This is a genomic window from Pseudochelatococcus lubricantis (genome assembly GCF_011762225.1).
Taxonomy (GTDB): Bacteria; Pseudomonadota; Alphaproteobacteria; order Rhizobiales; family Beijerinckiaceae; genus Pseudochelatococcus; species Pseudochelatococcus lubricantis.
On the sequence record NZ_JAASQI010000011.1, the window covers coordinates 112,646 to 158,330 of the forward strand.

Consider the following 45,685-nt stretch of genomic DNA (forward strand, 5'->3'; position numbering starts at 1 on the left):
AGGAAGCGGTAGGGGATGTTGGCCAGTTTGGCCCACAGCCCGACCAGGGGAATGTTGAGGATCAGCAGCATGACGTTACCGATCCAGAAGCTCGCGATCAGGGCCCAGAAGAGGTCGGCGTGCAACGTCATCATATCCGGGCCCGGCTGTATCCCCTGGATGATCAGCGCGCCAAGCATCAGCGCCATGGTCGGGGTGCCCGGAATGCCGATGGCAAGGGTGGGAATGAAGCTTGTCTGGGCAGCGGCGTTGTTTGCCGCCTCCGGCCCGACGACGCCCTCGATGGCGCCGTGGCCGAATCTTTCGGGCGTACGGGAGAGGCGCTTCTCGGCGGTGTAGGACAGGAACGACGCAATGGTTGCGCCCGTGCCGGGAAGAATGCCGAGAATGCTGCCGAGGGCGCTGCCGCGGCCGGCCGGCACGATGCTGCGCCGGAAATCCTCACGGGTCGGCATCATGTCGCGCAGCCGCAGGGAGAACCGCGACAGGTCGGTTTTGGGCTCGGCCGTCGCGGTTATGATTTCCGGCAGGCCGAACAAAGCCATGGCTACCACCGCCACGCTGAGGCCGCCGATGAGTTCGGGAACGCCGAAAGCATAGCGCTGCACGCCGGTGCTCAGGTCCGTCCCTATCATGCCGAACAGCGTGCCGATCACGACGGCAATCAAGCCCTTGACGAGCGATCCCCTGGCCACGAGGGCGCCCGCCACAAGGCCGAGGACCATGATGGCGAAATAGTCCGCCGAATTGAGGGACAGGGCAAAGCGGCTTATCGCCGGCGAGAACACCGTCATCAGGATGATGCCGATCGATCCGCCGATGAACGACGCGGCGGCGGATGCGAACAGCGCGACCGCCGCACGGCCCTGCTTCGCCATCCTGTAGCCGTCGAGTGTCGTGATCGCCGAGGAGGTGGAACCGGGGACATTGACCAGTATCGACGTGATCGCGCCGCCGTATTCGCCGCCATAGTAGATGCCCGCAAGCATGATGATCGCGGTTTCGGGAGGGAGGTAGAAAGTCACCGGCAGCAGAAGGGCGATCCCCAGCATCGCTCCGACCCCCGGCAGGACGCCGATGAACGTGCCGACGGTGACGCCGACGAAGCAGTAAAAGAGGTTTACGGGCGTGAACGCCGTCGCGAACCCGTTTGCGAGGAGCGTCAGGATATCCATCAGAAACCTCCCGGCAAGACGCGCATGGGCAGCCCCAGCAGGACCACGAAGATCAGCCAGATGGCGACCGCGAGGCCTGCACCCAGCAGGACGCTTTCGTGGAGTCTGGCCTCGCGATGCGCGAAGGAGCCGACCACGGTGGTGGCGATGATCGTGGCGAACAGGCCCATGGGCGCGATGCCGAGCGCGAAAACCACGAACGCGGCGCAGACGAAGAGAATGCGCCGAAGGTCGACCGGCTGCTCCTCCGGGCAGGGGGCGATGATGGTCCTGATCAGCACGAGGACTCCCAGAACGCCGCCGATGATCGAGAGAGCGAGGGGGAAGTAGCCCGCTCCCATCTGCCGCGTGGAGCCGATCCCGTATCCCACCGCCATGTAGCCGAATGCCAGCGATATGGCGATGACGATGAGGCTGGCAATAATGTTGTTCCAGTCTGTCCGCCGGGTGGGGACGCAAATATCTGTGCGCGTTATTGACATTGTTCCCGTCCTTTATGTTGACCCGGAATCGTGCAGCCGATCCATGGCCACCGACAGCCTCCAAAGGAGTTTCAGAAAAAGTGGACGCCGCTTTTTCGTTTGAAGTTACGTAAAAACAAAGAGATAGGCCGTCTACTGTGTTTCAGCGTAATGCAGTAGACGGTCTAGAAGACGGCGGCTCCCGAGAGCTGTCCGAGCCTGCCCAGAGCGCGGCTCTCACCGCTCATGCCCAGCAGGCGGACAGCGGCCCAGACGCCCGCCGTCGCGCTGGCGACGACGGGTTTTCCGATGCGGGGCTCGACAGCGGCGGCGAGGTCGAGCGCGGGGAGTCCGCCGCAGGAAACCAGAATGGCATCCGCCTCTCCGCCAGCCATGCGGTCGGCCTCCAGGGCGAGATCGGCGACGACATCGGCCCCGACAGCCCTGATGGTCTCGACGGCGGTCATGTCGAGGCCGCCGATGTGGAGCACCTCAAAGCCCGCATCCACAAGGAACTGTTCAAGCTTGCGGTTGACGATCGCGGAATAGGCCGTGCCGACCGCCACCTTCCGCGCGCCGACCGTCCGCAAGGCATCGCGCACGGCGCTGCTCATCGTGATCGCCGGCACGCCGGACGCTTCCTCGATCACACTGATCAGGTCATCGTTGAAGCCGGTTCCCCTGAAGAAACTCAGCGATGTGCCCATGAGCGCGATGGCATCGGCACCTTCGTCGTCCCGCAGTTCGCGCGCCAGCGCGGCCACACGCTCGATCGCCTCGCTGTAACCCTCGATGGTCAACGCCTCCAGCGCAAGACTGCGGGCGGTAAACCGCACGCCCTCCGGATAGAGGCCGTAGGCTTCCGGCGGAACCGCATCGCCGGCTGGCGGTACGATCAGTCCGATCGTCATACTCATGGTGATCTCCAGTGAAAGAATTCAGAAAAACGCCGGCGTCCGCCCGTTTTTACTGTGCATTGTTTTCGCTATACCGGGATTATGGCCGATGCCGGGGCTTTGACCTGCCGCTCTTCCAGCATGGCGGGAGACGCCGGAAATCCGGAAAGCGATTGTCAGGCGCTCCCGCATGACCGCGACGTGCGTCCCCGGTCGCTCCGTCGACTGTCGGACGTTCGTCGCGTGTTCAATGCGGTCGCGGGCAGGGCCTGTCAGGTTCCGTCGCGGACGGAGATTGCGACCTCGGTCAGCTTCTTGGCGATAGCCGGCAACTCGGCGGACACTTCCCCGCCCGTCTGGAAGGCAGGGATCAGGCCGGCGCGCGTCAACTGGCCGGGGAGCTTTTCGCCCTCGTAGGCACGGGCGATGGCGCCGGTTATGCGGTCGACGATTTCCTGGGGCGTTCCGGCGGGGGCCATGATGAACTGGCTCGGCATCGCCTCGAAGCCCTTGATCGTCTCGGCGATCGGGGGAATTTTCTCGAAGCCCTTGACGCGCTCCGGGCCAGTGTGGCCGAGAATGACGAGCTTGCCGCCTTCCGCTTGCGCGGCCGCGGCGCTGAGGCTCACGATACCGAATGGAACTTCTCCCGAAACGACCGCCGCCACAGAGGGCGCGCCGCCCTGAAAATGCACGGCCTCCATCTCGATGCCCGCGGCATCCTTCAGCATCTCCCCGGCGAGATACTGCAGCGTCGCCGTGCCGGGCGAGGCATAGAAATACTCGCCGGGGTTTTTCGAGACCAGATCGATGAACTGGGCGACAGTGGAGACGCCGACGCCCGGATTGGCGACGAGCGCATGCGGCGCGACGGCTATGCGGGCAATCGGCGTAAAGCTCTTCACGGGATCGTAGCCGACGTTCCCCTGAAACACCGGCCCCAGGATCGCCGAGGTCTCGCCGGCATAGATCGTGTATCCGTCGGGCTTTGCCGATGCGACGAAGGCGGGGGCCAGTGTACCGGCGGCACCGGGCCGGTTCTCGACGATCACGGGTTGGCCGAGTTGGGGCGAGATTTCGCCGCTGACCAGGCGCGCCATCGTATCCATGCCCCCGCCGGGGGCGAAGCCGACGACCACGGTGATGGGCTGGGTGGGGAAGGCGGTCTGGGCCAGGGCACTGCCGGCCATGAGCGACAGGGCAAGGCCCGCTGAAAGTAAACGATACATTAGGTTCCGCTCCTGGATTTATGTTTGTTTATAAGGTCAGGCTGCAGCAAAATCGTCTACTCGTCAACTATCTATCTTGCACCTGTTTATGTTTCACCTATGATGGATGCCTGTGTCCCCGCCGGCACGCGAATCCGGCGACGAAGGAAGGAGCTTTGCCGTGAACCTCACCATCAAGGACGTCAGGGTCTGGCCGGCCTGGATACCCAACAAGATGAAGGTCGGTTCGGTATCGGCGACAGCATCGATTTCCTGTGTCGTGGTCGAAGTGACGACGGAGGAGGGAGTTGCGGGCCATGGCATAACGTCGATCACGGATGAGGAAGCCGTGGTGGCCGTGCTCGAAGGGCTCGTGGCGCCAAACATCATCGGCCTCGATGCCCTCGATCGCGAAAAGATTGCCGAAACGCTGTATTGGCTGCTGACCCCGCGCGGGCAGACGGGCTATGCCAGCCACGCCATTTCGGCAATCGATCTGGCGCTCTGGGACATCCTCGGCAAGGCGGTCGGGCTGCCGTGCTGGCGCTTGCTTGGCGGCGCCCGGCGGAGCGTGCCGCTCTACGTCACCTTCGGCTTCGGCGCGTTCGATCGCGAACAACTGGTGGAGGCTGCCCATCACCTGCGTTCCGAGGGGGTTTCGCGCTTCAAGATGGTCGTCGGTCACCACGCGCTGGCCAAGCGGAACAGGGGGGTGGATATCGACGCTCTCCTCCGGGAGGACGTGGTTCGCGTCCGCCTCGTTCGGGAGGCGATCGGCGAGGACAGCGAACTCTATATCGACGCCAACTGCAGCTTGAACGAAGGCGCGGCCCGCTGGCTCATCGATTCCCTGCGCGACATCGACATCGCATTCTTCGAGGAACCGGTGCGCGACAACGACCCTGTCCGGATGCGGGAGTTGCGCCACCGCACGGGCATCCGCATCGCTGCGGGGCAGAACGAGGGGCAACTCTGGCGCTTCGCGTCACTGATCCGCGAGGAGGCGGCCGACGTGCTGCAGCCCAACGCGGTCATCTGCGGCGGGTTCACGGCGGCCGGGAAGGTTGCCGCGCTGGCGCAGGCCAACAATGTCGATCTCGCCAACGGCGGCGCCTTTCCGTTTCACAACGGGCATCTGCACGCCGGCCTCGTCAACGGCGGTCTTGTCGAATGGCACCTCGCGGCGGTGGAGATGTGTCGCACGCTGTTTCTCGGGCTGCCGGAGAAGGAAGGGCAGACGCTCGGCCTTTCCGACAGGCCGGGGCTTGGTTTCGATCTCAACTATGACGCGCTCGAAGACTTCGCGAGGCGTGCCACGGCCCATGGACACGGAAAGGGTTGAAGAGCTGCGTGTTTTTTGACCAAACCTTTCGGAAAGCCCCCGGACGGTATCCATGATAACTGACAGCCTCCGGGTGGGGCGTGCGAGCGATGAAAGACAAGGTATGCGGGAGACAAACGTTTCAGCCGCTCCTGCGGGAGCAAACGTGGACGCCGGGCAGGAGACATTCGACGACGCCATCGACTATGGACTGCTTGACAGCTTCATCGGTTTCCATCTGCGGCTGGCGAACGATCGTACATACGAGAACTTCATCGACCGCCTCGGCGCCGACAGTTTGCGGCCGGGGTGCTTTACCATTCTGACATTGATCGCGAATAATCCCGGCATCACCCAGATCATGATTTCGCGGGTGGCCGGCCGCGACAAGTCCAGTGTCGCCAAGATCCTGCGCTATATGGAGGATGAGGGGCTGATCCGGCGCGTGCGGCTTGATGACGACCGCCGCGCCTATGCCAGCTATGTCACCGAAGCCGGTGCCGAACTCAATGCGCGCCTTGCCGAGAAGGCGCGCATACAAAGCGCGCATCTCAGGTCGATTCTCGGGCCGGAGCGCGAGGCGGCCCTGCTCAGGACGCTGAAGGACCTCATCACCGCGCTGGCGTAGCGCGTGACCGCAACGGGGCGGGCTGCTACGCAGCCCCCTGGGACACCGGCTGGGTCAGGTTTCTCACCCAGTTGATGAAACGCTGGCAGGTGGCGGCTTCGTGCGAGGCCGGGTTCGCGAGGACGTGGTACTCGGAACCGACGATGCGGCTGTCTGGCCAGGGCTCGACGACCTCACCCCGCTCAAGGGCATCGGTTATCAGAAACCGGGGGACGACGAGCGCTCCCCGGCCGGCGAGCATCGCGCCGAGCGCGACATAGAAATGCGGAAAACGCAGCGCCGGCCTGGCGAGGGATTTCGGCAGGCCGGCATTCTGCAGCCATGCCTGCAGCTCGCCCGGCCGCGTCGCTGCTTCCAGCAGACTGATCTTCTTCAATCCGTCCCTGTCGAGCCCACCCGTTTCGGCGAGGAGCCGCGACGAGACCGCCAGCGTCAGCTCCTCCGTGAACAGGTGGCAGGGGGAGAATTGCGACGGAATGACGTCTCCCCGCCGGACGGCGACGTCGAAGGGAATTTCGAGCCATTTCTCCGGCGTGTGCGTCGGCCTCACCATGACATCCACCGGCTGTCCTCCCGAAACGTGAAACTCGGGAAGCCGGGGCACGAGCCATTGCATCGCGAAGGTCGCCGGCGCGATCACCCGCAGCTTGACCGGCGGCGTGGTGCCCGCGCGCACCTCGTCGAGCACGTCCTGAATCCGGTCGAACGCCTCTCCCAGCACGGCCGCGAGTCGGGCGGTCTCCGGCGTCGGGATCATACCCTTGCGCTTCTCCGCGAAGAGAGGAGCGCCGAACCATTCCTGCAAATGTGACAATTGTTTGCTGACCGCGCTGTGCGAGACGGAAAGCTCGTCTGCGGCGGAAGTAACGCTGCCAGTCCGGATGACGCTTTCGAGGAACAGAAGGGCCTTCAAGGACGGGAGACGGCGCTTCGTTTGTTCCATTAAGTCACATCCTCTCTCCGATAAAGTCACTGTACACAAAATTTATTATTCATCATAATGCAAATGCTTAAATATTCTTGTCACGAATGCAGAAAAATACTTCTACACCAAGTCCATGACAGTTTCATGAGGGGGTATGCCTTGTCCATCGAAAACAGCCGATCGCACGCGCCGGCATCCGGTATGACCTTTGCGGACGGGCGTCGCCCGCGCGGAACCGGCCGCGGGGAGGGTTGACGATGTCGGCGAACAGACGTGCGGTCGTCGTCATCCTCGATGGTCTGCGGCGCGACTTCGTGACGCCGGACGGCACTCCCCATCTGGCGGCGCTGCGCGCGGGGAGCACCTGGTGCGCCGCTCACCGCTCCGTGTTTCCATCGGTTACGCGCGTCGTCTCCTCCAGCGTCGCGACAGGTTGCCTGCCTTCCCGCCACAGCCTTGCGGGCAACACGATCGCATTGGAGCAGGATGGCGCGCTGACCCTTTTCGATGCCGGAAAACCCGACTTCATCGGCCACAAGCGGCGCCTGACCGGCCATGCTCTCGCGGTGCCGACCCTGGCCGAGCGTCTTGAAGCTGCGGGCGGTGTGGCCGTCTTCAGCAACGTGTCGCCGGGCGCCGCCTATCTGCACGATCCGGACGGCCACGGCCGCGTCTATCACCGCGCCGGGTCCTTCGGCCCGGGGAGGACGCCCGTCGAGGGCGAGGGGGTGCTGGCCATCAGCCCCGACCTGGACGGGGACGCCGCGATGGCGGAACGCTTCGTCGAAAACGCCTTCGGCGAGAGCGGTCCCGCCTTGGCGCTCGCCTGGTTCGGCCATCCCGACACCACCCAGCACGCCTTCCCGCTGGGCTCGCCGGAACATCGCGAGGCGCTGCGCCGCGCCGACGCACATGCCGGCAAGGTGATAGCAGCGGTTGCGAATGCCCGCGCCAAGGGCGAGGACATCCTGCTGGCCGTCGGCTCCGACCATGGTCATCAGACCGTGTCGCACGTGGTCGACATCGACGCCATCCTGATCGGGGAGGGCCTGAAAGCCGGTCACGGCTCGGCCGATGTCGTGGTCGCCCCCAACGGGACCGCGGCGCTGATCTACGTCGATCCCCGGCATGCCGACGTCCTGCCGCGTCTTGGCGCATTCCTCGCTGGGTGCGACTGGGTGGGGCGGCTGATCGGGCCGGAAAACTTCGCCGAGCACGGCGTGCCTGCGGGCGGCGGCCTGGCGTTCGCCATCTCGCTGGCGGCGGATGACGAGGCCAGGAATGCGTTCGGCGTGCCGGGCCTCAGCGTCGCCGCCAGGCCGGCGGAAGGCAAGCCGGACCGCCTCGGCTGCGGCCAGCACGGCGGCCTCGGCCGCTATGAGCAATCTCCTTTCCTGATCCTCGACGGCGCCGGTTTCGCGCCGGGGGCGGAGATCGCGGAAACGACGTCGGCCATCGACCTTGCGCCGACCATCCTGACCTTCCTCGGACGCGACGCGAACGGCCTCGACGGCCGTCCGCTGCAGTCGCCGTCCTTATCTCACGCAACACGGGATATCCACTCATGACCAGCTTCGTAACCAGCCGCCGCGGACTCCTCGCCGGCGCTGCCACTCTTGCCGGGGCGCTGACGGTCCTGCCCGTCCGGGTGCTCGCCCAGAACGCGCGCAAGGGCGTTCTGAAATATGCGACGCTCGGCCTCGATACTTCCGATCCGCATCGCCACACCGGCAGCATCGCGGTGCAGCAGAGCTATGTCGAGGCGCTGACCTCGATCGCGGCCAACGGCGCGGTGGAGCCCTTCCTGGCCGAGTCCTTCGCCGTGTCGCCCGATGGGCTGACCTACACGTTCCGCCTGCGCGAGGGCGTGCGCTTCCACAACGGCGATCTCCTGACGGCGCGCGACGTGGCCGCCAATTTCGAGCGCGTCAAGAGCAAGGTGAAGGGCGGCTGGCTCGTGTCCGCGCTTCAGCAGGTATCGAAACTCGAAACGCCCGACGACAGGACCGTCGTGGTCACGCTCGACGAGCCCTTTGCTCCCTTCCTCAACCTGCTTTCCGAGCTGTGGATACTGTCGCCGAAATCCGCGGGTTGGGACGAGACGATCTCGTTGCCCATCGGCACCGGGCCCTTCACCTTCGGCGACTGGCAGCCGAAAGTGAAGCTCGTCACCCCTGCCTTCGCCGACTACTGGAAGGCCGGCGCGCCGCGTGTGGAAGCGGTCGAGTTCGACCTGCGCGACGGCATCGACAAGAGTCTTGCCCTGCGCGCCGGTGACCTGCACATCGTCAGCGTCGATCTGCAGGCGGCGCAGGATCTGCAGAAGGCGGGTGTTGCCGAAATCTCCGGGCTCAAGGACACGGCGTGGTACTTTGCCGCCTTCAACAACCGCAAGCCGCGCAAGCCCTTCGACGATATCAGGGTTCGCCGTGCCCTCATGCATGCGGTCGACAAGGCGGCCGTGATGAACTTTGTCGGCGGCGACAAGAGCATTGTCACCAACCAGCTGGTCGCCTCCGGCAACATCTATTTCGACCAAGCCCTCCATGACGCGGACGAGTTCCGCAAGCCCGATCTCGATCAGGCCCGCAAGCTGCTCGCCGAAGCTGGCGTGACGCCGGAGGATCACACCATCGAGTTCGTTTCCTGGCAGGAAACCCACCCCCAGATCGTGGTGCAGATGGTGCGCAAGCTGGGCTTCAAGGTGAACCATGTCGCGCTCGACGATATCGGCACGCAGAAGCGGCTCGGCCAATACGACTGGGATATGAGCGTCACGAATTCAGGGCCGCGCTCCGATATCTTCCTGCGTTTCGTCCGCCTGATGAGCGACGGCCCGAACCCGGTGCTCTGGGGCGGCATTCAGGACCCGGAACTCGATAGCCTCATCAAACAGGCCGTCCGGGAGCCCGACAGCGACAAGCGCAAGGAGTTCTACCTCCAGGCATTTCGGCGCACCATGGAGAAGGGCTATTTCTTCGTCCTCGGTCATGCGCCGGACTTCATCGCCATCCGCAATGGCATCAAGGGCTATGACCCCGGCTTCACCTGGGCCTGCCATTGGGCGAGCGGCGGCGTCGCCGTCACCGCGATCGACGCCTGATGTCCGCCAGACCGATCGCCATGATGCCCGCCGGACGGCGGGCATCGTTCCTGCGGCGGCACTGCCCGGCGGGAATATGCCTTCCGGCCGCCATCGTGCTGCTGCTGGCGGCAGCCGGCCTCGCAGCTCCCTGGCTGACGGCGCATTCGCCTCTCGATCAGGATCTGCTGCAGCTCAACAAGGGGCCGGGCGCCGGGTTTCCGCTCGGCACCGACCATCTGGGGCGTGATATTCTGTCGCGCCTGCTTTACGGCGCGCGTTCCACGCTGGCGGTCTCCGCGCTCGGCACCGTCATCGCGTTCGCGGCCGGTGCCGGCCTCGGGCTGCTGGCGCTCACTCTCGGGCACTGGGCGGAGCGCATCCTGTTCGCGGCCATCGACCTGATCCGCGCCCTGCCGGGCACGCTTCTCGCGCTTCTGCTCATCGTCGGTCTCGGCAGCGGTTCCGGCCCGCTGACGATCGCCCTCGGCGTCTCCTTCGTCCCGGTCGTGGCCTATGTCACGCGCGCCGCTTACCATCGCGAAGCCGCGCGGGACTATGTGCTTGCCGCCGCGAGCTTCGGCGGCAACGGGCTTCATATCCTGAGCCGCCATATCCTGCCCAATATCGCCGGCACGCTGATCACGCAGGCCGCGATCATCCTGCCGCGCTGCATCGTCACGGAATCGGTGCTGAGCTTCCTCGGCGTCGGTTCCTCGCCCGACGCGCCGACATGGGGCCGCATGATCGCGGATTCGAGCCGCTTCATCGAGCGCGCGCCGCATGCGATCATGGCGCCTCTCGTCACCCTCGTGCTGCTCACGCTGAGCCTCTCCCTGCTCGGCAACCAGTTGCGCCGGCGCTTCGATCCGATACGTCAGGAAACGGACGTCCCGGGACCGGCGGCCGACCCCGCGCCCGCCGCCGTCCGGCCTGTTGAAGCAGGAGGCTGCTGATGGCGCGCGTTCTTTCCGTCCTCGGCACCCTGCTGCGGGGCCTCGTGCAGTGCGCCTGCATCGTGATGCTGACCTTTCTGCTCTGCCGTGTGATGCCGGGCGACGTCGTCGACGTGCTGGGCCTCGAAGGGGGCCTCACCGCCGAACAGCAGGCGCAGATGCGCCACGACCTCGGTCTCGACCAACCGCTCGCCGTGCAGTTCGGAGACTGGGTCACCCATGCCGTTGCTGGCGATTTCGGGCGCTCGATCCGTTTCGACCGGCCGGTGATGGATATGCTGGCGACGGCAGTGCCGGTGACGCTGAGGCTGACGGTGCTGAGCTTCGCCTTCGGCCTCACGCTGGCGCTTGTTCTGGCGCTGGCGGCGACGGCGCGGCCGTCCCGTCTGTTCGATGTGCTGATCGACGGCGTCAACATCTGGTCTATCGCCGTGCCAACCTTTTGCGCCGGCGTCATCGCGATCCTCGTCTTCTCGATCTGGCTCGGCTGGCTGCCGGTCATCGGGGGGCTGCTGGCGCCCGTCCTGATCATCGGCCTCGACAACGCCGGCCAGATCGTCAAGCAGTTGCGGGAAGAGCTGAAGGAGGCCGTCACGCTGCCGCACGTGCGCACGGCGCGCGCCAAGGGGCTGTCGCCGTGGCGGGTGTCCGTCTTCCACGTGATGCCCGCGACGATGGGCGTCGTGCTGGCGCTGTCGGGCCTCGTGCTCGGCAGCCTCGTCGCCGGCTCGCTGACCATGGAGGTGCTGTTCGCCCTGCCGGGCCTCGGCAGCCTGACGTTGAACGCCATTCACGGGCGGGATTATCCCGTCATTCTCGCGGCGGTGACGCTGATCTCGGTCAGCCTCGTGCTCATCAACACCACGATGGACGTGCTGCACCGCCTTGTCGATCCGAGGCTCGCATGACGCACCCTGTTCTCGAACTTCACGACCTCGATATCGCGATTGCCGGCCGGCGGATCGTGCTCGACCTGTCGTTCGCTATCGACAAGGGCGAAACGCTGGCACTGATCGGCGAATCCGGCTCGGGCAAGTCCATGACCGCGCTGGCGATCATGGGGTTGCTGCCGCCGAATGCGCAGCTCGGCGCCCGTTCGCGCCTGCTGCTGGACGGCGTCCCGCTGCGGCCCGATGACGAGACGGCGATGCGGGCGCTGCGCGGCCGCAGGATGAGCATGGTCTTTCAGGACCCGATGAGCTGCCTCAGCCCCTTCATGACCGTCGGCGGCCAGATCGCCGAGGCGATCGACCGCGCGGGCGCGGCCGACCGCACGAGCAGGCGCGAGCGGCTGATCGAACTGATCGAGCTTGTCGAGCTGCCCGACCCGCCGTCGATCGTCCGGCGTTTCCCGCATGAGCTGTCCGGCGGGCAGCAGCAGCGCGCGATGCTGGCGATGGCGCTCGCGGCGGAGCCGAGGCTCCTGATCGCCGACGAGCCGACCAGCGCGCTCGACGCGACCGTGCAGGCAGAAATCCTCGCCCTGCTCAAGCGGCTGCAGGCGCGGATCGGCAATGCCATGCTGTTCATCACCCACGACCTTGCCGCCGCGGCCGATCTCGCGCAGCAGCTCGTCGTGATGCGCGCGGGCGAGGCCGTGGAGCAGGGGGCGGCGGGCGCCGTTCTGGCGCATCCGAAGCACGACTATACACGCCGGCTCGTCTCGACGCGGAGCATCCTGAGGGCCGCCCCCGCACCGGCGGCGGTGACGCGGGGGCAGCCCGCCGTCGAGGTTTCGCAGCTCGCTTACGACTATCCCGTGCGGCGCCTGTTCGCGCGGCCCTGGCGGGCGCTGGACGGTGTTTCCCTGCGGATCGGGGCGGGCGAGACGCTCGGGATACTCGGCGAATCCGGCTCCGGCAAGTCTACCCTCGCGAAACTCGTCAGCGGCCTGCTCCGGCCGACCTCCGGCGAGATCAGCCTGTTCGGCGCGCCGATCGCGCATGCCCGCACTATCGACCGTGACTTGCGCCGGCGCTGCCAGATCATTTTCCAGAACCCGTATGGCGCGCTGAATCCGCGCCTCACCATCGAAAGCGCCATGCGCGAGCCACTCGAACTGCTGCGTCTGTCCGGCTCCGGCAGCGCGGAGAAGATCGAGCGGGCGCTCGCCGACGTCAATCTCGGGCCGGAATACCTGCACCGCTATCCCCACCAGCTCTCCGGCGGCCAGCGCCAGCGCGTCTGCATCGCGCGGGCGCTTCTTTCGGAACCCGAGCTGCTGATCTGCGACGAGATCGTTTCGGCGCTCGACGCCACGGTGCAGATGCAGGTCCTGCTGATGCTGAAGGAACTGCAGGCCACGCGGGGTTTCGCGATGATGTTCGTCGGACACGACATCGAGATCGTGCGCTGGATATCCGACCGCATCGCCGTGATGCATCGGGGGCGGATTGTCGAGCAGGGCGATGCCGCCGCGATCCTGACCGCGCCGCGGGAGCCCTATACCCGCAAGCTCATCGCCGCGATGCTGCCGCCGCTGCCGGACGTGACCATCACGGACGCGACGCAGGTCGCCTGAGCCCCGGATCCGATCGAACGCAACCCGGCAAGCGGACGCCGCTTTCCGGACAGACCACTCTTCATCAACCGGATAGATCGGGATGGCGATCAGCGAAATGTCATCCCGTCATGTCCGCCCCCAAAGGCCATGCGCTCTCCGTTCGTCGGAACGCAGCGCCGCTTCCCCTCACAATCAATAAGAAAGGCCCATCAGCCATGCCAGATCATGTCACCATCAACGGCGTTCGATATCGTTGGCCGCAGCGGCCGGTCGTCGTCGTCTGCATCGACGGCGGCGATCCCGCCTATCTCGAAAGGTATCTTGCCGACGGCGCCATTCCCAACATCCGGCGCTTCATCGAGGAGGGGTTCGCGACGGTCGCGATCGGCTCGATGCCGTCGTTCACCTGCCCGAACAATATCTCGATCATCACCGGCACGCCGACAGCGCGACATGGCATTTCGGGCAATTTCTATCTCGACACGGCGACATGGGAGCCGGTGGCGATGACCGGCCCCGAACTCCTGCGCGGCGATACGATACTGGCCGGCTTCGCCGACGCGGGCGCGAAAGTCGTATCGATTACGGCCAAGGACAAGCTGCGCCGTCAGCTCGGCAAGGGGCTCGACGTCGGCAAGGGGCACGTGTCGTTCTCATCCGAGTTCGCGGACCGCTGCACGCTGGAGGAGAACGGCATCGAGAACCTGCTCGACTACGTCGGAATGCCGCAGCCGGATATGTACTCCGTGGAGCTGTCCCTGTTCGTGCTTGAGGCCGGTATCCGGCTGCTGAAGGATCGCCGCCCCGATGTGATGTACCTGTCGCTGACGGATTTCGTGCAGCACAAGTGGTCGCCTGAAGAGAAAGAAGCCTGCGAATTCTACAAGAGGCTTGACGACGTCTTCGGCCGCCTCGTGCAGGAGGACATCACCCTCGGCCTGATCGCGGATCACGGCATGAGCGACAAGAGCGATGCGGCCGGCGAACCGAACGTGATCTGGCTGCAGGATATTCTCGACGCCACGTTCGGCGCGGGCGAAACCACGGTCATCTGCCCCATCACGGATGCCTTCGTGGCGCACCATGGCGCGCTGGGCAGCTTCGTGCGCATCTGGAGCAAGGGCAACGTGAGCGTGCAGGCGATCATCAACCGCATCGCCGCCGTCCACGGCGTGGACCTCGCGCTGGACAAGGAGACGGCGTGCCGCCTGTTCGATCTGCCGGAAGACCGCGAGGCTGATGTGGTGGCCATCTCCCGGAAGGAAATGTGCATCGGGAGTTCCGCGCGCCAGCACGACCTGAGCGGCCTGAAAGGGCACCGCCTGCGTACCCACGGCAGCATCGAGGAGACGAGGGTGCCCCTGATCCTGAACCGCCCCCTCAACGCCGACTACAGGCAACGCGCCGCCTGTTCGCTGATCAGGAGTTATCAGATTTTCGATTTCGCCATCAACGGAACGCTGTAGCGCGAGGCGACCGGCGGTCTGCGGCCCCTCTGACGGACAGGGCGATGCGATGGCGGCAGTGACAGCCGCCATCCTGCTACGGGCGATTATCGAATGACAAGCACGGGGATCGTCGTATGGGTCACGACTTCCGCGGTCTGGCTGCCGAGTACCAGCCTGCGGGCCCCGCGCCGGCCGTGGGACGACATGACGATGAGGTCGCAATCCCGGAGCTTTGCGAACCGGACGATGGCCTCGGCGGGATAGTCGTCGATCTCGTGCGCCAGTTCCACGGTTACAGCCTGCTCGGCCGCACGTTTCTCGATAGCGGCGAACCGCTTCTGCATGTCGGCGTCGACCTGCTGGTCGTAGCGCGAGAACGGATCCGGAATGCCGGAGTCCATGGCCGCCTGCGCGGCCTGGTTCTGGAGAGGATGCGTCACGCTCAGGACCGTGACCTTCGCGTTGAGTGCCTTGGCCAGAGCAAGCCCGTGGTCGATGCCTCTGCCCGCAAGCTCCGATCCGTCGGTTGCAATAAGAATGTGCTTGTACATCGGTTCCCCCCTGACAAATGTGGAATCTTACCTGTACAGCCTGCCCTGTCCTTGTCGGAATAGCCAGACCATTTCTACGTTCCATAGAAACGCAACAATGGTTTATTTCTTTGTTTTTACGCAACTCCGGGCGCAATAGCGGCGTCCGCTCCTGCTGAAATTGCTTTGGAGGTTGTCGGGTGCACCTCCCTCAGTGGCCCGGTACCGTGGCCACGGCGACCTGCGGATGCGTACGCCGGTTCAGGAAGAACATGGTGGACGCGGCGATCAGCGCCGGCAGCGCGCCGATGAGGAACAGCGTCTGCAAGGGCATGCTCGCCGACAGCAGCACGCCGCCGACCACGGGGCCCAGAATCGAGCCGACGCGGCCGATGCCGAGGGCGAAACCCACGCCCGTGGAACGCGCGGGCGTGCTGTAAATCCCGGCCGCGAGCGCGTTCATGTTGTTCTGGGCACCGTTGACGCAAAAGCCGGCAACGAAAACCGCTACCGCAAGCGCCAGCCCGCCTTCTGTTCCGACGTAGCCGATGGCGGCAATGGCAAAGGCCGCCGCGAACAGCACGCCCCCGAGTATCCTGAAGGAGCCGGCGCGGTCGATGACGCGCGCGAGCACGATGGTGCCGACTATGCCGCCCGCGTTCAGCAACGCGGTGAACAGAATGGCGCGGGAGAGGGCGATGCCCGCATGCTGCAAGGTCAGCGGCAGCCAGCTGATCAGGAAGTAATACATGAGCAGGTTCATGAAGAACGTCACCCACAACAGCAGCGTGATGGCGATCCGACTGGGGCCGAACAGCTCCGCGCGCGCCGTCGTGCGATTGGCGTCGTTGACTTTTTGCGACGTCAGGAAGGTTGGTTTTTCCGGCAGCCGCGCGTTCGGCACTGCCCGGGCGATCAGCTTCGCCGCCCGCGCCTCGGCGCCGCTTCTGGTAACGAGGAAGCGGACGGACTCCGGCAATACCGGGATCAGGACAGCCATGAGAACCAGTGGAACGACGCCGCCGACCAGAAAAACGCTTTGCCAGCCGAACGCCGGGATCATTTGCGCCGCCAGAAGGCCGCCGACAACGGCACCGAACGGAAAACCGCAGAACATGACGCCGACGGCCGTCGAGCGCCAGCGCGCCGGCGTATATTCGGCGCTGAGGGCGATGACGTTCGGCATGGCGCCGCCGAGCCCCAGTCCCGTCAGGAACCGCAGCACGATCAGCGTCTCGATGGATTGCGCAAACATCGTCGCGAGCGAGAACACCGCCATGAGCGCCACGGACGCGACGATCGCCAGCTTTCGGCCGAAGCGGTCGGCAATCGGCCCCAAAGCGAGCGCGCCGACCATCATGCCGATGAGCCCAACCGAGAAAACCGGCCCGAAGGCGGCTGGACCCAGGCCCCATTCCTTTGCCAGAACAGGCGCCACGTAGGCAATGGCCTGCGTGTCGAAACCGTCGATCACGGTGACCGCCGCGCACAGGCCAACCGTCATCGTCTGAAAAGGCGTCCATTGCCCCTCGTCGATCAACCGATCGACGTCCACGGGCGTTTCACTCTCACGCATCATTTTCCTCCCTGATGTGAAAATCCGGTTCTTGCCGGCGGTTGTCCCGCGTTGCCCCGTCATGAAGGGGGAACGGCCTTGTCCCGCGCGGCACCCGGGCTGACGTCCGCTTTCGGCACGAGAACGAAATCGAAGGGCGAGCGCCACAAGGTCGGCCCGTCGTCGACACGCTCGAAAGGAGCCACGAGCGACTTCTTCACCCCGAAGACGGTGTCGGAGCCGAGATAGGGGTCGCCCCCGACGAAGGTGTGCGTCACCAGCTTCTGGTAGCCCTCAGCCGTCACGAGGTAGTGCATGTGCGCCGGACGATAGGGGTGGCGGCCGAGATGGCCGAGCATCTGTCCGACAGGCCCGTCGTCCGGGATCGGATAGGACACCGGCTTGATGCCGATGAAGCTGTAGCGCCCGTCGGGGCCGGTCACGAAGATGCCGCGGTTGTTCCATTTCGGCTGGATGCCGGGCTGCTGGACGTCATAGAATCCCTCGGCATTATCCGACCAAACATCGACCCGTGCTCCCTCGACCGGACTGCCGTCGAGGTCGACGACCCGGCCCTCGTAGAGGCAGCTTTCGCCCTTGCCGTCGAGGCTGATGCACTCGCCCATCCGGCGCACCGGGGCGCCCGCCACGTGGAAGGGGCCGAACACGGTGTTCTCCGTCGCGCCTTCCGGGCGGCGGTTGTTGATGGCATCGACCAGCATGGAGAAGCCGAGCGTGTCGGATAGCAGGATGAACTCCTGCCGCTCGCCGCTGCAAATCTGGCCGGTCCTGGTCAGGAAATCGATGCCGATCTCCCATTCCGCCTGCGTCAGGTGGATTTCCCGGGCGAAGGCGTGCAGGTGCTTCACGAGACAGGACATGACTTCCGCCAGACGCGGATCGATGTCCTGTCCCATGCGCGCGTTGACGGCCTCGACGGAGCCTTCTTCGGTGAAATAGGCTGTCATGTTCGTTTCCTCTTTATGTCGTTGTGCCCGTCCGCCGGGCCGGCACGCGCGGCCTATTGCGGACGGGCGCCTTCCCACGCGCGCTGCAGCAGGGCGCGGATGGCGTCCCGTTCGACGGGGCGCGGGTTCCAGTAGGGATTTTTCACCGCGAGGTCGGCGGCCCGGTCGAGATCGGCTTTGGCGAGTCCGAGGTCTCTCAGCGCCAGCGGAGCGCCGAGCGCCGCCGCAAAGTCGTAAAGCCCGCCGCTGACCGAACCGCCGAAGAGTTCCGCGACCGGCGCGAGTTCCCGCGCCGCCGCCCCGGCGTTGTAGGCGGCGGAGTGCGGCAGCAGGACCGCGTGGGTCTCGGCATGCGGCAGGTCGAAGCTGCCGCCGAGTGTGTGGCAAAGCTTGTGGTGCAGCGCCATGCCTACGGCGCCCAGCACGGTGCCGCAAAGCCACGAGCCGAACTGCGTGCTCTCGCGCGCGGCGAGATTGCCCGGATCGGCCACGACCCGCGGCAGCCCCTCCCTGAAGGCGCGGAGGCCGCCCAGCGCGAGCTGGTCCGACAGCGGATTGGCGTCGCGTGCATAGAGCGCCTCGACCGCATGCGCCATGGCGTTGAGCCCGCTGGTGACGGTCAGCCCGACGGGCAGCGTCGCCACGAGTTCGGGGTCGTAAAGGATCACCTCCGGCTGGACCTTCGGCGAGCGCAGGGTTTCCTTGACACCGTTCGCCGTCTGGCCCAGCACGGGCGTCGCCTCGGAGCCCGCGTAGGTCGTCGGCAGCACGATCTGCGGCAGGTCCGTGCGCAGGGCAATCGCCTTGCCGAGCCCGATGGTGGAGCCGCCGCCGATGGCGACGATGCAATCGGCGCCCCGGGCGGCCTCGACGGCCGCCTCGGTGATCTCGACGGGCGTATGCATCGCCGCCCGGCTGAACAGCCCGTGCGCGAGCGCGCCGAGTTGCGCGCATATCGCCTCGCCCTGCGCGGCCTGCTGGGGCGTCGTCAGCACCAGCGCACGGGACAGGCCGAGCGTCACGACCTCGGCGCCGATCCCGGCGCGGACGCCTGCACCGAGGCACACGCGCACCGGCGGATGTCCGGGCTCGAAGCCCGCATGGAACGTCCGCATGGCCTATACCGCCTTTTTCAGGAAGCCGGCGATCTGGCGATAGCTCGCGGCCACTTCCTCAAGCTCCTCCGCGGTAATCAGATCCTCGATCCGGTCCTCCGGCCCCTTGACGCGGGCGGCCGCGATGTCGAGGACGCGCTCCGGGCCCGATTTGCGGTTGTTGAGCACGACATTCGTCGTGACCGGGCGGCGCAGCGTCTCGTAGGCGAGGAGGCCCTCCGGCCCCGGCTGCGCGGCCAGCGCATCGGCAAGGGTCCGCGCATCGACGATGGCCTGCGAAGCACCGTTCGCGCCCATCGGATACATGGGATGCGCGGCATCGCCCAGAAGCGTGACCCGCCCCTGCGTCCACCACGGCAGCGGATCGCGGTCGATCATCGGATATTGCGTAATGCGCTGGGTATTCCTGAGGAGCGCCGGTATATCGATGTCCTGCATCCGGAATTCCTGAAACTCGGCGATGAAGTCGCGGTCGCCCTCCCGCGTCCAGTCCGCTTCTTCGGCGGCGCGCGGCTGGTCGTGGCGCACCTCGGCCACCCAGTTGATGAGCGCCTTGCCGTCACGCGCGGCGCGGCCGCTGATCGGATAGCAGACGAATTTAACGTCATGGTCGCCGGCGATGAACATGGTCCGCCCATCGGCGAAGGGCGCCTGCAGATTGGCGCCGCGCCACATCATCGTGCCTTCGTAATGCGCCGGCCCCTCGTCCGGATGAAGCTGCTGGCGTATCTTCGAGCGGAAGCCGTCCGCGCCGATGAGGAGATCGGCGTCGTGGACCGCGCCGTCGGCAAACGTCACCCGCACGCCGGCATCGTGCTGCGTGAAGCCGGCCACCGCCTTGCCGGTGGTCACCGCTTCCTGCCCAAAGCGCGCGCGAACCGTATCGAGCAGCAGGAACTGCAGTTCGCCCCGGTGGATCGAGTATTGCGGATACTCGAAGCCCGCCTCGACCGAACGGGGATCGGACTGGATCAGGTGGCCGAAGCGCGTGCGGTACTCAATGGCGCGGGTGCGGATCGCCATCTCGTCGAGCGCCTCGCCCAGCCCCAGCCCGTGCAGCACGCCGGCCGCGTGGGGCATGACGTTGATGCCCACGCCCAGCGGCTGCAGCGTTTCCACCGCCTCAAAAACCTGAACCGCATGGCCCTTCTCATGCAGGCACAGCGCGGCCGCGAGCCCGCCGATACCGGCGCCCGCAATAGCAATCTTCATCGTGAAATCTCCGTTGACGGTTTCTCTTTTCCGCTGCGCCTTCATCGAAGGGCAGGGCGACGGCATCCTCGGCCACGATGTCCACGGGCGACGGGTCCGGCGCGGCGAATACGGCTCCCCGCTCGTGTCACGCCGCCCGAACCCCAGCCGGGAACAGGCCGCACGCTGGCGATCACGCCGGGGTGCACGAATTTCCTCCCACTTTATTTTCGTTACATATAAAACAATAAGGTCACCTGACTATATTAGTCAAGCGACCTGATGAAAAATTTGAATTTCGCAACGGGATGCCGCTCCGGAAGGAGACGCCATCTGAGCATCTGTCTGATTATGAATATGTTTTCCGCAGACTGCCGCGTGTTTTCCGACAGGGTCCGTAGCCGGCCGGTATCGATGGCGGGCGCGAAAGGGTGTGCCGCCTTACAGGTCGAGCGTGGCGAACCGCGCCCCATAGCCTGTCAGGCCGGCGACGATGGCGTTCATGGCCGTCTCGCCGAGTTCCGCACGCATCTCGGCTTCGGCGATGTCGACGGCGGTGCGAAACGCTTCGAGCCATTCGATTCCGGTCGGGGTGAAGACGATGAGCCGGGCGCGGCGATCGCTCGGGTCCTCGGTGCGGTCGACAAGGCCGAGATTCGCGCATTGATCGACAAGCTCGCCCATGGCCTGCTTGCTCATGGACGCGCGCCGCGCCAGTTCCGTCAGGCGCGTGCCGGCGATGTCGAGATTGCGCGTGAGGCTGATGTGCGCGATCCGTGCTTCGGTGTGGCCCTTCTCGCTCATGACTTCCAGAACCCGCGCTTCGAAGCGGCGTACGGCGTTGTTGAGGAGGCGCCCGATGTTGGCATGCCGCCAGGCCGTGCCGGCGCGTTCGGTCAGTTCCTCCGTCATCTGGACTGTCACTCCTCGGAAGCCGGGGCGGGGCGCGACCGTGGCGCCATCTCACCGGCGGTCCAGACCCCGTTTCCGGTCGTGCAAAGAAGATTCACGCCGGCAGCTCCAGTTTCGACGTCATCGCCCGTTCGATTTCCATGTCAGTCAGTGTGGAACTGATAGCCCGCCGTGCGCCCGTTCGCAACCGAATGCGTTCCCGTGCGGCGATTGATACGCGCGGGTCCCGACCGACACCGTGACGATCGCCATTTGATTTCGTCCTCGTGCCGCAATAACGTGCCGGCATAGCCCCCGTTTCGCGGAAGACAGGAGAACGCCTTGCCGCTGCTCACGATCCATGTCGATCAGACAATCGAAACCGAACGGAAGGAAAGGCTTGCGGAGACGCTTCCGTCTGTTCGCGACCTGCTGTGCCGCGAATTCAATGTCGACGCCTCCTTTTGCCAGCTTGCGGTCATCGAGGTCCGTGGGCTGGCGGACCAGGCACGGATCGCGGTGGAAATCCGCCTGCTGCCCAAGCCTGAGCGCACGCGCGACCTGATCATCTCGGCCTGTGAAAAACTGCGCGGCATCCTGCTGGAAGCGACCGGCGAACGGGCCGCCATCCGGGCGTTCACGCTCGATCCCGACGCCTACATCGTGCTTCGGTAGGTCGGGGTATCGTCGCGCTTCATCCAGGTCCGGGCGGCCTGGCAGGGCCTGTCCATCACGAGGCAGCGAGCGGCGTTGACGCCTCCCGCTGCGCGCCGGCTCCGTGGCCGACGCCGATGTACGTCTCCGTCACGCGGGGGTTGGCAGCCACTTCCCGCGCCGGCCCTTCCAGCGCGACAGTGCCGGTTTCCAGCACATAGGCATAATCGGCCACCGACAGTGCGGCGCGCGCGTTCTGCTCCACCAGCAGCACTGACATGCCCCTGTCCCGCAGGGATGCGACGGCCTCCAGCACCTCGCGGACGATGCGCGGGGCGAGGCCGAGGCTCGGCTCGTCCAGCATCAGCAGCTTCGGCCGCGCCATCAGCGCGCGGGCGAGGGCCAGCATCTGCCGCTCGCCGCCCGACAGCGTGCGCGCCTGCTGGGCGTGACGCTCCCGAAGGCGTGGAAAGAGCGTGTACATGGCGTCGAGGTCGCGGGCGCGGCTGTCGTCGCGCACATGGCGGCGGCTGTAGCCGCCGAGCAGCAGATTGTCCGCCACGCTCATCTGCGCGAACAGCTCGCGCTTCTCCGGCACGAGGCAGAGGCCCGCGCCGACGCGCGCCTCCACCTTCGCCTGCATCACCTCCTGCCCGGCATAGACGATCCGGCCGCGGCTCGGCAGGAGGCCCATGACGGCGTTGAGCAGCGTGGACTTGCCAGCGCCGTTCGGCCCGATGACGGTGACGATGCGCCCTTCCGGAATGGCGAGGCCGACGCCCGAAATGGCCTCCACCTTGCCATAGGCGACGGTGAGGTTTTCCACCTTCAGCAGCAGGGTCATACCGCCCCTCCGAGATATGCTTCGAGCACGGCGGGGTCGTTCTGCACGGCGCCCGGGACGCCGCTGGCGATGGGACGGCCGAACTCCATGACCACGAGGCGGTCCACCAGGTTCATCACGAAATCCATGTCGTGCTCGACGATGAGGATGCTCATGCCTTCGGCGCGCAGGCTGTCCAGCAGGGCGGCGAGCGCCTGCTTCTCGTGATAGCGCAGGCCGGCAGCGGGCTCATCCAGCAGCAGCACGACAGGGTCGGAGGCAAGCGCGCGGGCGATTTCCACGATGCGCTGCTGGCCGAGCGCGAGGCTGCCCGCCGGCACGTTCCGGCTGTCGGCGAGGCCGACACGTTCGAGCTGGCGCAGCGCCTCCGCCAGCAGCGCGCCTTCCTCCTTCCTGTCCAGCCGGAGAATGGCGGAGAGGATGCCCTTGCGGCTGCGCATGTGGGCGCCCAGCGCCACGTTCTCCAGCACAGACATGTCGCCGCGCAGCTGCACGTGCTGGAAGGTGCGGGCGAGGCCGAGGCGGGCAATGGCGCGGGAGGTGAGCCCGTTCGCCGCCCGTCCGAGGACGCTGATCGCGCCGCCCGTCAGCGGCAGGACGCCGCTCAGCAGGTTGAACAGCGTGCTCTTGCCTGCGCCGTTGGGGCCGATGACGCCGAGAATCTCGCCCGCCTTCAGCGTGAACGATACCTCGTTCACCGCCACGAGGCCGCCGAAGCGCCGCACGACCTTGTCGGCGACGAGTACCGTTTCCCCGCGTGCCGGCCGATCGCGCATCGGCAGAGAGGGCGCGTCGTCCGGCACCTTCAGCGGCTCCGGCGCCGGCAGCCGCCGCGTCACGAAGGGCACGATGCCGGCGCGGGCGTTCTGCAGCAGAACGATGATGAGCACGCCGTAGGCGACGATCTCGATCGCGCCGCTCACGCCGAGGACGCGGGCTGCGACGTCCTGCAGCACATCGCGCAGCACCACCATGACGCCCGCGCCAACCACCGCGCCCGCGAGCTGGCCGACACCCCCCACAACGGCCATGAACAGATATTCGATGCCGACGTTGAGGCCGAAGGGCGTGGGGTTCACGAAGCGCACCAGATGGGCATAGAGCCAGCCGGAAGCCGCGGCGAGCAAGGCCGCGTGGACGAAGATCGCGACCTTGAGGCGAGTGGTGTCTACGCCGAAGGCCTCCGCCATTGTGCTGCGTCCGCGTAGGCAGCGGATGGCCCGCCCGGCGCGCGAGCCGAGCAGGTTGTGCACCGACAGAAGCCCCAGCAGCACGAAGATCCAGATGAGGAACGAGAAGCTGCGGGCGTCGTCGAGCACGACGCCGAACAGGCTCACCGCCGGCAGGCCGGTGATGCCGTCGTGCGCGCCCAGCACCGGCAGGTTGCCCACGAGATAGTAGAGGCTGAGGCTCCAGGCGATGGTGCTGAGCGGCAGGTAATGGCCGGACAGGCGCAGCGTCACCGCGCCGATGGCGAGGGCGCAGGCCGCGGCCGCGAACAGGCCGAGCGGCAGCGCGAACCACGGCGAGAAGCCCCAGGCCGTCGTCGCATAGGCGGTTGCGTAGGCGCCGATGCCGACGAAGGCGGCCTGGCCGAAGGAGGTGAGGCCGCCGATGCCGGTGAGCAGCACGATGCCGAGGGTGGCGAGACTGCCGAGGCCGATGTAGTTGAGCAGCGTCACGTAATACTCGGGCAGGACGAACGGGGCAGCCGCCAGCGCTAACAGGAAGACGACGAGCAGTGTTGTGCGGATGGTCATTCCTCTTCCTCCTCCGCGTGTCCCGCCGAGAAGCTGCGCCACATCAGGATGGGGATGATCAGGGCGAAGACGAGCACGTCCTTGAACGCGCTCGCGAAGAAGGACGAGCCGGATTCGAGCAGCCCCACCAGCACGGCGCCGAACGCCGCGAGCGGATAGGAGCCGAGCCCACCGAGGATGGCGGCGACGAAACCCTTGAGGCCGATGATGAAGCCGGTGTCGTAATAGATGGTGGCGAACGAACCGATGAGGATGCCGGACACGGTGCCGATGAGCGCGGCCAGCGAAAACGCGAGCAGGCCCGAGCCAGTGGTGCTGATGCCGACGAGGCGCGCGCCCACCTCGTTGAAGGCCGTGGCGCGCAGCGCCTTGCCGCTCAGCGTGGAGCCGAAGAACACGAACAGCGCGGCGATGAGCGCGAGCGTGATGGCGATGGTGAACAGCGCCTGGGCCGACAGGAAATAGGGGCCGAACCGTAGCATTCCGTCGATCAGCGGCGCCACGCGCACACCCTCGGCGCCGAAGGCGATGAGCCCGAGGCCGGTGAGCACGAAATGCAGCGCCACCGCCACGATGAGCAGCACCAGCACGGGAGCGCTGGCGAGCGGCTGGAAGGCCACACGATACAGGATCGGCCCGAGCGGCACGACGATGAGCAGCGTCAGCAGCACGCGGACGAACGCGCCCGACCCCTGCGGCGCGAGCGCGGCGACGAGGCCGAACACCGCGAGCGGCACGAGCACGTAAAGCGCGGCGGCGACAAGATGTGTGCGGGAGCGCGGCCCGCGCGCATAGGCCCACAGCTCCATGGCGGCGGCGATGACGCCGCCGGCCACCGCGATCAGGGCGGTGCCCGGCAGATGTCCCGCCTGCAGGCTCGCCATGGTGAGCGCGCCGTAGCTGACAAGCTCTCCCTGCGCGACCAGAATGACCCGCGTGACCGAGAAGACCATGACCAGGACAAGCGCCAGCAGGGCATAGACAGCACCCATGGTCAACCCGTCCTGGATAAGAAGCAATGCGATGATGGAATTCATGAAGGCTCCGGCGCGACAGGGAAAAGGGACGCAGGGCGGCGCGGACCGTGTCTTCAGTCGTCGACGGGCACGTAGACCCACTTGCCTCCGTCGACCCGCACGATGACGCTGGCGCGCCGGTCCGTGCCGTTGTGGTCGGTCGGCGTCAGGTTGAACACCGCCTCCGTGCCGATGAGTTCGCGCGCGTTCTCCATGGCGTCGCGCACGGCCGTCCGGAACTCCGCCGTGCCTGGCTTAGCGCTCTTGAGCGCCTGTTCGGCCCCGTGCCTGATGAGCAGGAAGGCATCCTGCGCGGTGGCGCCGAACAGCGAGCGGCTGTTGGGGCCGTGAACCTTCTCGTAAGCCTGGACGTATTCGGTGGCGACCGCCTTCACGGGGTTCGCGTCGGGAAGCTGCTCGGCCACCAGCGCGGGCGGGGTGGGCAGGAACGCCCCCTCCAGCGCCGCGCCGCCCACGCGCAGCACGTCGGAGTTGGCCATGCCCTGATTGATGTAGATGGCGCCGCCGTAGCCGAGCTTGCGCAGTTCCAGCACCGGCATCACGCCTGGCGTGCCGGACGCGCCGATGATGACCGCGCCGGGATTGGCGGAGATGATCTTCAGCACCTGCGCGGTGACGCTGGTGTCCGTCCTGCCGTAGCGTTCGTCCGCGAGCACCGGCACGTTGCGGGCGGCAGCCTCCTTCTTGAACGTGCCGATGAAGGAATCGCCGAAGGAGTCGTTGAAGCCGATGAACGCCACCGAGCTGATCCCGGTCTTCGCGAGGTGGTCGAACACGCGCCCGGCCTGAATGTCCTCGCCGGCGGCGAGCTTGAACGACCAGCGCTTGTTGCCCTCCACCGGGCTCGCGATGATGCCGGAACCAGCGAGGCTGATGCCGGGCGTCTTCGACGGGCCGAGCACTTCCAGCAGGGCGAGCGAGGTGGGCGTGACGCTGGGGCCGATGATGGCATCGACCTTGTGCTCGTCCACCAGCTTGCGGGCGGCGCGCACGGCGGCGCTGGGGTCGCTGGCGTCGTCCAGCACCACATAGCGCACGGTCTCGTCGCCAATCTGCCTGGGCAGGAGGTCGATGGTGCTCTTTGCCGGGATGCCGAGCGACGCGGCCGGGCCGGTGAGCGAAAGAACGGCGCCGATGACGATCTCGGCCTTTGCCGCGCTCGTTCCGAGCAGCACGGCGCACACGATTCCGACAATGGTTTTCAAGGTATCCTCCCTCCAGGATTATGCAGCGGCTCTTGCGGCCATGCCCTCTTTCTTCACGAGGCGCAGAAACAAATTTAACAAGTTAATTATATTCTGGCAACGGCATTTTTCGGCGGGACAGGTGACTTCGTGCCCTTCTGCGGGGTATTTTTCCGGAGTACATAATATGTTCAGCAATCTGGCCAGTGCAGCAGGAGACCCAATGACCGACCCGATGTCCGCCGAAGCCCCGGAGACCGCCGCCGAGCCCGGCGCATCGGCGACCCGTGTGCGCCTGCGCGATTTCTCGAAGTCGCTTCCCATGTCGCTGCTGAAGGCGCGGGAAGCCGTCATGCGGCATTTCCGGGCCAGCTTGCGGCGTTTCGGCATCACGGAGCAGCAGTGGCGTGTGCTGCGCGCGCTCACCGCCGTGGAGAGTATCGAGATATCGCAGCTCGCGGAAGTCACGTTTCTTCTGCCGCCCTCGCTTTCCCGCATCCTGAAGGATCTGGACGAACGGGGGCTGATTCTGCGGCGCGCTTCCGATACCGACATGCGCCGGGGGCTCGTCTCCATCTCGCCGCAGGGCCTGGAGCTGATCGAGCGGGCGGGCGTCGACTCCGAGGAAATATACGGTGAGATTACTGGACGCTTCGGCGCGGAGCGGCTGACGCTCCTGCATGCTCTCCTGAGGGAACTTGTCGACTGTCTGGACGGCGCGGCGATCGGCACGTCCGTCGAGGACGACACTGCAGTCGCGCCCGGGGCGGGCAAACGGCGGGGCCGGCCGCGCAAGGCGCCGGATGAGGCTGGCGGCGGCAGCGCCCGCTCGGGCAAGCCTGCGCCGGGGCGGCCGCGGATCAGCCCGTCCGGCCGGACGGATCGATAATGCCGGCGACCGGTCTGTCGAGCGCTCCGCCCAGGGCGGCATCCTGCCTCTGCCGCCATCTTCCCGGCGGCGCGCCGGTGCGGGCGCGGAAGAAGCGCGAAAAATAGGCGGCGTCCTTCATGCCCAGTTCGAATGCGATGTCCTCCACGGAGCGGATGGTGAAGAGCAGCAGCCGCTTGGCTTCGAGCAACCGCCGCTCGACGATCAGTTCCTTGATCTGCATGCCGAAGGAGGCCTCGCACGCCTTCGCGAGAAGGTGCGGGGTTGTGCGAAGCTGTTCCACGTAGCGGCCGACTGGCCAGTTGTCCCGAAAGTGCAGGTCGACCTGCTGGCGCAACTGGATCGCCAGCAGCTTCTGCGGCGACAGCGCGAGCGCCGGCGACGCAGCGGCAAGGCGCGCGATCTGCGCGAGCGCGACGGCGACCTGCGGCAGGATGACGTTCTCCGTGCCTGACGATCCCTGCGCGTATTCCTCCATGATGAGGTCCATGATCCGGGCGAGCCGGCGCCAGAGGACGGCCTCGCCCGTCCTGACCATGGCCGGGCCGTTGAGCGGCAGAAGCGCGAGTTCGGCAATCAGTGGCAGCGCGCTGTCGGCGACGGAGATCACGATGGCGTCCGTGTCGTCCGCCGCGACGGTGAAGCCGTGCACGATGCCGCTCGGGATGAAACTGACTGCGGGCGCTGAAAACTCCAGAACCTTGTCCTCGATCAGATAGCTGCCGTGGCCCTTTGTCCAGAACGTGATCTGCGCCATGCTGTCGTGGCGGTGCGGCTCGACTTTGCCGAAATGCACGTACTTCCGCGCCATGACGGTTTCCACATGCAGGAAACCGACATCGGGCGGGCGTGCGGACTCGCCGTAGACGAAGAAGGTGGGAATATCACTTAACATGTTCATTTACCCAAAAAAGTACAACCGATTCCCGCATTCTGTCCATAGCCGCGCCGCATGGAGAGGCATAGTTTCACAAAAAACTTTCAGGGGACGCGACAAGTCCCGCAGGGGATGCCTCGGGGTCCCGTTTTGGAGGAAACCAGATGAGAGCAGAAGATCACCGCGCCGATTCCAAGCGCCCGTTCACGGGCGAGGAATACATGGCAAGTCTCAGGGACGGTCGCGAGGTCTACATCAACGGTGAGCAGGTGCACGATGTGACCGCGCATCCGGCCATGCGCAACTCGGTGCGCTCGCTGGCCCGTCTCTACGACGCGCTGCATGGCGAGAAGACGAAAACCGTCCTGACCTCGCCCACCGATACGGGTTCCGGCGGCTATACGCACAAGTATTTCCGCGTCGCCCACTCGGCGGACGAACTGGTGGCGCAGCAGGGCGCGATCGCCGAATGGGCGCGCATGTCCTATGGCTGGATGGGCCGCACCGCCGATTACAAGGCAGCGCTGATGAACACGCTGGGGGCGAACGCCGACTGGTACGGTCCGTTCAGGGAGAATGCACTCGCCTGGCACAAGCGGGCGCAGGAAGCCGCCCTGTTCATGAACCATGCCATCGTCAACCCGCCGATCGACCGCCACAAGCCCGCCGACGCGGTCAAGGACGTCTTCGTCCACATCACGAAGGAGACGGACGCCGGCATCTATGTGACCGGCGCCAAGGTGGTGGCGACCTCGTCCGCGCTGACACACTATAATTTTCTGGCGCAGAGTTCGGCGACCGTCACCGAGGACCCGTCGCTGTCAGTGATGTTCATCGTGCCGATGAACGCGCCGGGCATCAAGATGTTCTGCCGTGTTTCCTACGAGCAGACGGCGAATACGGTTGGCCATCCGTTCGATTACCCGTTGTCCTCGCGTTTTGATGAGAACGATGCTATTCTGGTGCTCGACAACGTCTTCGTGCCGTGGGAAGATGTGCTTGTCCTGCGGGATGCGGCGAAGATCCTGTCGTTCCATCCGGCCTCCGGCTTCATGCATGGTTATTGCTTCCAGGGCTGCACACGCCTCGCAGTGAAGCTCGACTTCCTCGCCGGCCTGCTTGCCAAGGCGCTCAGGGCGACGGGCGGCGATGCCTTCCGCGGCAACCAGGCGATGCTCGGCGAGGTCATCGCCATCAGGCACCAGTTCTGGACGTTCTCGCACGCCATGGCGCGCAACCCCATTCCGTGGGCGGGCGGCGCGGTGCTGCCCAATCTGGAAGCCGCGTTGTGCTACCGCACCTTCATGTCGGAGGCGTATCCGAAGGTCATCGACATCGTGCGCCGCACGGTGGCGTCCGGCCTCATCTACCTGCCGTCCTCGGCGAAGGACTTCGCCAATCCGGACATCGACCGCTATCTGGCGCGCTATGTGCGCGGCTCCGACAACATGGACCACATCGAACGCATCAAGATCATGAAGCTGCTCTGGGATGCCACCGGCACCGAATTCGGCGGTCGCCACGCGCTCTATGAGCTGAACTACGCCGGCGCGCCGGAGGAAGTGCGCCTGCAGGTGCTGAAGGGCGCCGAGCGCGGCGGGCGCCTCAAGGCCATGGAAGCCCTTGTGGACCAGTGCATGGCCGACTACGACCAGAACGGCTGGACAGGCGACACCTGGCTGCCGCCGCTCGACCAGCCCGCCGGCAAGGCGCTCGCCGCCGAATGAGGAGGCCGATATGGTTGACGCCGTTTCGCGGACGGAGTTCCGCAACGCGATGGCGAGGGTCTGCGCCCCCGTCAACGTGATCACCACCAACGGACCCGCCGGGCGCGGCGGGTTCACGGCCACCGCCATGTGCAGCGTCACCGACGAGCCGCCGACGCTGCTCGTGTGCATGAACAGCCGCTCGGCGCAGTCGGAGATGTTCTTCGGCAACGGACGTTTCTGCGTGAACGTGCTCACCGGTGAGCACAAGGAACTGGCCGCCTTCTTCGCCGGCCAGCAGGCGGACATGGCGGCGCGCTACGCCGCCGCCGAATGGATCGACCTGTCATCGGGCAATCAGGCGCTTGCGGACGCCATCGTCTCCTTCGATTGCCGTCTGGTGGAAACCCGGCGCGTGGGCACGCACAACATCTTCATCGGCGAGGTGGTGGAGATCCGCTCCCGCAGGGACGGCCACGCGCTCCTCTACTTCGACCGCAACTACGTCCACGTGCCGACGCAGACGGGCAGCTTCGGCGGGTAGGGCCGGCGACGGGATTCGTCTTGCGACGGCGATCCGCTCTTGCTATTGGCGCACTATTAATTAACATGTTAAAGTGATAGCTGCGCCAGACGGGGACACCATGCCGCATTTCAATATCGAGTATTCGGCCAACCTTGACGGGCGGGTCGATTTCGGGAAGCTCTGCCGCCGCATCCTGAGGGAGGCGCTGGCGACCGGGCTGTTCGAGGTGGGGGCGGTGCGCGTGCGCGCCGGCCGGTTCGAGCACTACGCCATCGCCGACGATCTGCCGGAGAATGCGTTCATCGATATGTCCTTTCGCATCGGCGCGGGCCGGAGTCTCAAGGATCGCCAGCGTGCGGGAGAGGCGATTTTCGCGGCGGTCGTCGAGGAGCTGCAGCCGCTGTTCGAGACGCCGCATTTCGCGCTGTCTTTCGAAATCCGCGAGATCGACCCGGCGCTGAACTGGAAGAAGAACGCGATTCATCCGCGCCTGCGCAAGAGCGCGCCCGCATCCGTGCGGGAAGCCGGCTGATATTCGCTACGCGCCGCGGCGGCCCATGGAATGGAGAGGAAAACATGTCAAAGCTTGAGGAAAATCTCACCAGGGCCGAGAACTATCTCGCGCGCTTCCGCGAACAGGGCGTGCTGAACCAGATCGGTGGCGAGGCCGTGCCCGCGCTCGACGGCGCGACTTTCGAGAGCATCTCGCCCATCGACCTGAAGCCGCTGGCGCGGGTGGCGCACGGCAAGGCGGCGGATGTCGACCGGGCGGCGAAGGCGGCGAAGGCGGCGTTTCCCGCCTGGGCCGCACTCTCCGGCGAAAAGCGCAAGGCATTGCTGCACAGGATCGCCGATGCCATTGAGGCACGGGCGGAGGAGATCGCCTTCGTCGAATCCGTCGACACCGGGCAGTCCATCCGCTTCATGTCGAAGGCGGCGCTGCGCGGGGCGGAGAACTTCCGTTTCTTCGCCGACCGCGCGCCCGAGGCGCGTGACGGCAAGACGCTGCTCACCGACGGGCAGGTCAACATCACGACGCGCAAGCCCATTGGGCCTGTCGGCATCATCACCCCGTGGAACACGCCTTTCATGCTGTCGACGTGGAAGATCGCGCCGGCGCTCGCCGCGGGCTGCACGGTGGTGCACAAGCCGGCCGAGTTCTCGCCGCTGACGGCGCGCCTGCTGGTGGAGATCGCCGAAAGCGCCGGCCTGCCGAAGGGCGTGTGGAACCTCGTCAACGGCCTCGGCGAGGATGCGGGCAAGAGCCTGACGGAGCATCCGGACATCAAGGCCATCGGCTTTGTCGGCGAAAGCCGCACCGGCTCGCTCATCCTGAAGCAGGGTGCCGATACGCTGAAGCGCGTGCATTTCGAACTCGGCGGCAAGAACCCGGTCATCGTGTTCGCCGATGCCGATCTGGAGCGCGCGGCGGACGCGGCCGTCTTCATGATCTATTCGCTGAACGGCGAGCGCTGCACCTCTTCATCGCGCCTGCTTGTCGAGGAAGGCGTCTACGACCGGTTCACGGCCCTCGTCGCCGAGAGGGCGAAGCGGATCAGGGTCGGCCATCCGCTCGATCCGGAAACCGTTGTCGGCCCGCTGATCCACCCGGTGCACGAGAAGAAGGTGCTGGAATACATCGGCATCGGCCGGGGCGAGGGTGCGACGGTTGCGGCAGGCGGCGGCAAGGTCGCTGGGCCCGGAGACGGCTGCTATGTGGCGCCGACGCTATTCACCGGTGCGACCAATACCATGCGCATCGCGCAGGAGGAGATTTTCGGGCCCGTGCTCACCGCCATCCCGTTCAGGGACGAGGCCGAAGCGCTGGCGCTCGCCAACGACGTGCAATACGGCCTCGCGGGCTATCTGTGGACGTCGGACCTCACCCGCGCCTTCCGCTTCACCGATCATCTCGATGCGGGCATGATCTGGGTGAACTCGGAGAATGTCCGCCATCTGCCCACGCCCTTCGGCGGCGTCAAGAACTCCGGCATCGGCCGCGACGGCGGCGACTGGTCGTTCGATTTCTACATGGAAACCAAGAACATCGCTTTCGCCACGACGGCGCATGCGATCCCGAAGCTCGGCGGTTGAAGCGGAACCCGGCGGGACGGTCGCGCGCCGTATCCGCCTGCCCGGAACGACGATAATCCGAAAAAGGTCGATCAAAGACCTGAAACCACGAGGAGGAAACCATGCCGATACCCCAGCCCAATCTCTATCCGCCTTTCAATATCGTCCGGCTGAGCCACGTCGAATTCGTCGCCACGGATCTTGCCGCAAGCCGTGCCTTCTATGTCGACACGCTCGGCCTGCAGGTGACGGATGAGGACAGCGGGACGATCTATCTGCGCGGGCTCGAAGAGCGTGGCCATCACTGCGTGATTCTGAAAAAAGGGCCGGCCGCCGCCGTCAACGCCCTGAGCCTGAAGGTCTATTCGGAGGAAGACCTCGACAAGGCGGCCGTCTGGTTCGAGACCCGGGGAAACCCCGTCGAATGGGTCGATCGGCCGTATCAGGGGCGCACGTTGCGCGTCCATGACAACTTCGGCACGCCGCTCGAATTCTACTTCAGGATGGACAGGCTGCCGCCGATCCATCAGCAGTACAAGCTCTATCATGGCGTCAAGCCGCTGCGCATCGACCATTTCAACTGCTTCACGCCTGATGTCGACGCCTCGGTCGCCTTCTACAATTCCATCGGCTTCCGCGTCACCGAATATACCGAGGACGACGAGAGCAAGAAGCTCTGGGCGGCGTGGCTGCACCGCAAGGGTGGCGTGCACGACATTGCGTTCACGAATGGCGTCGGGCCGCGGCTGCACCATACGGCCTTCTGGGTGCCGACCCCGCTCAACATCATCGACCTGCTCGACCTGATGTCGACCACGGGCTACCTCAAGAACATCGAGCGCGGACCGGGGCGGCACGGTATTTCCAATGCCTTCTTCCTGTATGTTCTCGATCCCGACGGCCACCGTATCGAGATCTACTGCTCCGATTACCAGACCGTCGATCCCGACCTTGAGCCCATCAAATGGGACCTCAAGGACCCGCAGCGCCAGACGTTGTGGGGCGCGCCCGCTCCGCGTTCCTGGTTCGAACACGGCAGCGTGTTCGCCGGCACAAAGACGGACGAGCCGCTCCTGAAGGCGCAGCCGATCATCGCGCCATGAGCCGGAGCGCAAGATGACCGTGAGCGATCCATACATTTTCTTGCGCGGCCGCACGCAGCGGCGATGAAAGGATTCGAACCATGAGCGCCCCCGGATTGCCCGTCTCCAGGTTCGCGAGTTTCTCTGTCGAGGGCCGGCCGGGCTACGGCCTGATCACGGAGGCCGGCGTCATCCATCTGTCGCGACGGTTCGCCGGCGAGTGGCCGACGCTGCGGGAGGTGGTGGCGGACAATGCCTTCGGTCGTCTGCTGGATACGGCGGCGGGACTTCCGGCGGATTTCCCGGTGGAGGCGATCGCCTACGAAATTCCGGTCCCCGCGCCCGAAAAGATCATTTGCGTCGGCGTGAACTTTCCGGATCGCAACGAGGAATACAAGGACGGGCAGGCCGCGCCCGCCAATCCCTCGCTCTTCGTGCGTTTCCCGCGCTCCTTCACCGGCCACGGCCAGCCGCTGATCCGCCCGCCGGAAAGTCCGCAGCTCGACTACGAGGGCGAGATCGCCATCGTCGTCGGCAAGGGCGGTCGCCGCATCGCGGAAAAGGACGCGCTCGACCATGTCGCGGCGTTGTCGCTCGCCAATGAGGGCACTATCCGCGACTGGGTGCGCCACGCCAAGTTCAACGTGACGCAGGGCAAGAACTTCGACCGCTCCGGCGCCATCGGCCCCTGGCTCGTGCCCTATACCGACGAAGGCCAGCTCGCCGACATCGCGCTGCAGACGCGCGTCAATGGCGAGGTGCGCCAGAGCGATCGCACCAGCCGGATGATCTTTTCCTTCCGCAGGATCATCAACTATATTTCGACCTTCACGACGCTGGTGCCGGGCGACGTCATCCTTACCGGCACGCCGACCGGGGCGGGGGCACGCTTCGATCCGCCGGTATGGCTGAAGCCCGGCGACGTGGTGGAGGTCGAGGCCGATGGCATCGGCGTGTTGCGCAACACCGTGGCGGACGAGGGCTGAAGCATGCTGTCGCAGGATGAAATTGCCGCTGCCGTCGAGAGCCTCGATACGGCCGAACGCACCCGCGTCCAGACAGGGCTGCTGTCGCTGAAGCACTCCGGCATGACGATGGACGACGCCTACGCGATCCAGGGCGCATGGGTGACCAGGAAGATCGCCGGCGGGCGCAAGGTGATCGGCTGGAAGATCGGGCTGACGTCGCGGGCGATGCAGCAGGCGCTGAACATCGACATTCCGGACTCCGGCGTGCTGTTCGACGACATGGTCTTCGAGGACGGGGCGACGGTGCCGGCGACCCGTTTCATCCAGCCGCGCGTCGAGGCGGAACTCGCCTTCGTGATGAAGGCGCCGCTGGAGGGGCCTGGCATTACCGTCTTCGACGTGCTCAACGCCACCGACTACGTGACGCCGTCGCTCGAAATCCTTGATACGCGCATCGAGCGGGCCGACCCTGAGACGAAGAAGGCCCGCACCATCGTCGACACCATCGCCGACAACGCCGCCAATGCGGGCATCGTCACCGGCGGGCGGGCCGTGCGGCCGGATGATGCCGATCTGCGCTGGATCGGCGCCATCGTGTCGCGCAACGGCAAGGTGGAGGAAACGGGGCTCGGCGCCGGCGTGCTGAACCAACCGGCGCGCGGCGTCGCATGGCTCGCCAACCGGCTGGCGCAATACGGCGCCCGCATCGAGGCCGGGCAGATCGTGCTCGCCGGCTCCTTCATCCGCCCCGTGGAAGCAGGGCACGGCGACACCATCGTGGCCGATTTCGGGCCATCTGGCACCGTCAGCATCTTTTTCGAATAGGATGGAGGTACAATGCCAGCCCCCGTGAATACGTTCAGGAACGCCATCGCCGAAGGGCGCACGCAGATTGGCCTGTGGCTCGCGCTGGCGAGCCCCTATGCGGCGGAGATCGCGGCGGGAGCCGGCTACGACTGGCTGCTCGTCGACGGCGAACACGGGCCGAGCGATCTTCCGCTCATGCTGGCGCAGCTGCAGGCGATCGCCGCCTCGCCGAGCTATCCGGTGGTGCGGGTGCCGATCGGCGAGGCGTGGATCATCAAGCAGGTGCTCGACATCGGCGCGCAGACCCTGCTCGTGCCCATGGTGGAGAGCGCCGAACAGGCGCGGGCGCTGGTGCGTGCCACGCGCTACCCGCCGGAGGGCATCCGCGGCGTGGGCGCGGCGCTGGCGCGTGCTTCCGCCTTCAACCGCATCCCGGACTACGTGCAGACGGCGAACGGCGAAATCAGCCTGCTTCTGCAAGTGGAAAGCCGTGCGGGCCTCGCGGCCATCGAGGCAATCGCGGCGGTCGAGGGCGTCGACGGCATCTTCATCGGCCCTGCGGACCTCGCCGCCGACATGGGCTTCCTCGGCCGGCCGGGCGCGGTGGAGGTGCAGGCGGCGATCGAGGACGGGCTGAAGCGGATCGTGGAGGCGGGCAAGGCCGCCGGCATCCTCAGCGCCGACCGCGAACTCGCCCGGCGATACATAGAACTCGGTGCAACCTTCGTCGCCATCGGCTCCGACGTCGGCCTCTTCGCCACCGCGACGCGCCGCCTGCGGGAGGAATTCGCCGGCGGAAAGGGAGACACCGGCGCAACGGGGGCGGTTTACTGAAGGCCGCAGGCTCGCGGCGCCCAACCGCCATCGGCAAGGAAAACAATATCGAAGACAGAGAGGGGCCGCGCTGCGGCTGGAAAGGAAACGCCATGAGCATTGTCACTTTGCTTCCCGAGGTCCGGGCCTTTCTCGCGCGCGAGCACGGCCACTTCATCGATGGCGTGGCCGTTCCGGGCTCTGGCGCCGGCCGCGTGCCGGTGGTCAATCCCGCGAACGGGCAGGAGATCGCCAGCATCGCCGAGGCGACGGATGCCGAAGTGGACGCCGCGGTGGCGTCGGCGGGGCAGGCGTTTCGCGGCAGCTGGGCGCGCACCAGCCCAGCGGAGCGGGGCCTCATTCTGATCCGGCTGGCAGACCTGCTCATCGCCCACCGCGAGGAACTGGCGCAGATAGAGACGAGCCAGTCGGGCAAGATCATCCAGCTCTCGCGCGCCTTCGAGGTCGATCAGGCGGCGGCATTTCTGCGCTACTACGCCGGCTGGGCGACCAAGATCGCGGGCGAAACCCTGTCGCCCTCGCTGCCTTCGTTCCGGGGCGAGCAGTACACGGCTTTCACCCGCCGCGAGCCGGTGGGCGTTGTGGCCGGCATCGTGCCGTGGAACTTCTCCATCATGATCGCGGTGTGGAAGTTCGCCTCGGCGCTGGTCACCGGCTGCACCTCGGTCGTCAAGCCGAGCGAGTTCACGCCGCTCACCATCCTGCGCATCGCGGAGCTTGCCGCGGAGGCGGGGCTGCCCCCCGGCGCACTCAATGTCGTGACGGGCTCCGGCAAGATCGGCGCCGCGCTGATCGCCCATCCGGGCATCGCCAAGGTCAGCTTTACCGGCTCCGTGCCGACGGGCATCGCCGTGGGCAAGGCGGCCTTCGACGCCGGCCTCACGCGCGCCACCCTTGAACTCGGCGGCAAGAACGCCGTGGGCGTCCTTCCCGATATCGATGCGGACAAGGCCGTGGACGGCATCTTAGAGGCCGGCTTCGTGCATCAGGGCCAGATTTGTGCCGCCGGGGAGCGGTTCTACGTGCACCGCAGCCGCATCGACGAAATCCTCGACAAGCTGGGCGAGCGTCTGAAGGGCTTCAGGATCGGCGATCCGCTCGACGAAGAAACCCAGTTCGGCCCGCTGTCGAACAAGCCGCATCTCGACAAGGTTTCGCGCTTCTTCGCGCGGGCGCGCGAGGAGAACGACAGCATCGTCTACGGCGCAGAGGTGCTGGACCGGCCCGGCTTCTTCGTCACCCCGACCGTGATCCGCGTCGACCGGCCGGATGCGGCGCTGCTGCGGGAGGAGACCTTCGGCCCGATTGGCACCTTCCTTGCTTATGACGAGGAGGACGAACTGGTGTCGCTGATGAACGGCGGTCCCTACGGGCTGTCCGCGAGCATCTGGACGAACGATCTGTCGAAGGCGCTGCGGTTGATCCCGCGTATCGAGGCCGGCACCGTGTGGGTCAACATGCACACGATCCTCGATCCGGCGGTGCCCTTCGGCGGAATCAAGGCGTCCGGCATCGGCCGCGAGTTCGGCTCGGCGTTCATCGACGACTACACCGAGATCAAGTCGGTCATCATCCGTTACTGAGCGAACGGCGGTTGCCCGCCCTGCCACATGATCGGAGACGCATATGAAGACGACCATCGGCGCGTTTCTGCTGAAACGCCTGCGGCAGCTCGGGATCCGCCACGTGTTCGGCGTGCCCGGCGACTACAACCTTCAGTTCCTCGAACAGATAAAGGAGGCGGATGGCCTGGAGTTCATCGGCACGTGCAACGAGCTGAACGCCGCCTATGCCGCCGATGGCTATGCGCGGCTGAACGGCGCGGCGGCGATCCTGACGACGTACGGCGTGGGCGAACTCAGCGCGATCTGCGGCGTCGCCGGCGCGGCCGCCGAGCACGTACCGATGGTTTGCATCACGGGCGCGCCGCCCCTCCATGCAATGGAGCAGGGATGGCTGCTGCACCACACGCTGGCCGAGGGCAACTACGACGACATGCTCAACTGCTACCGCCAGTTCACCGTGGCGCAGACGCGGCTCACCCCGCTGAACGCGGTGACGGAGACGGACCGCGTCCTGATCGCCTGCCAGCAGGAGAAACGGCCCGTCTACATCCAGCTTCCCTCGGACGTTTCGTATCTGACGATCGATGCGCCGGATGAACCGCTGGTTATTCCTTCGCACAGCGATCCCGAGCGTCTGGAGGCCGCGCTGGCGCACCTGCTGGAACTGTGGTCGGAAGCCCGGCGCCCCGCGCTACTGATCGACATGGACGCCGACCGCTTCGGCCTCGCCGGGCCGTTGCGCCAGCTTGTGGCGAAGGCGCAGATTCCCTATGCCAGCATGACGACCGCCAAGGGCGTGCTGGATGAAACCGATCCGCTATGGCTCGGGCATTATATTGGCCGCAGCTCGCCGCCGCGCGCGAAGGAGGCCGTCGAGACGTCCGATTTCCTGATCGCGACCGCGCCGCGCTTCACGGAAGCGAACTCCGGCCATTTCAGCCAGTCCCTGCCGTCGGCGCACACTGTCCAACTGGGCGGGCGCAGGACGGCGATCGGCGGCGAGTTCTACGAAGGCGTTGTCGCGCGGGACCTGGTCGAAGCGTTTACGGAAAGGGTAGGGCGCGTGGAAGCGGAAGCCGCTCCGCCCCGGCCGCAGGACGGCTGGATCGTGGAGCCCTCCGCCGCGCTGACGCAGGCGCGCCTGTGGCCGCGCATCGCCCGTTTCATCGCGCCGGGCGACGTCGTCATCGCCGAAAGCGGCACGTCGAACATCGGCCTCACCCCGCAGGTCCTGCCGGCCGGCACGACCTACATCACCGCCAACATCTGGGGATCGATCGGCTACACGCTGCCGGCCGTGCTCGGGACGGCGCTGGCGGACGAAAAACGGCGCCACCTGCTGTTCATCGGCGACGGCTCGTTCCAGCTCACGGTCCAGGAACTCTCCACCATTCTGCGTCTGCGGCTGAAGCCGATCATCTTCCTGCTCAACAACCGGGGCTATACGATCGAACGCTTCATATTGGGCATGAAGGACGCCTACAACGACGTCGCGAACTGGCGCTACACCGAACTGCCCGGGGTTTTCGCACCGGAGGGCGATTTCTTCGTCGCGCAGGCCGGCACGGAGCAGGAGCTTGAGACGGTCCTGCAGCAGGCGGCCGCCAGCGGGAAACTGTCGTTCATCGAGCTGCATCTCGATCCGTTCGACGCGCCGGACAATCTGAAGAAGTTCGGTCCCGCCACGGCGGAGTTCGACTACGGCCCGCGCGGGCCGCAGCGGGCGTGACCCGGAGCGGCCCCGGCTGGCGCGGCCTCTAGAGCGCGTTCCGATCAGATGGAATCATCTGATCGATCAGAATTCGCTCAAAATAAGGAATCGAGAATCTGTCCTGTTTCAACGTAAACAGGACAGATTCTAGAACCCCTCACAAAACCTCGCGGAGTCGGCTGGTGAGGGGGGCTTGTCCCGCCGCCTCCGTTTCGCTGCCGGGCAAGGTTTTGCCGGGATTGAGGATGCCCTTCGGGTCTAGCGCTGCCTTGATGGCACGCATCACGTCGAGCGCCACCGGATCCTTGTAGCGCGCCATCGGCGCCAGTTTCGACAGGCCCACGCCATGCTCGGCCGAGAAGGTGCCGTTCATCTCCAGCGCCAGATCGTCGATCTCGGTCCGCAGGGCGGCGACAAGCTCCTCCTGCTCCCGGGAGGGATAGCAGGTGTAATGGATATTGCCGTCGCCCAGATGCGCCACCGACAGGACCTCGCAATCCGGATCTATGGCGCGCAGGCGCGGTTCGATCTCGCGCAGGTAGTGCGAAACCCGATCGAGGGGCACCGCGATATCGGTATCCACCACGGGACGCCTGCGGTAGGCGATCTCTGCCGCTGCCTCGCGCCGCGCCCACATCTCCCGGCGTTGCGTCTCGTTCCGGGCGATGACGGCATCGGTCACGTCTCCGGCCTCCAGCCAGCCGGCCAGAACCTCTTCCAGCGCCTCGCCCAGAACGCCGGTTTTCGTTGCGGCCAGCTCTATCAGCAAGTTCACCGGATGCGGCGCGTCGAACGGCTCGCGCGCGTCCGGACGTACGGCGAAATGCCCTTCGATGAAGGCGCGCGGCATGAACTCGAAGGCCACGACCGCCCCCGCCGACGCGCTCTGGATCGCGTTCAGGAGGTCGGGCGCGCGGTCCAGCGAAGGCATCGCGACCATGGCCGTAACATGGTCGACCGGGCAGGGGTAGAGCTTTACCACGGCAGCGGTGATGATGCCCAGTTGCCCTTCGGCGCCAATCATCAGATGGCGCAGGTCGAAGCCCGAGTTGTTCTTGTGCAGCGCCTGCATCAGATCCATGATGCGGCCGTCCGCCAGCACGACCTCGATCCCCAGGCACAGATCGCGCGTATTGCCGTAGCGCACGACATTCGCGCCGCCCGCGTTGGTGGAGAGAACCCCGCCTATCATGGCCGAGCCGCTGGCGCCGAAAGACAGCGGAAACATCAGCCCGTGCTCTTCGGCCGCCGCGTTCAGCGCGTCGATGACGACGCCGGCTTCGACCACCGCCACGCGGGCCCCGGCGCGAATCTCGCGGATGCGGTTCATGCGCTCCAAGGTGAGAACGATGGCGCCCTTGCCCATGGCGCCGCCGACGGTGCCCGTGTTTCCCGAAACCGGCACCACCGGCAGGTTGCGCGCGCTGGCAACCCGCAGCACCGCCGCCACCTCCTCACGGCTGCCCGGGCGCACCACGACAAGCGGCTCACCCTTGTACTTGCCGGTCCAGTCGGTGGACCAACGCGCCACATCCGCCCCGGTGAGAACCTGCTGCGCGCCGACGATGGCGGCAAGCTGTTCGATCAGATCAGTCATATACCCGCTCCCGGCTCCAGCCCCGGCGCAGTCCCGGCCGGATGGCTGGCTCATTCTTCTGCGGGGAAATAAAGATTTTTCTTCTTACCCGCAATCGATGCTTATCATACAGATGTTAATTAGAAATGGTAATTTATTTATGGAAAAATTTTTATCAATACATAAAAATTATTTAAAAATATAAACTTTCTTAATATAATAAATTATGGGTGTATATTTCTATTATTGTCGTTGCAAACGCTGTGCGAGAGAACTGTGCGAGAGAAGGCAAGCGTCTGTAACAGCAACGGAGGGGGCGTGTCAGGGCGGTTGGCGATCGGCGCCCGCGCTTTCGGCCGGATCGCGCGAGCGGAGGGCCGTGATGACCGGCACCAGTACCGCAGCGACGATGCCCGCGGCGAAACCGTTGTTGTAGAGGTTCAGCCCGCCGTGAAGGACGCCCACCGTCAGCGCCGTCGACGAGTGAAGGAAACCCGCGACGATACCCCAGCGCCAGCCATACCGGCCGGCAATCGGCGCGAGCGTGGTGCCGAACAATGCCGCGAGCAGGATCGACGGGTCGTTCGCGCTCCACGGCTTGGCGATCGACGCCAGGAAAACGCCGGCCATGATCGGCCAGATGTTCAGGCAGTGCTTTCCGAAGGCGGAAAAGCCGACGATACAGAAAATCGCCGCGATGGTCGGGCCGTTCAGAGCGCCGCCGACGAGCACGATATACGCCGCGGACATCAGGCCGGTCATGCCCATGTTGACGAACGTCGGCCCGATGCCGACGCGGGCGATGAAATCGGTCGGCGACTGGCCGGAAAGCCTGAGCAGGGCGCCGAGCTTCCCGAAGGATTGCCTGTCGACAAAGTATCCGAAGGCGATCATCGAGGCGAAGACGAGCGCGAGGAAAGCGCCCAGGATGCGGTTGTTGCCCGTTGTCCAGATCATGACCGGCTCGGGGACGAAGCCGTATGACTTGTACACTGCCACGACCACCGTGCCGATGACGCCCGCCACAAAGCCGACATTATAGAGCGAAAAGCCCATATGAGCATTGAAAAGCTGCGCTGCAACGGCCGGCAGGACGAAGCCCATCAGCAGGGAGGTTGCGATGCCGAGCGGAATACTTGCTGTCAGCGAAAGGGACGAGCTGAAAACGATCTCGGAAAAGACGGGGGCCAACGCCGCGCCGAAGAACGCGGTGTTGATATGCTTCGAGAAAGGTTCTTTCCTGAACCTCGCATAAAGATAAACTCCCGCGACGACGAGCCAGACGTTCAGCAGGTTCTTGCCGAAGAGCGCGAAGCCGAGCACCAGAAACAGGCAGGCGATGGACGCGCCGCCGATGTTCGCGTCACAAAGCCGGTAGACGAAACTCACGAGCAGCGTCAGCAGGCCCGCGTTGACGAACGCCGCCCCCATGCCGCCCACGCCGATATAATCGGTGATCAACGTATCCCGCGCCGTCACGATCCTGATGAGACCATCAAATATCTCGGCAGGCCCCGATACGGCAAAGCCGAACAGGATGAAGGCGAGCGCGTAGGCACGGACAATGGCGAGCATCTGGCCGTCCGAAAGCCGGAGCGCGGCATCGGTTTGCGACCCCGGCTCCATGTCGCCGCCCGTTTGCCTCACATTCATGATCGGTTGCCCCTGGAATGCTGTCACGATCCCCTCCACGCCGGCCTGACGTCCGATCTACTGCGATGCGGTCAGGCTCCCGCCATGCGCCGCAGCCTGCCGGGTGTATTTCTGGCGCAACTGCTCCCGCTTCTCCCTTGCCATGCCGCTTATCAGAAAAACGTCGAAGAGCGTCCACAACAACCCGATGATGCAAATATTCAGGACGATCTGCAGGATCGCGGTTTTTGGGCGGCCGAGGTAAAACCTGTGCGCGGATAGCAAGCCGAGGAAGAACCACAGCAGGTAGGCGACGATGAGGTTCGGCCCCTCGTTTTGAACTTGCATTTCAACGACGAGGCGGTCTTGCGGGCTGAGTGACATGAGATATTCCTGAACCATATGGAATCGTCCGCACAATAGCATGGCGGGCGCTCCCCGAGGGACCTTCTACCCGAGAAACGTCGCCGGACGAGCGTTAAAACGCTGTTGAATGCAGCGGCTTTCCCCGGCATCGCGGCGCGTGCTTTTCAAACGTCGGTCAGCCTCTCGACCGTTGCTACGTTTCGCTGAAACGTAGCAACGGTCTATCGCTTCGCTTCAGAGAAGCGCGAGCGGTAACGCCCGCAGCGCCCATCGGCGGCCGTCGTGCCGCAGGTCGGCGACCGACAGCGGCCCGGCGTCGAGCCGCCAGAAGCAGGCGGCCGGCGCGCCGAGTGCATGCAGCGCCGCCGCGCGGGCCACTGCCGGATGGGTGACGGCGATGACACTCCCCCCCGTGCAGGCCGCATCCAGCCATGCGCCGACACGGCGGATCAGGGCCGAGACCGATTCGCCGCCGTGGGGGGCGTCGTCCGGATCGCCGAGCCAGGCGGCCACCGCCGCCGGCGTCTCGGCCGCGATCCCGGCGATGCTGCGGCCGCGCCAGAGCCCGAAGTCGCAGTCGTCGAGCCCGGCAATCGCCTCGGCGTCGAGCCCGAGCGCGGCCGCGGTCTGCCTGGTGCGCCGCTCCTGGCCGGACAGCGCACGATCGGCGCGCGGCAGGCGCCCGGCGAGTGTTGCTGCAAGGGTTTCCGCTGCCGTTTCCAGCTCCTCGTCCATGGGGAAACGGCCAGCGCGTGTCGCGGCTGTGGCGGCGTGGCAGAGCAGGGTGAGGCGTGTGGTCATGGTCCGGCATTCCGAGGCAGGCGCACCGCCCGGTTTCATATACAACAGGCGGGCGCGGGTTTCGTTGACTTGAGCATGAGGGAAGGTCATTATCCGGTATCGCTGGGAACGGGAAGTCGGTGGAAATCCGGCATGGTCGCGCCACTGTGACCGGCCGCGCGTATTGCGCGACCGGAAGTCAGACCCCGTTCCGGCATGATCTGAACCCGATCGGGACGCGCCATCCCAGAGGAGCCACGATGACCGATTTTACACATTTTCCGTCCGCCAAACCGGCGGTGATTCCCGTCAGCGAAATTCTGCCCTGGGCGGTCTTTGCCGGCCTGCTGTCGCTGCTGGCCATCTATTTCATCGGCGCGGAGCAGGGCGCGGTGGCGCTGTTCCAGGGCGAGTTCATCCACGAGTTTGTGCACGACGGCCGACACCTCCTCGGCTTCCCCTGCCACTGACGCCCGGAGTCGACATCATGGTCAGAACCCTGCTGGTGCGGGGCATGCTCGTCGGTCTTCTGGCGGGTGTGCTTGGTTTCGTTTTCGCGTATCTCGTCGGCGAGCCGCCGGTGGACGCGGCCATCGCCATTGAGGAGAGCGCGGCCGCCGCCGCCGGCGGAGCGTCCGGCGACGAGCCGGAGGTCGTCAGCCGGCTGGTGCAAAGCACACTCGGCCTGTTAACGGCGCTTGCGGTGTTCGGCGCCGCGCTCGGCGGCATTTTCGGGCTGGCCTTCGCCTATGCGCAGGGCAGGCTCGGACGGATCGGTCCGCGCGGCACGGCGGCCTTCCTCGCCGTTGCCGGCTTCATCTCCCTCGTGCTGGTTCCCCAGATCAAATATCCGGCAAACCCGCCGGCCGTGGGCAGCCCGGACACCATCGACATCCGCACCGGGCTCTACTTCACACTCATCCTGCTGTCGGTCGTCGCCGCTCTCGCTGCTCTCGCCATCGGCCGCCGCCTCGTGGCGCAGTACGGCACGTGGAACGCCGCGCTCATCGGCGGCGGCGTTTATGTGGTGGCCATGGCCCTGGCGATGTTCGTCATGCCGACCATCAACGAGGTGCCGGCCGAATTCGCCCCCGCCGTGCTGTGGGATTTCCGCGTCGCCACCATCGGCCTGCAGGTGGTGCTGTGGACGACGCTGGGTGTCGCCTTTGGCCTTCTGTCCAGCCGGCAGACGTCCGCGGCGAGTCGCGGCGGATGAGAGCCGGCGCCGCGGCAAACCGCATGGCGGCGTGGCGGCTCCGGCCGTGTCGCCGTCTGGCTGCGGCGCTTCTGGCTGCGTGGCTTCCGCTCCTCGCTGCCGCCCCGCCCGCGCTGGCGCACCGCAGGACCACCGGGCCGACCGATGGAATCGCCATCGCTGGCATCTCCCACGGCGAGATGGCCATCATCGATGCCCATCGTCGCGCTATCGTCGCCCGGGCGGCACGCAAGCCGCTGGCCGACGAGGCGTTCCGGCGCGTGCTGAACTACGCCCGGATCCAGCATGCGTTCTGCCTGTGGGGGCTGGCGCCGGGCAGCGTCGCCGACGAGGAGAGCCCGTTCAACGAATGCTCGCACGCCTATCTCGCCGCGGCCAAGGATCTTCTGGTCCGCATGCGGGCCATGCCCGACATGGATGCCGCGACCCGCGCCCTCGGCGAGAGGGTCGATCGAGACCTGCTGCTTGCCGGCGCCCTTGAGGTATGCTCCTACAGCGCCGATACCTTCAACACTGCGGATGTGATCCGCCCGCGGTGGGCGCAGATGACCGTGCACCCGCCGACACTGATGGCGTTCGGCGGGCTCGCGGCCGCAGGTGTGGGGATGACAGCGGCGATGGCATGGCGCCGGCGGTTTCGCTGGCGTAGCCTAGGTCGTAGTGAGGAATTAAGTTTTATCGCAATTGGATATGAATTGCGGCGAGCATGACGAAGCCCATGAAGTTTGCTATGAGCTTGTCGTAC

Annotated in this window: 43 protein-coding genes and 1 riboswitch (1 of these 44 only partly in view); of the genes, 23 read left to right on the forward strand and 20 right to left on the reverse strand. The window is 65.8% G+C overall.

Features of this window, described 5'->3' with window-relative positions; genetic code table 11:
• The 4 genes from FHS82_RS18880 to FHS82_RS18895 all read right to left on the reverse strand — a co-directional run.
• On the reverse strand, positions 1–1,175 hold the 5' portion of the coding sequence (locus tag FHS82_RS18880; protein ID WP_166955849.1) for a tripartite tricarboxylate transporter permease. It extends 352 nt beyond the left edge of the window; the window shows 1,175 of its 1,527 coding nt (coding positions 1–1,175); it begins with the start codon at positions 1,173–1,175; the stop codon falls past the left edge of the window.
• The gene (locus tag FHS82_RS18885; RefSeq protein WP_166955851.1) at positions 1,175–1,657 is read right to left on the reverse strand and encodes a tripartite tricarboxylate transporter TctB family protein; all 483 of its coding nucleotides are present in this window, start codon (positions 1,655–1,657) and stop codon (positions 1,175–1,177) included. The genes FHS82_RS18880 and FHS82_RS18885 overlap by 1 nt, the downstream gene beginning before the upstream one ends.
• A 164-nt stretch (positions 1,658–1,821) precedes the next feature.
• On the reverse strand, positions 1,822–2,553 hold the full coding sequence (locus FHS82_RS18890) for an arylmalonate decarboxylase (RefSeq protein WP_166955853.1): 732 nt from the start codon (positions 2,551–2,553) through the stop codon (positions 1,822–1,824).
• Between the two features lie 251 nt (positions 2,554–2,804).
• Positions 2,805–3,761 (reverse strand): Bug family tripartite tricarboxylate transporter substrate binding protein, encoded by a 957-nt coding sequence (locus FHS82_RS18895; RefSeq protein WP_166955855.1) that lies wholly within the window; start codon positions 3,759–3,761, stop codon positions 2,805–2,807.
• Between the two features lie 160 nt (positions 3,762–3,921).
• Here FHS82_RS18895 and FHS82_RS18900 point away from each other — a divergent pair, with 160 nt between their 5' ends.
• Both FHS82_RS18900 and FHS82_RS21380 read left to right on the forward strand, forming a co-directional pair.
• On the forward strand, positions 3,922–5,082 hold the full coding sequence (locus FHS82_RS18900; RefSeq protein WP_166955857.1) for an enolase C-terminal domain-like protein: 1,161 nt from the start codon (positions 3,922–3,924) through the stop codon (positions 5,080–5,082).
• 145 nt (positions 5,083–5,227) lie between these two features.
• Positions 5,228–5,689 (forward strand): MarR family transcriptional regulator, encoded by a 462-nt coding sequence (locus FHS82_RS21380; protein ID WP_166955859.1) that lies wholly within the window; start codon positions 5,228–5,230, stop codon positions 5,687–5,689.
• 25 nt (positions 5,690–5,714) lie between these two features.
• Here FHS82_RS21380 and FHS82_RS18910 read toward each other — a convergent pair whose 3' ends face one another.
• Entirely contained in the window at positions 5,715–6,632 is a 918-nt protein-coding gene (locus tag FHS82_RS18910) for a LysR substrate-binding domain-containing protein (RefSeq protein ID WP_166955861.1), read from the reverse strand.
• Between the two features lie 239 nt (positions 6,633–6,871).
• On the opposite strand from FHS82_RS18910, the gene FHS82_RS18915 reads away from it, so the two are divergent.
• The 6 genes from FHS82_RS18915 to phnA all read left to right on the forward strand — a co-directional run bounded on the left by FHS82_RS18915 (position 6,872) and on the right by phnA (position 14,621).
• Positions 6,872–8,182, forward strand: coding sequence for an alkaline phosphatase family protein (locus FHS82_RS18915; protein ID WP_166955863.1), 1,311 nt, complete (start codon positions 6,872–6,874; stop codon positions 8,180–8,182).
• Positions 8,179–9,717, forward strand: coding sequence for an ABC transporter substrate-binding protein (locus FHS82_RS18920; protein WP_166955865.1), 1,539 nt, complete (start codon positions 8,179–8,181; stop codon positions 9,715–9,717). Before FHS82_RS18915 ends, FHS82_RS18920 begins: the two co-directional genes overlap by 4 nt.
• Positions 9,717–10,652, forward strand: a complete 936-nt coding sequence (locus FHS82_RS18925; RefSeq protein WP_208394351.1) for an ABC transporter permease — start codon at positions 9,717–9,719, stop codon at positions 10,650–10,652. Before FHS82_RS18920 ends, FHS82_RS18925 begins: the two co-directional genes overlap by 1 nt.
• Positions 10,652–11,560, forward strand: coding sequence for an ABC transporter permease (locus FHS82_RS18930; RefSeq protein WP_166955866.1), 909 nt, complete (start codon positions 10,652–10,654; stop codon positions 11,558–11,560). The genes FHS82_RS18925 and FHS82_RS18930 overlap by 1 nt, the downstream gene beginning before the upstream one ends.
• A complete protein-coding gene (locus FHS82_RS18935) occupies positions 11,557–13,173 on the forward strand; it encodes a dipeptide ABC transporter ATP-binding protein (protein WP_166955867.1) in 1,617 nt (538 codons plus the stop codon). The genes FHS82_RS18930 and FHS82_RS18935 overlap by 4 nt, the downstream gene beginning before the upstream one ends.
• 197 nt (positions 13,174–13,370) lie before the next feature.
• Positions 13,371–14,621, forward strand: a complete 1,251-nt coding sequence (gene phnA / locus FHS82_RS18940) for a phosphonoacetate hydrolase (protein WP_166955869.1) — start codon at positions 13,371–13,373, stop codon at positions 14,619–14,621.
• Positions 14,622–14,707: 86 nt separating this feature from the next.
• Here phnA and FHS82_RS18945 read toward each other — a convergent pair whose 3' ends face one another.
• The 6 genes from FHS82_RS18945 to FHS82_RS18970 form a co-directional block, all read right to left on the reverse strand.
• Positions 14,708–15,154, reverse strand: coding sequence for a universal stress protein (locus FHS82_RS18945; protein WP_166955870.1), 447 nt, complete (start codon positions 15,152–15,154; stop codon positions 14,708–14,710).
• Between the two features lie 190 nt (positions 15,155–15,344).
• A complete protein-coding gene (locus FHS82_RS18950) occupies positions 15,345–16,709 on the reverse strand; it encodes an MFS transporter (protein WP_166955872.1) in 1,365 nt (454 codons plus the stop codon).
• A 59-nt stretch (positions 16,710–16,768) separates the two neighbouring features.
• Positions 16,769–17,656 carry an intradiol ring-cleavage dioxygenase gene (locus FHS82_RS18955; RefSeq protein ID WP_166955873.1) on the reverse strand — a complete coding sequence of 296 codons (888 nt, stop codon included), beginning with the start codon at positions 17,654–17,656 and terminating at the stop codon, positions 16,769–16,771.
• Positions 17,657–17,709: 53 nt separating this feature from the next.
• Entirely contained in the window at positions 17,710–18,771 is a 1,062-nt protein-coding gene (locus FHS82_RS18960; RefSeq protein WP_166955875.1) for a maleylacetate reductase, read from the reverse strand.
• A gap of 3 nt (positions 18,772–18,774) precedes the next feature.
• Entirely contained in the window at positions 18,775–19,983 is a 1,209-nt protein-coding gene (locus FHS82_RS18965; protein WP_166955876.1) for a flavin-dependent oxidoreductase, read from the reverse strand.
• A gap of 420 nt (positions 19,984–20,403) precedes the next feature.
• Positions 20,404–20,874: a MarR family winged helix-turn-helix transcriptional regulator gene (locus FHS82_RS18970; RefSeq protein ID WP_166955878.1), complete on the reverse strand. Its 471-nt coding sequence runs from the start codon at positions 20,872–20,874 to the stop codon at positions 20,404–20,406.
• A 321-nt stretch (positions 20,875–21,195) separates the two neighbouring features.
• On the opposite strand from FHS82_RS18970, the gene FHS82_RS18975 reads away from it, so the two are divergent.
• Complete coding sequence (locus tag FHS82_RS18975; RefSeq protein ID WP_166955879.1) at positions 21,196–21,528, forward strand: hypothetical protein; 333 nt, start codon at positions 21,196–21,198, stop codon at positions 21,526–21,528.
• Positions 21,529–21,583: 55 nt separating this feature from the next.
• Here FHS82_RS18975 and FHS82_RS18980 read toward each other — a convergent pair whose 3' ends face one another.
• Genes FHS82_RS18980 through FHS82_RS18995 form a run of 4 tightly spaced genes read right to left on the reverse strand, consistent with a single transcriptional unit; the run spans position 21,584 to position 26,353 of the window.
• Positions 21,584–22,351 carry an ABC transporter ATP-binding protein gene (locus FHS82_RS18980; protein ID WP_166955880.1) on the reverse strand — a complete coding sequence of 256 codons (768 nt, stop codon included), beginning with the start codon at positions 22,349–22,351 and terminating at the stop codon, positions 21,584–21,586.
• Positions 22,348–24,111, reverse strand: coding sequence for a branched-chain amino acid ABC transporter ATP-binding protein/permease (locus FHS82_RS18985; protein ID WP_166955881.1), 1,764 nt, complete (start codon positions 24,109–24,111; stop codon positions 22,348–22,350). The genes FHS82_RS18980 and FHS82_RS18985 overlap by 4 nt, the downstream gene beginning before the upstream one ends.
• On the reverse strand, positions 24,108–25,148 hold the full coding sequence (locus tag FHS82_RS18990; protein ID WP_166955882.1) for a branched-chain amino acid ABC transporter permease: 1,041 nt from the start codon (positions 25,146–25,148) through the stop codon (positions 24,108–24,110). Before FHS82_RS18990 ends, FHS82_RS18985 begins: the two co-directional genes overlap by 4 nt.
• A 53-nt stretch (positions 25,149–25,201) precedes the next feature.
• Complete coding sequence (locus FHS82_RS18995) at positions 25,202–26,353, reverse strand: ABC transporter substrate-binding protein (RefSeq protein ID WP_166955883.1); 1,152 nt, start codon at positions 26,351–26,353, stop codon at positions 25,202–25,204.
• Between the two features lie 202 nt (positions 26,354–26,555).
• Between FHS82_RS18995 and hpaR the strand changes: the two genes are divergently transcribed.
• Complete coding sequence (gene hpaR / locus FHS82_RS19000; protein ID WP_343042627.1) at positions 26,556–27,221, forward strand: homoprotocatechuate degradation operon regulator HpaR; 666 nt, start codon at positions 26,556–26,558, stop codon at positions 27,219–27,221.
• On the opposite strand, the gene FHS82_RS19005 is transcribed toward hpaR, so the two are convergent.
• Positions 27,193–28,116 carry a helix-turn-helix domain-containing protein gene (locus FHS82_RS19005; RefSeq protein WP_166955884.1) on the reverse strand — a complete coding sequence of 308 codons (924 nt, stop codon included), beginning with the start codon at positions 28,114–28,116 and terminating at the stop codon, positions 27,193–27,195. The genes hpaR and FHS82_RS19005 overlap by 29 nt on opposite strands.
• 146 nt (positions 28,117–28,262) lie before the next feature.
• Here FHS82_RS19005 and FHS82_RS19010 point away from each other — a divergent pair, with 146 nt between their 5' ends.
• The 10 genes from FHS82_RS19010 (at position 28,263) to FHS82_RS19055 (ending at position 39,388) form a co-directional block, all read left to right on the forward strand.
• Positions 28,263–29,825, forward strand: a complete 1,563-nt coding sequence (locus tag FHS82_RS19010; protein WP_166955885.1) for a 4-hydroxyphenylacetate 3-hydroxylase N-terminal domain-containing protein — start codon at positions 28,263–28,265, stop codon at positions 29,823–29,825.
• Between the two features lie 10 nt (positions 29,826–29,835).
• Entirely contained in the window at positions 29,836–30,348 is a 513-nt protein-coding gene (locus tag FHS82_RS19015; protein WP_166955886.1) for a flavin reductase, read from the forward strand.
• A 100-nt stretch (positions 30,349–30,448) separates the two neighbouring features.
• Positions 30,449–30,862: a 5-carboxymethyl-2-hydroxymuconate Delta-isomerase gene (locus tag FHS82_RS19020; protein WP_166955888.1), complete on the forward strand. Its 414-nt coding sequence runs from the start codon at positions 30,449–30,451 to the stop codon at positions 30,860–30,862.
• 44 nt (positions 30,863–30,906) lie between these two features.
• Positions 30,907–32,424: a 5-carboxymethyl-2-hydroxymuconate semialdehyde dehydrogenase gene (hpaE, locus tag FHS82_RS19025; protein ID WP_166955890.1), complete on the forward strand. Its 1,518-nt coding sequence runs from the start codon at positions 30,907–30,909 to the stop codon at positions 32,422–32,424.
• Positions 32,425–32,525: 101 nt separating this feature from the next.
• Positions 32,526–33,506, forward strand: a complete 981-nt coding sequence (gene hpaD / locus FHS82_RS19030; RefSeq protein ID WP_166955891.1) for a 3,4-dihydroxyphenylacetate 2,3-dioxygenase — start codon at positions 32,526–32,528, stop codon at positions 33,504–33,506.
• A gap of 80 nt (positions 33,507–33,586) precedes the next feature.
• A complete protein-coding gene (locus FHS82_RS19035) occupies positions 33,587–34,471 on the forward strand; it encodes a fumarylacetoacetate hydrolase family protein (protein WP_166955892.1) in 885 nt (294 codons plus the stop codon).
• 3 nt (positions 34,472–34,474) lie between these two features.
• Complete coding sequence (gene hpaH, locus FHS82_RS19040; RefSeq protein WP_166955893.1) at positions 34,475–35,278, forward strand: 2-oxo-hept-4-ene-1,7-dioate hydratase; 804 nt, start codon at positions 34,475–34,477, stop codon at positions 35,276–35,278.
• Between the two features lie 12 nt (positions 35,279–35,290).
• Positions 35,291–36,094, forward strand: a complete 804-nt coding sequence (gene hpaI / locus FHS82_RS19045) for a 4-hydroxy-2-oxoheptanedioate aldolase (RefSeq protein WP_166955894.1) — start codon at positions 35,291–35,293, stop codon at positions 36,092–36,094.
• 92 nt (positions 36,095–36,186) lie between these two features.
• Positions 36,187–37,677 (forward strand): aldehyde dehydrogenase family protein, encoded by a 1,491-nt coding sequence (locus FHS82_RS19050; RefSeq protein ID WP_166955895.1) that lies wholly within the window; start codon positions 36,187–36,189, stop codon positions 37,675–37,677.
• Positions 37,678–37,720: 43 nt separating this feature from the next.
• Positions 37,721–39,388 (forward strand): alpha-keto acid decarboxylase family protein, encoded by a 1,668-nt coding sequence (locus FHS82_RS19055; protein ID WP_166955896.1) that lies wholly within the window; start codon positions 37,721–37,723, stop codon positions 39,386–39,388.
• Between the two features lie 139 nt (positions 39,389–39,527).
• Here the strand turns inward: FHS82_RS19055 and FHS82_RS19060 are convergent, their stop codons facing one another.
• The 4 genes from FHS82_RS19060 to FHS82_RS19075 all read right to left on the reverse strand — a co-directional run bounded on the left by FHS82_RS19060 (position 39,528) and on the right by FHS82_RS19075 (position 43,745).
• Positions 39,528–40,967: an FAD-binding oxidoreductase gene (locus FHS82_RS19060; RefSeq protein ID WP_166955897.1), complete on the reverse strand. Its 1,440-nt coding sequence runs from the start codon at positions 40,965–40,967 to the stop codon at positions 39,528–39,530.
• 300 nt (positions 40,968–41,267) lie between these two features.
• Positions 41,268–42,599: a DUF1576 domain-containing protein gene (locus FHS82_RS19065; RefSeq protein WP_246225438.1), complete on the reverse strand. Its 1,332-nt coding sequence runs from the start codon at positions 42,597–42,599 to the stop codon at positions 41,268–41,270.
• Between the two features lie 57 nt (positions 42,600–42,656).
• The gene (locus tag FHS82_RS19070) at positions 42,657–42,962 is read right to left on the reverse strand and encodes a TM2 domain-containing protein (protein WP_166955899.1); all 306 of its coding nucleotides are present in this window, start codon (positions 42,960–42,962) and stop codon (positions 42,657–42,659) included.
• A gap of 216 nt (positions 42,963–43,178) precedes the next feature.
• Complete coding sequence (locus tag FHS82_RS19075) at positions 43,179–43,745, reverse strand: histidine phosphatase family protein (protein ID WP_166955901.1); 567 nt, start codon at positions 43,743–43,745, stop codon at positions 43,179–43,181.
• A gap of 63 nt (positions 43,746–43,808) precedes the next feature.
• A riboswitch (cobalamin riboswitch) is annotated at positions 43,809–43,953 on the forward strand.
• Positions 43,954–43,984: 31 nt separating this feature from the next.
• Between FHS82_RS19075 and FHS82_RS19080 the strand changes: the two genes are divergently transcribed.
• Genes FHS82_RS19080 through FHS82_RS19090 form a run of 3 tightly spaced genes read left to right on the forward strand, consistent with a single transcriptional unit; the run spans position 43,985 to position 45,650 of the window.
• The gene (locus FHS82_RS19080) at positions 43,985–44,194 is read left to right on the forward strand and encodes a CbtB domain-containing protein (RefSeq protein WP_166955903.1); all 210 of its coding nucleotides are present in this window, start codon (positions 43,985–43,987) and stop codon (positions 44,192–44,194) included.
• Positions 44,195–44,211: 17 nt separating this feature from the next.
• Complete coding sequence (locus tag FHS82_RS19085; RefSeq protein ID WP_166955906.1) at positions 44,212–44,940, forward strand: CbtA family protein; 729 nt, start codon at positions 44,212–44,214, stop codon at positions 44,938–44,940.
• Positions 44,937–45,650: a hypothetical protein gene (locus FHS82_RS19090; protein ID WP_166955908.1), complete on the forward strand. Its 714-nt coding sequence runs from the start codon at positions 44,937–44,939 to the stop codon at positions 45,648–45,650. The genes FHS82_RS19085 and FHS82_RS19090 overlap by 4 nt, the downstream gene beginning before the upstream one ends.
• The last annotated feature ends 35 nt before the right edge of the window (positions 45,651–45,685 follow it).

Excerpts from the sequence above, each read along its gene's own strand:
- FHS82_RS18885 (WP_166955851.1), bottom strand. The coding sequence starts at position 1,657 with ATGTCAATAACGCGCACAGATATTTGCGTCCCCACCCGGCGGACAGAC.
- FHS82_RS18890 (WP_166955853.1), bottom strand. The coding sequence starts at position 2,553 with ATGAGTATGACGATCGGACTGATCGTACCGCCAGCCGGCGATGCGGTT.
- FHS82_RS18895 (WP_166955855.1), bottom strand. The coding sequence starts at position 3,761 with ATGTATCGTTTACTTTCAGCGGGCCTTGCCCTGTCGCTCATGGCCGGC.
- FHS82_RS18910 (WP_166955861.1), bottom strand. The coding sequence starts at position 6,632 with ATGGAACAAACGAAGCGCCGTCTCCCGTCCTTGAAGGCCCTTCTGTTC.
- FHS82_RS18915 (WP_166955863.1), top strand. The coding sequence starts at position 6,872 with ATGTCGGCGAACAGACGTGCGGTCGTCGTCATCCTCGATGGTCTGCGG.
- FHS82_RS18920 (WP_166955865.1), top strand. The coding sequence starts at position 8,179 with ATGACCAGCTTCGTAACCAGCCGCCGCGGACTCCTCGCCGGCGCTGCC.
- FHS82_RS18925 (WP_208394351.1), top strand. The coding sequence starts at position 9,717 with ATGTCCGCCAGACCGATCGCCATGATGCCCGCCGGACGGCGGGCATCG.
- FHS82_RS18930 (WP_166955866.1), top strand. The coding sequence starts at position 10,652 with ATGGCGCGCGTTCTTTCCGTCCTCGGCACCCTGCTGCGGGGCCTCGTG.
- FHS82_RS18935 (WP_166955867.1), top strand. The coding sequence starts at position 11,557 with ATGACGCACCCTGTTCTCGAACTTCACGACCTCGATATCGCGATTGCC.
- phnA (WP_166955869.1), top strand. The coding sequence starts at position 13,371 with ATGCCAGATCATGTCACCATCAACGGCGTTCGATATCGTTGGCCGCAG.
- FHS82_RS18945 (WP_166955870.1), bottom strand. The coding sequence starts at position 15,154 with ATGTACAAGCACATTCTTATTGCAACCGACGGATCGGAGCTTGCGGGC.
- FHS82_RS18950 (WP_166955872.1), bottom strand. The coding sequence starts at position 16,709 with ATGCGTGAGAGTGAAACGCCCGTGGACGTCGATCGGTTGATCGACGAG.
- FHS82_RS18955 (WP_166955873.1), bottom strand. The coding sequence starts at position 17,656 with ATGACAGCCTATTTCACCGAAGAAGGCTCCGTCGAGGCCGTCAACGCG.
- FHS82_RS18960 (WP_166955875.1), bottom strand. The coding sequence starts at position 18,771 with ATGCGGACGTTCCATGCGGGCTTCGAGCCCGGACATCCGCCGGTGCGC.
- FHS82_RS18965 (WP_166955876.1), bottom strand. The coding sequence starts at position 19,983 with ATGAAGATTGCTATTGCGGGCGCCGGTATCGGCGGGCTCGCGGCCGCG.
- FHS82_RS18970 (WP_166955878.1), bottom strand. The coding sequence starts at position 20,874 with ATGACGGAGGAACTGACCGAACGCGCCGGCACGGCCTGGCGGCATGCC.
- FHS82_RS18980 (WP_166955880.1), bottom strand. The coding sequence starts at position 22,351 with ATGACCCTGCTGCTGAAGGTGGAAAACCTCACCGTCGCCTATGGCAAG.
- FHS82_RS18985 (WP_166955881.1), bottom strand. The coding sequence starts at position 24,111 with ATGACCATCCGCACAACACTGCTCGTCGTCTTCCTGTTAGCGCTGGCG.
- FHS82_RS18990 (WP_166955882.1), bottom strand. The coding sequence starts at position 25,148 with ATGAATTCCATCATCGCATTGCTTCTTATCCAGGACGGGTTGACCATG.
- hpaR (WP_343042627.1), top strand. The coding sequence starts at position 26,556 with ATGACCGACCCGATGTCCGCCGAAGCCCCGGAGACCGCCGCCGAGCCC.
- FHS82_RS19005 (WP_166955884.1), bottom strand. The coding sequence starts at position 28,116 with ATGTTAAGTGATATTCCCACCTTCTTCGTCTACGGCGAGTCCGCACGC.
- FHS82_RS19010 (WP_166955885.1), top strand. The coding sequence starts at position 28,263 with ATGAGAGCAGAAGATCACCGCGCCGATTCCAAGCGCCCGTTCACGGGC.
- FHS82_RS19015 (WP_166955886.1), top strand. The coding sequence starts at position 29,836 with ATGGTTGACGCCGTTTCGCGGACGGAGTTCCGCAACGCGATGGCGAGG.
- FHS82_RS19020 (WP_166955888.1), top strand. The coding sequence starts at position 30,449 with ATGCCGCATTTCAATATCGAGTATTCGGCCAACCTTGACGGGCGGGTC.
- hpaE (WP_166955890.1), top strand. The coding sequence starts at position 30,907 with ATGTCAAAGCTTGAGGAAAATCTCACCAGGGCCGAGAACTATCTCGCG.
- hpaD (WP_166955891.1), top strand. The coding sequence starts at position 32,526 with ATGCCGATACCCCAGCCCAATCTCTATCCGCCTTTCAATATCGTCCGG.
- FHS82_RS19035 (WP_166955892.1), top strand. The coding sequence starts at position 33,587 with ATGAGCGCCCCCGGATTGCCCGTCTCCAGGTTCGCGAGTTTCTCTGTC.
- hpaH (WP_166955893.1), top strand. The coding sequence starts at position 34,475 with ATGCTGTCGCAGGATGAAATTGCCGCTGCCGTCGAGAGCCTCGATACG.
- hpaI (WP_166955894.1), top strand. The coding sequence starts at position 35,291 with ATGCCAGCCCCCGTGAATACGTTCAGGAACGCCATCGCCGAAGGGCGC.
- FHS82_RS19050 (WP_166955895.1), top strand. The coding sequence starts at position 36,187 with ATGAGCATTGTCACTTTGCTTCCCGAGGTCCGGGCCTTTCTCGCGCGC.
- FHS82_RS19055 (WP_166955896.1), top strand. The coding sequence starts at position 37,721 with ATGAAGACGACCATCGGCGCGTTTCTGCTGAAACGCCTGCGGCAGCTC.
- FHS82_RS19060 (WP_166955897.1), bottom strand. The coding sequence starts at position 40,967 with ATGACTGATCTGATCGAACAGCTTGCCGCCATCGTCGGCGCGCAGCAG.
- FHS82_RS19065 (WP_246225438.1), bottom strand. The coding sequence starts at position 42,599 with ATGAATGTGAGGCAAACGGGCGGCGACATGGAGCCGGGGTCGCAAACC.
- FHS82_RS19070 (WP_166955899.1), bottom strand. The coding sequence starts at position 42,962 with ATGTCACTCAGCCCGCAAGACCGCCTCGTCGTTGAAATGCAAGTTCAA.
- FHS82_RS19075 (WP_166955901.1), bottom strand. The coding sequence starts at position 43,745 with ATGACCACACGCCTCACCCTGCTCTGCCACGCCGCCACAGCCGCGACA.
- FHS82_RS19080 (WP_166955903.1), top strand. The coding sequence starts at position 43,985 with ATGACCGATTTTACACATTTTCCGTCCGCCAAACCGGCGGTGATTCCC.
- FHS82_RS19085 (WP_166955906.1), top strand. The coding sequence starts at position 44,212 with ATGGTCAGAACCCTGCTGGTGCGGGGCATGCTCGTCGGTCTTCTGGCG.
- FHS82_RS19090 (WP_166955908.1), top strand. The coding sequence starts at position 44,937 with ATGAGAGCCGGCGCCGCGGCAAACCGCATGGCGGCGTGGCGGCTCCGG.